The following is a 45,034-nucleotide window of genomic DNA, read 5'->3' on the forward strand; positions in this document are numbered from 1 at the left end:
CGCCGGGCGAGGTCATGCCCGGCGGCACTACCGGCGTAGAAGGTAAGCTACGTGGCGGTTCAGCCGGCGCAACCGATTTGCTAGCTGGACTAGTGGGAGCCGGAGCCGGGGGTGAAGTTGCCGGAGCTTTAGGAGCAGTTGGTCGGGTAGCTTCGGGCGTGCTGCCGCTACCCTGGCTACCTCCCCCATTCTCGTCTGTTTTCAAGTCGTTGTTTTGCACGCCTTTGTGCGCACGAGGCTCCGCGGTTAGCTTGCCGATGCGGTAGCTGAAGTACACCTTGAAGCTCGTCAGGTGCTGCACGGCGGTACTGTGCTGGGTAAGCAGCAGACTCGTAATCTCACTGCGAACTGTATTGCGGGGCGAAAAGAAGTTTTCCGCCCCCAAACCCAAGCTGCCTTTCTTCTGGGCAAAGTCGTGCTTGAGGCTGAAGCTGTAGAGTGCAAAACTGCTTTGCGACCCTTGCAACTGCACCTGCTGCCCCCGGTAGAAACCGAACACTTGTAACCCCCAATTTTTGGGCAAGGCATAGCTCCCATACAGCCGCCCGCCCACTACCAGTCCCGCGTTGCGAGCGGCATAAGTGGGGTCGGCCACGTTGTTGCACAGCACGGCGTAGTAGGTATCTATTCCACCAGTAAGACTGAACTTATCGCCAGAGTTGAGGCTGGCAAACACGCTGCCCCCGTAAGCACTTTCTTGCCCGATGTTCTCATAACTAATCAGTATCGCACCAGGGTAATTCAACTCCCCAAGCGGGGTGCGCACCGACTGTATGGAACCGTTGGTTGTGCGCACGAACGCGCTGACGTTCAGGTTGGCCTGCTTTAGCAGCGTACTGTACCCCAGGTCATAGTTGTTGGTGTATTCGGGGCGCAGCAGGGGGTTGCCCTGGGTCTGAATCAGGGGGTTGGCGGCTTGTAGATTCGGGTTCAGAAATTGCAGCGAGGGGCGCTGAATACGGCGGTTATAAGCCAGGCGCAGCGCATTACCATTCCGAAGCTTGTGGAGCAGACTCACACTTGGTACCAGAAGTCCGTAATCAGGGATGTCGCCGACCGAGCCGGTGCCGTAATTGGCAGTAATTCCGGTGTATTCATAGCGCACACCGGGTTTCAGGGTGAAGTTTTTGGGCAGCGCCACCGTGTAGGCCACGTAGGCCGACGCTACGTTTTGGTTGTAGCGAAAGGAGTTGTCGGCTTGCGTGCCAGCGAGTTGGCCGTAGTAACTGTAGGTGCTGCGCACTGTCCGCGCAATGTCTTTCACGCCCGCTTCCAGGAGTTGATTTTTACCTGTTGGGGTTTGGTAGTCCACCTGGGCCGTTACTTCCTGGTTGGCGCTCGGGTTGGTGTTACCTGCTGTACCAGTGGCGTTAACCTCACTGGCGGCGTAGATGTTGTTATTGAAATTGTAAGTGCGGTCGTTGCGGCTGAATAGTGCCAGCACGCTCAACTCGCGTTGGGCCAGCGCATAGGTATGCGTGTAGCTGAGGCTGGCATCTACCGTGCCCGACTCATCGGTCGTCTTCACGTTGCGCACCGACGAGGCAGTACTCCCCGTTGCCAGTTGGGTGATACTGGTGGCCAGTGCATCCTGGTAGGTGGTTGCGTTGCGCGTGCCATAAGCTAAGGAGGCCGCCAGCGAATGGTGCGGGTTCAGATCGTAGTCCCAGCCCAGGGTGTAGCGGCCAAACAGCTGGTTTTGGCGCGTGCCCGCCGCCTGGGCAGTGTGAGTTTGCAAGCCCGTCGGCAGGTTGGTCGTTACCTGGTCGTTGTCGAAGCTGCCCGGCGTGTTGTAGCCCGCCCGGCCAAAGCCCCCGAGCGCGAAGCCCATCTTTCCGGTGCGGTAGCCCCCATTCAGGTTCAGCGTACCCGAGCGGGTGCCCCGCTGCCATCCAGACTCAGTTGCCCGCCGCGCAGCGTGTTCGTTTTGGTGATGATGTTAATGATACCACCCGAGCCTTCGGCATCATATTTGGCCGATGGGGACGTGATAACCTCCACCGCTTTAATCTGGTCGGCTGGAATCTGGCGCAGGCCATCGGCAATGCTGTTGGCCGTAATGGTGGAAGGCTTATTGTTAATCAGCACCTTGATGTTGCTACTGCCCCGTACACTAACGTTGCCATCGAGGTCTACGCTGAGTTGGGGCACGCGTTTGAGTACGTCCGTGGCATCGCCTCCACGAGTGGTCTGGTCCTGGTCCGCGTTATAAACGGTGCGGTCTACCTTTTCTTCAATCAGGGGTTTGCGGGCCGTGACCACTACTTCGCTTAGCTGTTGCGTAGCGGGCAGCAGCGGGAGCGTACCAAGGGCCACAGTACCTCCCTCAGCGGGCACCACTATTGCTGACCGCACCAGGTCCTGGTAGCCCAGGAAACTAACGCGAAGGGTATAGCGACCCGGTGCCAGGCCGGGTAACACCAACTGCCCATCTTCGCCGCAGACGCTGCCAGTTACGGGGGTGCCCGCCTCGGTGAGGACTACTACGGAAGCGTAGGCGATGGCTTTGCTGGTACTGCTAGTAGTTACCGTACCCGTCAGACGGCTAGGCGGGCAGCAACTCCTGGTACAGCCCCGGTGGGACGGGCGGGCGCTTGTTGGCCATGAGCAAAGACAATGGTGCCCGCTAAAGCCGTAGCTAATAAGATGGCAACAGGGGTAAAAGGTAAAGCCATAGCAAGCAAGTAGCTTCTTTGAGGCGTGTTTAACTACCAGAGGGGGGCACTGCACTAATCTTTTAACATAGTTTAACAGTAGGCCGCAACCACCTGCGCAATCAAAGGCACTGGTTGGCAGCAGAGCCGTAAGCCGTAATTAAACGGTAAAATTGCGCAGGATTCCACTCCGCAACAGCCGTAGCCGCCCTCACAGACCGACGCGTTAGGCGAAGCTGGCTTGAGAACAACCAATCATGGACCGCCTGTATTGGGATGAGTAGTCCTGCAAACTGATCTTCGCTACAAGCCGGGCAGCAGTAAATCCTAGTTATTCTTCGTTTGATGGAAATGCCAGAAGTACATGCCGCAGCTAGCTCCGCAAAGTCCCAGTTTCTGATTGCAGCCCCGAGCAGCGGCAGCGGCAAAACCACCCTCACGCTAGGCTTGCTGCGGGTGCTGGCCTGGCGCGGACTCACAGTGCAGCCCTTCAAGTGCGGGCCCGACTACCTCGATACCCACCACCACACCCAGGCCGCCGGCCGGCCCAGCCTCAACCTGGATTTGTTTATGGCCTCGGCCACCCACGCGCAGGCCACTTATGCCCGCTACACCACGGCCGCTGATGTGGCCGTGGTGGAAGGCGTTATGGGCCTCTTCGATGGGGCCGACCGCATGCAAGGCAGTGCCGCCGCCGTGGCCGAGTTGCTCGGTATTTCGGTCGTTCTGGTGGTGAATGCCCGGGCCATGGCCTACTCGGTGGCTCCGCTGCTGTTTGGGTTCAAGAACTTCTATCCCGGTATTCGCTTGGTCGGCGCCATCTTCAACTTCGTTGATACTGCCTCACACTACCACTTTCTGCGCGAGGCCTGCGAGGATATAGGGGTAACTGCCCTGGGCTACTTGCCCAACAACCCAGCCTTTGCCATACCCTCGCGGCACTTAGGCTTGTCCATCGACACCGATATCCAATATGAAGCTATCGTGGAGGCCTTGGCGGAGACGCTGCCCGACACCGTGGACGTTGAACAGCTGCTGGCCGTTACCAGTGCGCTGGCCCCAGTAGCAGAGCCAGTTTTGCCGGTGGCGCTGAAGCCGGGAAACCGGCGCATTGCGGTGGCTCGCGACGCAGCGTTTACATTCACTTACCATCAGAACCTGCAGGCGCTTAGCCAATTTGGGGAGCTTACTTACTTCAGTCCCTTAACTGACAAGCAACTGCCGCCGGGCACCGATTTTCTGTATCTACCCGGTGGCTATCCCGAGTTGTTTGCAGCAGAACTGAGCGCCAACACGAGCATGCGTACCAGCATAGCGGCATACTGTGCCGCAGGCGGAGTAGCTTACGCCGAATGCGGTGGGCTGATGTATCTGGGACGCGCCATCGTCACTGCGCAAGGCGAGTCCTTTCCTATGGCAGGTGTACTGCCTGGCACTACCTCCATGGAAAACGCCAAGATGACGCTAGGCTACCGCGCTTTGACGTGGAGCGGCTTACAGGTCAAAGGCCACGAATTTCATTATTCTCGACTCGAAGACCATGGCCTTGTGGCAGCGCCGCTAGAAGTTACCAATGCCAAAGGGGTACCGGTACCCGTCCAAGTGTACCGGCACGGCAACGTATGGGCCTCCTACATGCACCTGTATTGGGGTGAAGACTCCGCCTTTATAGCGCAGCTGCTTGATTCAAGCAAATAAGCTCCGGCCTTGCTTCGACCAAGCTGCCACCAAAACAACCCCAAAATACCGGCTACCACTACGGCGCATACGCTGTGATTGAGGCGGGCCACGCGGCTGATTTCGTCGTACGCTAACTGGCGCGGATTGTGGCCGATATAGGGTTTGGGCACCAGTTGGCCATGGTAGTAGTTGGGGCCGCCGAAGCGGCAGTCGAGCACGCCGGCTAAAGCCGCTTCGGGGTAGCCAGCATTAGGACTTTTGTGCTGGTGGCCATACTCTAGGATAAAGCGCCAGCCTTGCTTGCTCCAACCCAATGCGGCCAACAGGCCGGCTGTGAGACGGGCCGGCACGAGGTTAACCACATCATCGAGGCGGGCAGCGAACTTGCCGAACAACTCGTAACGGGGGTTGCGGTAACCCACCATCGAGTCGAGGGTGTTTACCATTTTGTAGGCCATCAGGCCCGGTACGCCCGCCAGGGCGTAGTAGAACAGAGGCGCCACCACCCCATCGCTGAGGTTTTCGGCCAGGCTTTCAAGCACGGCGGTACGGATTTGCTGGGCATCGAGCTGGGCGGTGTCGCGGCCCACGATGCGGGCCAGCTGGTGGCGGCCCGCTTCTAGGCCGTCCCGCTCCAGCACGTCGAATACGGCCTGGCCCTCGCGAACTAAACCGGTGTTGGCTAGTCCGTAAAACACCCAGGCGCTGTTGATAGCTATTCCTAAGGCCGGCGGTGCTTTCTCCCAAGCCTTATCGAGCAGCGTGAACAAGAAGAATGTGCCCCCCACTAGGCCTCCAGCCAACATGGCTCCCTTCACAAAGCGGTACGAGCCGTGGTTGAGCTGCTGCTCGCCAACGGCAATCAGCTTCCCATAAGTGCGCACCGGATGGGGCCAGTTCTCGGGGTCAGCTAGCAGCAGGTCGAGCAGGTAGCCGGCCGTCAGCGGGGCGGCTAGGCGGGCGAAGCGGTGGTCCATTCTTGGAGGGCGTTTACGAGAAGTTGATTATCGGCCGGGCTGCGGGTGCCAATGCGGAAATGGGCTGGGGTCAGGCCTCGAAAGTTCGCTGCATCCCGAATTAACAAGCCGTGGTGGATTAGCAGCCAGCGCTTCAGTTCAGCCGCCGTGCCGCGCCGCGTAACGCCCAGGAAATAGTGCGTGTGGCTCGGCAGAATTTCAAGACCTGGGTTTGCGCTTAGCTGAGCGCTCAATGCCGCTTTATCGGCCAGCAGCTGGGTTATGGGGGGCTGCACCTGCGCGTAGTTTTCAAACAAGAACCGTCCGGCCGCTGCAGCCAGCGCATTTACTGCCCACGGGGCCTTGTGCTGCGTGAGTTGCTTGATGAGTGCCGCCGAGGCCAGTATGTAGCCAAGCCGTAAACCTGGAATTGCATAAGCCTTGGTTGAAGACCGCATAATCAGCAAATTATCAAACTGATCCAGCAAGTGAACAGCCGTTGAGATGCTGGTTGTAAACTCGATAAAAGCCTCATCGAGCACGAACACCGTGCGTGGGTTTGCGGCCAGCAAAGCCGCCAACACTTCTGGACCTAACACGCTGCCGGTCGGGTTGTTGGGGTTGCAAACAAACAGCAACTCGCTGCTTAGCGGGATGTCGGGCTGCAGCTCTTCCCAGGCTAAAAACTGCAACTGATGGCCGTGTTGGCGACAGGCGTCTTCGTACTCGGCGAAGGCGGGTGAAAGCACCGTGCTGCGCTGCCCGGCCCAGGTTTGCGCTATTAGGTAGATGCTCTCGGTGGTGCCGCTGCTCACCAGCACCTGTGTTGGCGCTAGGCTGTGGTGGGCGGCTATCTGGGCAGCCAGGCTTTCGGCCAGCACCTCGGGGTAGCGGTTGACGGCAGCCCACTGGCTGAAAACGTACTCTTTCAAGCCGGCGGGCTCGCCTCCGTACCAGACGTTGGTGCTGAAATCGGCTACGATAGGGTGGGAATGGCGGTAGCCGTCGTCGCCGTGGCCATGCAGCATAAGGCAGAGGTAAGGTGAATCAAGATTGCAAGGCGGCGTAAATCTGCTGCATATCCACGTTTTCGCGGATCAGAGTGGCCAGGCGGTTGAACTGCTCGTCTTTGAAGACGGCGAAATCGAAGGGCTCTTTGGCTTGCTCCTGGGTATAAGGCGCCAGCAGCTGGTCGACCACGGTGGGGTTGTCGAGGATGCCGTGCAGGTAGGTTCCCCAGCAGCGCGGCCCGGCAAAGTAGCCATCGGGCGAACCGTCGGCGAGGATAGCTACGGGCTGCGCGGGGCCGTCGGCGGTGGTGGTGCCCATGTGGATTTCGTAGCCCTGGCAGTCGGCCGTGGCCTGGTCGCGGAAAGCGAAGCGGCGCTGCTCGGTGGTTTTCTTGCCTTGCAGCACAGTGCGCACGGGCAGCAAACCCAGGCCAGCAGTGGCCGCTACTTGGCTTTCTACGCCCGTGGGGTCTTCCACTGAGCGGCCCAGCATCTGGTAGCCGCCGCAGATGCCCACCACCGTTTTGCCAGCGCGGTGCGCTTGCACGACGGCGGCGGCCAAGCCGTTGTTTTTCAGGGTTATCAGGTCGTCGATGGTATTTTTGCTGCCGGGCAGGACAATGATATCCGCTTCGGTTATTTCACTGGCGTCGTGGGTGTAGAACAGGTGCACGCGCGGGTCGTGGCCGAGTACGTCGAAGTCGGTGAAGTTGGACATGCGGCCAAGCAGCACCACGGCCACCTGCACGCGGCCGGCGGGGCCAGCACCACGTTGTTTGCGGGCCAGGACAACCGAGTCTTCTTCTTCCAGAAAAATGTCGCGGAAGTACGGCAGCACGCCCACCACGGGCACGCCGGTCAGGTCCTCAAGCTGCTGACGGCCGTCGGCAAACAGCCGGGCATCGCCCCGGAACTTGTTGATCAGGATGCCTTTGATGCAGGCTTTTTCCTCGGGTTCCAGTAAAGCCAACGTGCCGTATACGCTGCCGAAGATGCCGCCCCGGTCGATATCGGCAATTAAATAGGTGGCGGCGCCGGCGTGGCGGGCCATGCGCAGATTGGTGATGTCGCGCTGCTTCAAATTCAGCTCCGAGATGCTGCCTGCGCCTTCCAGCACCACCGGCGAATAGCGCGCTGCCAGCCGGTCAAAGGCCTGGGTGGCGGCCACGAACAGCTCGTGCCGGTCGTTTGCCCGGAAGTACTCGTAGGCCGACTGCGTACCGATGGGTTGGCCATTGAGCACTACCTGCGAGGTTTGGTCGGAAGTAGGCTTGAGCAACACCGGATTCATATCGACGTGGCAGGGCACGCCGGCGGCTTCGGCCTGCATGGCCTGGGCCCGGCCGATTTCCAGGCCCTCAGGCGTGGCGTAGCTGTTCAACGACATGTTCTGGGCCTTGAACGGGGCCGGCTGAAAGCCATCCTGCCGAAAAATCCGGCAAAACCCAGCCGTAATAACGCTCTTGCCCACGTCGGAAGCCGTGCCGACAAACATGATGGGACGAAGCATACGGAAATGAATAACAGGTAATAGAAGCACGAAAGTAGTAGCTGAACCCGCTTACAAGTCATTAAACTTAGCTTCTGTTTCCAGATTTCATAAACCAAGGGCAACACCCGGCTTTGTGCTCAGTGCTCCGCGTAGCTCGTTAAAAACAGATTGTGTGCTACGATACGCTTGGTGGCTTCACTGCTTCAGCTTATCTGATTGTTTTTAAACTAAGATTTTAATCTACTTTTAAGCTGTTAACTACGCCGCTTGAAATACCTTCTTACTTTTCTGCTACTCACCGTCTTCCTCTACAACTTAGTGGGGGTGTACCCGGTGGCTATGTGGCACCAGCAACAGCTACGGCGCGCCGCTGAGCGCATGCGCCATGCCGCCTTGCCCGACGAATCATTGGTACGCATTGTGGTAGCACGGCAGTTGAAGCAGGCGGAACCGCAAGTGCATTGGCAGGAAGAGCACGAATTCCTATACCGCGGGCAGCTCTACGATGTGCTTAGGCAGCACGCTACCTCGGATTCTATCACCTATTTCTGCTGGCACGACCACGACGAGGAAAAGCTGCTAGCCGGCCTCGTCAAACACGTTCAGGAATACGCGCACCCAGCCGCAGGGGCGCGCAAGTCAGCAAAAAAGGTGTTCACCTATTTATTTAAGTTAAGCTACTTGTTGCCTGAGAGTGGCTTTGCACTCGCAGCCGGGGGCACTGAAAGCAAACAAGCGTACCCCGAGTATGCTACGTTGCTGCCCTTCTTTGCAGCAATGGTGCCTTTCCCACCGCCCTGGCCCCTAGCCTTTTTGCTCGGGTAATTACGCCCAAGCATGTAGCCGCACAGGGTAGCTGTGCATTTTTGATTTGCCATTTTTCGCTTCTTCTACCAGAAGCTGGGCTTACTATTCTGACCGTTTAGGTCTTTCTTTTTTACCTATGAAAATTCTTTTTACCACGTTTCTGCTACTCGCAGTGATGCTCGTGCGTATGCCCGCTTGGGCGCAATACACTGCTGTCGGTACAGTGCTGGATCAGCAAACCCGCCAGCCAGTGGTAGGTGCCGCGGTTGTAGTTGCCGGGCAGATTACGGCCGTAGCCACCGATGCTCAAGGACGATTCTCACTAACTGCCGACGAGGAATTTCGGGTCGTACGCGTGCAGTCGTTGGGGTATGCCACGCAGGAAGTCACCCTCAAAAACCCTTCGGTTCCGCTCGTTGTCAGCTTGGCGCCTTCCAACACGGGTTTGAGCGAAGTGCAGGTAATTGGCTATGGCACGGGCACGGAGCGTAAGCTACTCGAAACCCCGGCCGCCCTGACCATAGTAACCGAGAAAGACTTGCAGCGCAATAACACCATCTTCCTGCAAAACACCCTCAACCAAGTGCCGGGCGTGCGCATGAACGTGCGCAGCGCCACCTCGCAGTCCAACCTGGTGATTCGTGGCATTGGCAGCACTTACGGGCGCTTTAGCATCCGCGGCATCAAGCTCTACCAAAACGGCATTCCGCTGTCGGAAGCTGACGGCACCGCTTCGCTCGACGACCTCGACTACACCACCCTGGGCCGGATCGAGGTTATCAAAGGGCCGGCCTCCACTATTTACGGCGCTACACTGGGCGGAGTAGTATCGTTCCAGACCCGCAAAGCCACCCCCGGCACCAGCATCAACCTAGGTACTACCGTGGGCAAATATGGCTTGCTGCGCACCAACACCGGCATCGGCGTTGGTACCGATAAGGTGAACCTGCTAGTAAACTATGGCCACCAGGAAACCCGCGGCTTCCGCGACGCGCACTCCAACAGCCGCAAAGATTACGTAACCGTGGCCGGCGACTTCTACGTGAGTGAAAAGCAGACGCTGAGCGTACTGGGCACCTACACCAACCAGCACGACAACTACGCCGGCGAGCTGGACAGCACCGACTTTTTCAGCAGCTACACCAAGACCGCGCCCGCCTATGTGCAGAAGGACATCGGCGTTGATGCCGAAATCACCCGGTTAGGTTTGACGCACACGTACCGCTTCACCCGGAACTTCGCCAATACCACCACGCTGTTCACTTCCAACACGTACTCGCTGAGCCCAGTGGAGCCGAACTTTGCCCACACCCAGCGCGGCAAGCGTGGCGTGCGTAGCGTGTTTACGTATGCGCCCGAGTTGGGCAACCTGCGCACTCGTTTTGTGGTGGGCACCGAGTACATGGCCAACCAAGACAACAACAAGCGGTACGCTATTTCGGCCGGCGGTGTGTCCGGCGCCATCACGTCCGACCAGGAGGTACGGGCAACGCAAACCAACGTCTTCGCCCAGGCAGAAGCTTCCGTAACCGAGCACACCACCGTTACGGCGGGCGTGAGCTACAACGTGGTGTCGTACGACATTCAGGACCTGATTCCGAAAACCTTGCCCGCGCTGAGTTTGACGGGCTACCGGCAGTTCAAGCCCACGTACACGCCCCGCGTGGCCGTGCTACATGCTTTCAACGACCAGTTCTCGGTGTTTGCCCAGTACAGCACGGGCTTCTCGCCGCCCATCAGCAGCCAGATTTCGTTGTCGACGGGGCCGATCAATCCGGACCTTGCGCCGGAAACCAACACCAACCTGGAGGTGGGCTCGCGCGGAACCATCCTGGGCAACCACCTCAACTACGATGTGACGCTGTTTCGGATGCACGTGAAAAACGGCTTGGTGTCCCAAACCAATGCCGACCGGGTCACTTATTTTGTGAACTCCGGGAAGTCAGAATACCAGGGCGTAGAGCTGGCGCTATCGGGCAACCTCGTGGATGTTACGAAGCCGGGCGTGCTGACCCAGGTGCGGCCCTTCATAAGCTACACCTACACCGACGCTGAGTTCAACAACTATCAATTGGGCGTCAACGACTTTCATGGCAAGCAGGTCACGGGCTCGTTCAAAAACCTGTTTACCGGGGGCCTCGATGTGGAAACCCAGCCCGGCGTGTACCTCAACCTAACCTCCCAGTACACCGACCGGACGCCGATGAGCGACAACAATGCCCGCTACGCCCCCTCCTACTGGTTGTTTAATAGCCGCCTCGGGATTCGCAACAAGCTGGCCGGCCACCTAGGCTATGACGTTTTTGGCGGCCTCGACAACATCGGCGACAAGCGTTACGTGGCTTCGGTAGCCCTAAACCAGGCCACCCCGGCGGGGCGCCCCACGTTCTACAACCCCGGTATGCCGCGCAACTGGTACGCAGGAGCTAATCTGAGCTACACTTTCTAACGTTAATTCAAGAGTTGAAGTGTCGGGCTACCTAGGGCACGTGCCCAACAAGACTATGCCCTAGCTAACTCGATGCTTCAACTTCTTACGTCCAGGCAATCTTCTCTACATGAAAAAAATAATATACTCTACCCTGCTGCTGGCGGCCATGGCCTGCAACCGGTTCAACAACAATGAGGCCCCCAGCACCGCTCCGCAACAGGAGCGCATCGTGTCAGTATCCAAGCAGCTAACGGAAATGATTTTTGCGCTGGGCGCGGAAAGCCGGCTTGTTGGGGTAGACTTGTCGAGCACCTACCCGGCGGCAGCTAAACAGCTGCCTACCGTGGGCTACCACCGCCTGCTCAACGCCGAAGGCATTATTTCCTTGAAACCTACCGTGGTGTATTCCGATGGCAATGTGGCCCCGGCGGCCGTTATTACCCAGGTGCAGCGCGTGGGTATTCCTATCAAGGAGTTTGCCCCGTCCAAAACGATTCCCGAAACCTGCCGGCTGCTACAGCAACTCGGCGACGAATTCGGGCAACGCCCCCAGGCTGATGAGCTGGCCAAACAACTCAGCGCCGACATGGCCAAGGCGGCCGCCATTGGCAAACAATTCCCCGACCATCCCAAGGTGGTAATTATTCACTACGGCCTGCAAAAGAATATTTATCTGGCCATGGGCCAGCAAAGTATTGGTACGCAAATGGTGGCCTGGGCCGGCGGGGTCAACTCGCTTAACGCCGCCGAAGGAATGAAGCCGATCAGCCCCGAGTTGATTGCCGAAGCGCAGCCCGACGTGATTCTAGCCACTGATTTTGGTTATGACCGGCAAGGCGGGCTCGACAAATTCAAGCAGCTACCTGGAGTAGCGCTTACCCCGGCCGCCAAAAACAACCGCATCTACCGCGTCGAGGAGCACGACATGGTGTACCTGGGTCCGCGCACCGGCCAGAACGTGCTAGCACTGCAAAAGCTACTTCACCAGCAACCCGCGCAGTAGTGACTCTGTCTGCTGGGCGCGTGCGCCTGTATTTCAGCGGGCTGACCGTGTGCTTGCTTGTCGTGCTGCTGCTGTCGGCCCGGCTAGGGGCCATGTCGCTAACGTATCCGGAGCTGGGCGGCTTTGTAAGTGAGGCTTTTGGGTTTGGGGCTCCATCTTCCGACCCCCTAGCAGTGCTGCACCGGGGCGTGTTCTTTCAGATTCGGCTGCCGCGGGTGCTGCTCTGTGCCTGCGTGGGGGCGGCCTTGTCGATGTCGGGTACTCTGATGCAGGCGCTGTTTCGCAACCCCATCGTGGAGCCGGGCTTGATTGGCACTTCGGCTGGCGCTGCGCTGGGAGCGGCGGTAATTTTTGTACTTGGCAACTCGCTCAGCTGGGCCAACGTGCCCGTGCTCGGTGCGCTGGTGCTGCCGGCCGCGGCTTTCGTGGGGGCGCTCGGGGCCACGGCGCTGGTGTACCGCCTATCGGCAACCCAGGGCCGGGTCACGGTGGCTTCTATGCTGCTGGCGGGCATTGCCGTGAATGCGCTGGCGGCCGGCGGCACAGGTTTCCTCTCCTACATTGCCCGCGACCCCCAGGCCCGCTCTATTACCTTCTGGAACTTGGGCAGCTTTTCCAGTGCCGACTGGCCCTCCTTCTACTTAGTGGGCTTGGTTACGGTGTTAGGTGGATGGGTGTCTTTGCGGTTTGCCAAGTCGCTGAACGCGTTGCAGCTGGGCGAGACGGAAGCGCAGTACTTAGGCATCAATGTGCGGCGCCTGCAAACTCAGATTCTGCTGCTCAACACGCTGCTGGTGGCCGTGGCTACGGCCACGGTGGGCGTTATTGGGTTTGTTGGGCTGGTGGTGCCCCACCTGCTGCGGTTGGCGGGGTTTTCCGACAACCGCCTCTTGCTTATCGGCTCCGGGCTGTTAGGCGCTATTCTGATGATAATTTCCGATACCGTGGCCCGCACCATCATTGCTCCCGCCGAGTTGCCCATTGGGGTACTCACGGCCTTTGTCGGGGCCCCGGTGTTTTTGTGGCTGCTGTCCCGGTACCGGCAGCTAACTGCCCGGGGTGGTTTCTACGCCTAGCCATTATGCTGCAAGCGCACCATGCTTCTTACGCCATCGAGGGCAACACCCTGCTCCACGACGCCACGCTGGAATGCCGGCCCGGAGAAGTAACGGTGCTGCTAGGCGCCAACGGGGCCGGCAAAACCACCCTGCTCCGCCTGCTGGCGGGCCTGTATGCGGCTAGCACCGGCCAGGTACTGCTCGATGGTCAGTTGCTGTCCAGCTTCACCAGCGCCCAGTTGGCGCAGCAACGGGCCGTGTTGTCGCAGGAAATTCACCTGGCTTTTCCGCTGAGCGTGCAAGATGTGGTCCTGATGGGGCGCTATCCCCATTTCCAGCGCCGCCCCACCCGGCACGACCAGCACATTGCGCAACAGGCGCTGGCCGACCTGGGCATGAGTAGCTTCGCGGAACGCGACTATTCCACGTTGAGCGGCGGCGAGGCCCAGAAAGTACAGATGGCCCGGGTTCTGGCCCAAATCTGGGAGCCTCCCCCCCAGGGCAGTCGGGTGCTGCTGCTCGATGAGCCAGTGTCCAGCCTCGACATCCGGTACCAGCATCAGCTGCTGCAACGGGCCCGGCAGCTGGCCCGCCAGCAGGCGATTGTAGTTACTATCCTGCACGACATCAACCTCGCTATAAATTACGCCGACCGGCTGGTACTACTTGAAAAAGGGCGTATCTGTGCCACCCTTGCCAGCCCATTCGAACTCACCGAGTATTTGTTGCAAAAAGTATTCGCGGTGGATATGCGCATCATCACCAATCCGTACACCCAAAAGCCGCTGGTGGTATATGTTGACGGAGCAGCAAACAATGGCAAGATCGAGCCCATATAAGCTCTTGTGCGCCAAGCAAAGTCTGGGCCTTCAAGCCAGTTCATCCTAAGGCAAGACAATCCTGACTTATTTAACTCATATTGCCAACAGATCGTTTCCTACTACAGACTGTACTGAGCTTATGAACGCACCCTCCTCGAAAGAACTCTTCGTTCACCACGTGTTTTTTTACACCAAAGCCGGCGCCAGCGACGCCGATAAAGCCAAACTGTTGGAAGGGCTGCAGACGCTAACGAGTATTCCTTCCATCGAAATGGCGCATATCGGGACGCCGGCCCTTACCACCCGCGACGTGATTGAGCGGAACTACACCTATTCGTGGCTGTGCTTATTCGCTAGTGCCGCGGACGAGGAAAGCTACCAGCAGCACCCGATTCACGACGATTTTCGCAACCAATACGCGCCCTACTGGGAGAAAGTAGTGATTTACGATTCGATAGGCTAAGCACCTGAGGCTTGCTATTGCCCCAAGGAGGTGCGCTAACTGAAGCCCAGCTTTGAGTGCTTCTGGCAGTACTAGGGCTAGTCGGCGGCACCAAGCCAATGGTACGCTTGGCGGTAGCCTATTCACGACCGGAGTCGTGCGCCTTTTATTCGCTTAAACAGGCAGAAAAGCAAGTTATGTTTTTGTGATTTTACAATATAGATTATTGACGTTTTCGTAACGCAGGTATGATTTTAGGGTAATAAGGTGCTTCTACTTTTGCAGCAGATCCAACGAATCCTGCAAATGGTACAAAAACTACAGAAACTGCTAGGCCTCTTTCTAATTGCGCTTTTCTGCTTTCAGCCAGTGCTACTCTCGGCCCAGACTTCGCAGGCCGGCATCAGCGGCACGGTTACCGATGAGAAAAAGCAAGGCATTCCCGGCGCCACCATTCAGGTGCGCAACGAAGGAACAGGTTTTACCACGTACACGGGCACCAACCCCAAGGGTGAGTACACCTTCCGGCAGCTGCCGCTTGGGGGGCCATACAGCATTACCGTGTCGTTTATTGGCTACGGCACCCAGACCCGGAGCGGCTACACGCTCAACCTGAGCGACGTTTTGCACCTGGATGTAGCGCTGCAAACCTCAACCAACGAGTTGGGCAACGTAGTGGTCAGCGGGTCGAGCATGAAAAGTAACATCCCCAACCTGGGCGCTTCCACCGCCGTCAACGCCACCAACATCAGCAAGCTGCCCGTAAACGGCCGCAATTTCACCTCCCTCATCGACCTTTCACCGTTGAGCCGGGGTGGCAATTTGTCGGGGCAGCTGGCTACCTCCACCAACTATACAATTGATGGGATGACCGCCAAAAACGCCACGTTCGGCGGTACGGCGGGTACGGGGGCGCCTTATTCTATTTCTATTGAGGCCATCCGGGAATTCAAGGTGGTAACCAACCAGTACGATGTAACCTACGGCCGTAGCGGGGGCGGCACCATCAACACGGCTACCAAATCTGGCACCAACACCTTCAGCGGCAGCGCCTTTTCGTTTGTGCGGGCCGACTGGTTGTCGTCGCCGTACGATATCCGGGGCAACAAGCGCAACGTGCCTTTCTCTACGTACCAGACTGGCTTCTCGCTGGGCGGCCCCATTATCAAAGACAAGGCGCAGTTCTTTGTGGCGTATGACCACCAGCGCGACGCCCGGCCGCTGCAGATTGCCGATATTCAGGGCCCGGCCGACGAGCAGCGGCTGAGCGTTACACAATCGTCGCTGGACCGGTATCTGGAAATTGCCCGCGGCAAGTATGGGGTGGCCAGTTCGCCGCAATTCGGCTCGTTCGATAAGCGCGAAAACACCGATGCCATTTTCGCCCGGATAGACTTTCAGCTCAACGACAAAAACCTGCTGACGGTCAGCAACAACTACATCTACGACAAGAACAACCAGAACATCGGCGACAACACGCCCATCAACCTATACGAAGTGTACGGGACCAGCCGCAACAAGAGCAACAGTACGCTGGCCTCGTTGCGCTCAACCCTGACGCCGCGCCTCACCAACGAGTTGAAGCTGCAACAGCTTTCGGCGTCGGTGGAAAGTATTTCGGGCAGCCAGCTGCCGGCGGGGTACGCCACCATTCCGCGGGCCATCGTGGAACGGGTTCCTTCCACGGTAAACGACAGAACAGTGTTTACGTCCATACAATTGGGCGGGCAGCGCTACGCGCCGGAATACTTCTTCAGCAACGTTTCGCAGCTCACCAACAACCTGTACTACAACACCAACAAAATCAACTTCACCTTCGGTACCGACCTGATGTACAGCCACCTCAACTCGCGGTACGGCAGCGAGGTGAACGGCCGCTTCTACTTCACCGGGCTCGACAACTTCAACAACCAGACGCCCTACCGCTACGCCCGCGAAATTCCGCTGGTAGCCGACCCGAGCGTGAAGCAGAACTTCATCAATGCCGGGCTCTATGCCCAGATGCAGGCCCCCATAGCGCCGGGGTTGGAAGTAATGGCCGGCATCCGGGCCGACTATACCACCTACCTCAACAAGCCCAACTTCAACCAAGTGGTGTTCGATGAGCTAGGCTTGAAAACCGACCATGCCTTGAACACCTTGCAGCTGCAGCCGCGGGCTCAGTTGACCTGGGATGTAGGCGAAAGACAGAAAGACATTGTGCGTTTCGGGGCCGGCATCTTCGGGTCAGATATCCTGAACTACACCATGATCAACAACATGGTATTCGACGGCACCAAGCTGGCTTCGGTGGACATCACCCGGGCCGCCACGGGCCCGAACCTGGTGCCTACCCCCAACTTCCCTGGCTACCGCAACGAGCCTTCCTCGACGCCGGGTGCCGAGCTGTTCAACGTGCCCGGCGTGCAGCGCTTGTCGACCATTAACCTCAACCGGGAAGATGCGCGCATTCCGGTGGTGTACAAGGCCAACTTCTCCTACAACCGCTTTATCACCGAGCGCTTGCGCGTGGGTTTCAGCGCCTACGCCAGCCTGGGCCGCAACAACTACATGTACACCGATGCCAACATGGTGGACCAGCCCTACTTCCGCCTCAGCAACGAAGGCAACCGGGGCGTGTACGTACCGGCCAGCACCATCAACCCCAGCAACGGCGCCGCCGACTGGACCAAAGGCCGCAAAACCGAGCAGGTAGGCCGCGTGCTGGCCTTGAACAGCGACGGCAAAGTCAACCAGTACGCCCTGGTCGTGGACGGGACGTACCGCTATTTCCAGGACGGCGAGCTGTCGTTCAGCTACACCTACAACGACAGCCGCGACAACACCTCCTACAACGGCAATGTGGCTAACTCGGCCACGCTGTTTTTACCAGTCAAAGACGACCCGCGCGACCTAAGCCAGCTCACGGCTTCCGACAACCAGTTCCGCAGCAAAGTGGTGGTGTACGGCACACTGCCTACCTTCTACGGGGTAAGCATGGGTTTGCGCTACTCCGGCATCGGCGGAACCCGCTACTCGCTGCTGGCGGCCGGCAACATAAACGGCGACTTCGTGGCTTCCAATGACCTGGCCTACATCTTCGACCCCAACGACCCGAGCGTACCCGAGCCCGTTCGCAATGCTATTCAGGGCATCCTCGACAACCCTAGTGCCAGTCCGAGCCTGAAGAAGTACGTGCGCGAAAGCATCGGGAAAGTAGCGGAACGCAACGGCGGGGTCAACGACTTTTACGGCCAGTTCGATATCCGCGTGGCCAAACGCTTCAAAACCTTCGGCAGCAAACAGTATATCGAACTGTCGGGTGACCTGTTTAACGCCGCTAATTTTCTCGGCAAGAAAAACGGCGTAACCGAAACGCTGGTCAGCCAAAATATCTACTCGATAGTGGGCTTCAACGCCGCCGCCAGCACCTACAACTACAATGTCAACCCGAACACCGGGGTAGTGGTACCCTCGGGCAATCCGTACCAGTTCCAGGTGGGTTTACGCTACGGCTTTTAAGCGTACCAGCCGACGGCTTTCTATCGGCACACCTTACTTACGGGAAGGTTGCAGAACGAACCGCCTTTCTATAATACCAAGCGCCCTGACTGTGAGCAGTCAGGGCGCTTGGTATTTAGTGGCTGCCGGATAGTGAAGCTACTATTCGAGGATGCGCGCTATGAAGCTAGTTTCCTTCAACAGTACTACTCCCGCAATTCGCTTCTGATTTACTGCCAGCCGCCACCCAATGCCCGATATACATTGATCGTGGCGTTCAGTTGCTGCATCTTGGTTTCAATCAAGTCGAATTTCGATTCCAGGGCGTCGCGCTGGGTGAATAACACTTCCGTATAGTCGGCCCGGGCGGAGCGGAAGAGGCTGCTGGAAATGGTGCTCGACTGGTTGAGGGCCTGCACGGCCTTTGCTTTCTCGTCGTAGCTCAGCGCCAGGTTATTGATATTGGCAAGTTGATTCGCCACCTCAACGTAGGCGTTGAGCACGGTCCGTTCGTAGTTGTACACCGCCTGCGTCTGCACGGCGTTGGCGGAGCCATACACGGCTTTTATGCCGTTGCGGTTAACCAAAGGAGCCACCAAATCACCTGCCAGGGAATACAGCATAGATTCGGGCGTAGAGAATACCAAGCCGGGTTTGAACGCCGCAAATCCTGCGGTGCCGGTGATGCGCAGCGCCGGATAGAAGTTGGCCCTGGCCACCCGCACATCCAGCTTCGCAGCCGCCAGTTGCTGCTCGGCCTGCCGGATGTCCGGCCGGTTTTGCAGCAGCTGCGCGGGTACTCCGACCTGCACAACGGTCGGCACTAAGTCGTTGAACGACGCGGCGTTGCGAACTATCGGCCGCGGATAACGGCCCACTAGGAAGTTGATCCGGTTTTCGGTTTCAACTATGCGCTGCTGAATGTTGTACTGCAGGCTTCGGGTGTTGTGGACCTGTGCTTCAAACCGTTGTACCGCCAATTCCGTCACGCGGGCCGACTCCTTTTGCAGCTTCACCAGCTCCAGGGCGTTGGTTTGCAGTTCGATGTTTTGCCGGGTGATGGTCAACTGGTTATCAAGCGCCAGCAATTCATAGTACGAATTGGCAATTTCAGTTATCAGGTTGGTGACCGTGAAGTTCCGGCCTTCAACCGTTGCCAGGTACCGGTTCGCGGCAGCGGCGCGGGCGTTGCGCAGCTTGTGCCAAATATCCACTTCCCAGCTGGCCACGGCTCCGATCTGATAGTTCGGCAACGGGTCGGGCGTGCGTCTGTCGGGCTGGATGTTGATGTTCTCCTCGGTGGCGCCCTGAAGCGTGTACCGCCCCGGACGCTCGACTTCGGCCTTAGCTCCCAAACCTACAAAAGGCAGGTATTCGCCTTTTCTGATTTGAACCTCGTTGCGGGCAATCTGGATTTCCTGCAAGGCGATGTTCAGCTCCTGATTGTTTTGCAGGGCTGTGTCAATCAGGGCAATCAGGTTAGGGTCGGTGAAAAATTGTCTCCACCGAACCGTTGCCGTACTGGCCGTATCCTTGGCGTTGGCAGTGGAGTAGCTGGCCGGCGTGTTGCGGCTCTCGTTTTTCACCACCAACTCCGGCATTTTGCAGGCCGCGAAGGCAAGCGACAGGCCCGCAGCGCTCAAGCATTGATAAAGGCGTCTCTTAAGCATAAGGCTCGGTTTCTTCAATTAATACACGGGGCTCCACGCCTTCGAATACCGGGGACTCGTTTTCGTCCCGAATCAGCTTGTTGTCGCCGGCCAGCGTGCCGAAGAAGTAATACAAGCCGGGGATAATAATTACGCCGAACACAGTGCCAAACAACATCCCGCCGAGGGCCGAGCTACCAATGGTGCGGTTGCCGATGGCACCGGCGCCCGTGGCCACTACCAGCGGAATCAGGCCGGCAATGAAGGCGAACGAAGTCATTAGAATCGGGCGGAAACGCACTTTAGCCCCTTCAATAGCCGCGTCGCGGACGGACATGCCTTCTTCGTGTTTCAGGGCCGCGAATTCAACAATCAGTACGGCGTTTTTGCCTAGCAAGCCAACAAGCATTACCAGTCCTACCTGAGCGTAAATGTCGTTGGCCAAGCCAAACATTTTGATGAACAGGAACGACCCGAACACCCCGGCAACCAGCGAGAAGATTACCGCCAGCGGGAGCAGGAAGCTTTCGTACTGCGCGGCCAGCACCAGGTACACAAACACGAGTACAATCACGAAGATGACGGTCGACTCGTTGCCGCGGCCCACTTCGTCTTTCGACAGGCCGCCCCAGTCGATGGAGTAGCCGTGGGGCAGGTCTTTGGCCACTTCCTGCACTGCCTTGATGGCCTCGCCACTGCTAAAGCCCTCGGCGGCACCACCGCGGATGGAAGCCGTAGTGTACATGTTGTAGCGGTTGATTTCGTTGGCACCCTGCGTCTTCACGATCTTCATGAAGGCTGAGAATGGCACCATTTCGCCCTTGTCGTTTTTCGCCCACATATTCAGAATGTCCTCGGGCAGCTTGCGGTATTCGGGCGAAGCCTGCACGAACACCTTGAAAAAGCGCTGGTACTTGATGAAGCCCAGCTCGTAGGTCGAGCCTACCATGATGGAGAGCGTGTTCATGGCATTGCCGATGCTCACGCCTTTCTGCATGGCCAGTTCGTTGTCAATCTTGAGCTCGTACTGCGGGTAGTTAGCTGAGAAGAAGGTGAACAGACCCGCCAACTCCTTGCGCTTTTTCAGTTTCTCCATGAACTCCTGGTTCACCTTTTCCAGGGCTTTGTAGTCGCCGGAGTTGGTTTTATCCAGCAATTGCAACTGGAAACCGCCCGCCGCGCCGTAGCCCGGTACTGCTGGTGGCTCGAAGAATTCGATGGTCGCGCCCGGAATTTCGTGCGCCTTCTTCTCGAGGTTGCCGATGATGTCGGCAATGGATTCCTTGCGCTCCGACCACGGCTTCAAGTCAAGCAACAAGGTTCCGGCGTTGGAACCCCGGCCTTCGGTAAGCACCTCGTAGCCGGCAAGAGAGGAGATGTTGGCAATGCCGGGGATGTCTTTGGCCAAGCCGGCCAGGCGCTGCGAAACCGCGTTGGTCTGCTCCAGCGTAGTGCCGGGCGGCGTCTGTACGATGGCGTAAATCAAGCCCTGATCTTCGCTCGGAATGAAGCCGGCTGGCAGCTTGGCCGTGATAGCCCAAATGCCCAGCCCGAAGGCCAGCAGCATGGCGAAGGTGATAAGGCGGTTGGCTACAATCTTCTCCAGCAAGCCAGTGTAAGCGTTGGTCAGCTTTTCAAACCCGCGGTTGAAAGCGTCGAAGAAGCGCTGAATAGGCGTTTTCTTCTTGGGCTGGCCGTGGTTGTTTTTCAGAATCATGGCGCAGAGCACCGGCGTCAAGGTCAGGGCCACGAGGCCCGAAATCACGATGGCCGTAGCCATAGTAATCGAGAACTGGCGGTAGAAAATGCCCACCGGGCCGCTCATGAACGATACCGGAATGAACACGGCCGTCATCATGATGGTAATGGCGATGATGGCCCCACTGATTTCGCCCACTACTTTGCGCACCGCATTGTAGGGTGAGAGGTGCTCTTCCTCCATCTTGGCGTGCACGGCCTCAATCACCACAATGGCGTTGTCGACCACAATACCAATTGAGAGCACCAGGGCAAAGAGCGTTATCATGTTGATGGTTAACCCAAATGCCTGCATAGCCATAAACGAGCCCACCAACGACACCGGCACGGCAATGGCCGGAATCAGCGTCGAGCGCCAGTCGCCGAGGAACAGGAACACCACCAGAGCCACCAGAATGAAGGCGTCGCGCAGGGTGTGGATTACGTTCTCGATGGAGGCGTCGAGGAAGTTCGACACGTCGTAGGTGATTTTGTAGTCCATGCCGGGCGGAAAGCTGGTTTTCTTCAACTCTTCCAGCTTGGCCTTCACTTCTTTAATCACGTCCGAGGCGTTCGAGCCGTAGGTCTGCTTCAGCACGATAGCCGCCGAGGGGTACTGGTTCAGGTTGGAGTAGATGTCGTAGTACTCCGAGCCCAGCTCCACGTTGGCTACGTCGCGCAGGTGCAGGCTTTCGCCGTTAGCGTTGGCCTTGAGGATAACGTTCTTGTACTGCTCTACGTCGTTGAAGCGGCCTTGGTAGCTCAATACGTACTCCAACGACTGCGCCTGCTTGCCGTCGGAACGGCCAATACGGCCCGGCGAGCCAATTACGCTCTGCTCGTCCAGCGCTTTCATTACATCATCAACCGAGATGTTGTAGGCGCGCATCCGGTCGGGCTTCAGCCACACGCGCATGGCGTATTGCCGGCTACCCAGAATGCTGGCCCGGCCAATACCGCCCAGGCGCTGCAGTTCGGGCAGCATGTTTACGCCGGCAAAGTTGAATAGGTACTTCATGTCGGTGTTCTTGTCCTTGGAGTACAAGTTCACGTACATCAGCATGTTAGGCACCACGCGGTTCACTACCACGCCCTCGCGCTGCACCAGCAGCGGCAAGCGGTTGAGCACCTGCGCAATGCGGGTGTTCACGTTTACTACGGCCTGGTCGGGGTTGGTGCCCAGGTTGAAAACAATCTGGATGTTGGCCTCGCCGGCACTTACCGCGTCGGAGGTCATATACTTCATGCCTGGCACCCCGTTCACAGCCTGTTCCAGCGGAATCAGTACCGACTCGGTGAGCACCTTGGCGCTGGCACCGGGATACGACGCGCTGACCATAACCAGGGGCGGCGAAATCTCGGGAAACTGTGAAGTGGGCAGCTGCATGATGGCCAGCCCGCCCATGAGCAGGATGACAACCGAAATCACAATGGCAAATACCGGCCTGCGAATGAATTTACTAAACATACTTTTTATCAGCTTTTAGCTACTAGCTTTTGGCTGTTAGCGTGGGTTCTGGAAAAAGCAGCTGGCCAATAACTATCTGCTAATAGCTCGTTGAAAGCTATCAGGTACGTGTTATTTGCTTACTGCTAAAAAAGCTACTCGCTGTATACTTTCAGGTGCGAGATGACAGCTTGCGGGGCCTTATAGTCGTAGGTCACCTTGTCGCCATCCTTCACCTTGCGCAGGCCCTCCAGCATAATCCGGTCGTTGGCGGTGATGCCGGATTTGATGACGTACAGGTCGGGCATTTCAGAGGCAATACCGATTTCCCGTTGGTGCACCACGTTGCCTTTATCGACTACGAAGACGTATTTTTTCTCCAGGATTTCGAACGTGGCTTTTTGCGGAATAATCAGGGCGTGCTTGAGCGGCACCGTCATCAGCACGCTGCCGGTTTCGCCGTTGCGCAACAGCCCTTTGGGGTTAGGAAAAGTAGCCCGGAAAGCAATGTTGCCCGTTTCGTTGTTGAAGTCGGCCTCAATGGTTTGCACTATGCCGGGTTGTTCGAATACTTCGTTGTTGGCCATCCGCAGGTTAACGTTCATGACGTTTTCGGCCTGCGCGTGGCTTTTATAAGACAGGTATTCCGCTTCCGGCACGTTGTAGTACACCCACATTTTGCTGTTATCGGAGAGAGTGGTCAGCAAGTCGCCCTCATCGACCAAGCTCCCTAGCCGGGCCTGGAAGTGGTCCATGATGCCACTAAACGGGGCTTTGATGGCGGTGAATTGCAGGTGCGTCTGGGCCAGAGACACTTCGGCGTGGGCTTTATCCAGCTTGGCTTGGGCCAGGGCCAGTTCATTGGGCGACACTACGTTGTTGTCGGCCAGCTTCTTGGTATTCTGGTATTCGATGTTCACGAACTTGGCTTCGGCCTCCGATTTTTTCAGCTCTGCCTGATAAAGCATCGGCATGATCTGAAACATCATTTGTCCTTTCTGAACAGACTGCCCTTCATCCACAAAAATCTTCTGCAGATAACCTCTTTCCAGCGCCCGCATCTCGATGTGCTGGATGGAATGAATCTGAGCTACGTATTCCTTGGTGATGGTTGTGTCTTTTTGTAAAGGGCTGGTAACTAAGAATTTGGTTACCTCTTCTTTTTCTTCTTCTCTCTTAGAGCAGCTTGTATTGCCGTACAAGGCACTGAAGCTCATGAGCATGATCAGAAATCTTCTTTTCATAAAAAACTTGACTGGTGATAGTAGGAGATAAGGGAGTAGTGCGCTGGACTATGAAAGTCTGAGGGTTGCGCCAAGCGGTACCTCCGGCTGCTCGACGGTTAATTGATGTGTTGCCGATTCGACCGTAATGCGTACCCGAAACTCATTGGCTGGTCAGCGTTGTCGGCTTCTTAGCTGTACACGCTGCGCAGTTGGCTTAACTCAAGCAAGCCGTTTAAGCTCCCGGCAAGAGCTGGTGCTAATCCAAAACTGAGAAAGTAAAATCGGGGAGAAATGCCGAGGCTGCATAGGTGTGTTGAATGCTTGGTCGCACAAAACACCTACCGCTACATGAATTCAAAATGAAGGACTAAATGAATTGCATTTAAAAATCCCTCCACCCCGACGGTATTTATGACTGCTTTTTGCCTCCTATTCCTCCCCTACAACAGGCCGCAGCGGCCTCAGTGAGTGTTCTACCACCAAACAGGTGGCTTTTTTCTACTGCTGATTATTTGTGCAAATCTGCACTCGTGCCGCCCTAGTTAAAACCAGATGATTTTTTATTCACGCCCCTCTGGCTGGTTGCTGTTGCGGCGCCGATGGTACTGCCTATCCATAGGCATGCAGTGGTTTCAACCCCTGGCCAGGCTGGAAAACACTTGTCGGCAAATGAATAACACGGGGCAGTCTTGTCTGCTTGTGCAGATTTGCACTTCATTTGTGCTTATCCAGGTTTTGTCTTGTTAGGTAATAACTACCAGCAAAACACTGCATTATGAGCAGCTTGCTTTAGTGCCTAGGCACTATTTCGGACACAAGCAGTTACTGCACCCGTTTTAGCTCATGCAGCGGCTCCGTTTCGCTTAGTTTAGTTAGCAGACGTCATAGCAATTCCCGTTTTATGGTGGTTGAGTCGGGAAGTGAACAGGCTTTTCTTTAGCCCCTACTAGATTCTAACTTCCTAAATAAGTGCAACCTTGCGGTTATAAGTTAAATCAGCGCCTTCCAAGATGCAGTTTATTTGATGTACTAGGTACGCGGATTCAGAGGTAGCAGCATCTGCTTCTAGGAGTACATTTTGTATTGCAGGCAGCTTCGTTTGCTCTTGCAGGCATTGCTACTTACAGTACAATGTGGCTATGCCCAACTCCTTAGTAGCATCAGTGGCAACGTCTTCCAAGGCATTATACACCTCTCGCAACTTACGCTGCGCCGCCTCATACAAAGCGCGAAAATCCTCGGCCTGCCGCTTGTAAGTACTGTTTTTAAGGAGAAGACCTAAACAAAGAGAAGAACAACAAAAAGCCCTAGTAGCATAGCTGTAAGAAGGTTATACACAAATACATTTTTTTATTTGAATACATATTTATTCTTTAAATGAAAGAATATTCTTTTAATGCAGCAGGCACTTTTTGGCATTCTTAAAATCTCTGCTTGCGTTTCAGTGTGCGCCAGCACATAGCCGGCCATGCCTCCCCTAGCGCCCGAACCCACAATGATAGCATCGTAAATGATGTTCGATTTCTTGATCAGAAACGTGTTTATACACTAACGAGAGTGATGGCAGAAGAAGCAGTAGTAGCCTGGCAGCGTATTCTCTATCTATATCTATACAAATCAAAGATTCGCATAGCGCAGCCACCTAGAAATTCATGGCTTGGTAATACTCTCTCTAGTAGCAACCCACCGAAGCACGACGTTCAGTTGAATCCAGATAACTACTAGTTACTAAAGCTGGGTAATTCGAATATTGCGAAAGGCAACCTGGTGGCCGTGATCCTGCAAAGCAATATGTCCTTTCGGATAGGCAGCAAAGTTTTTCCAGGTTTTGAATTTGCTGTTTTCCAACATGGTCTGCCATTCTTTGCTACCCATTTGAGCGGTAACAATGGTCGTTCCGTTCATCGAAAAAGTAAGCTGACCGTCTTTTTTGCGCAGTTTTATTTGATTCCATTCGCCGGCAGGCTTTACTGCGTTTTTAGCAGGTGCCTGCATATCGTATAAGGACCCGGCTAGGTGCGTGGCTTTCTTGTTGTCTTCGGCTTTCTTATCGTCCAGGATCTGCATTTCCACCCCCGTTTCGTAGGTATTGTGAAAAGTGGTATCCTCTTGCACCCCAAAAATAATTCCGCTGTTCCCGCCTTCTGTTATATTCCACTCCAGGGTTAGCTCGAAGTTTTCATATTCCTTATCGGTCACCAAATCGCCCTGCTCGGGTGCTTTAGGATCTAATTGTAGCGTGCCGTTAACCGCTGTCCAAGCAGGTTTCGCCTTGGGCTTCAGGTAAGTATGCCAGCCCTGGGTGGTTTTACCGTCAAATAGTACTTGCTGATTTGCTTTTGCGGCTGGCTTTTGGGCCGTAGCTGTCTGGCCAATCAGGACTGCTGCTAGTACCGTGAAAAAGAAAGCCTTCATGCTGGGTGGGTGGTTTCAGGTAAGAAGATAGCAGCCTCTTACCGTAGGTTGCCTGTGCGCTTAATTCAACCTGGCTACTTAGCCACAGGCTATTAGCAACTAAAAGCATTGCCACTGCCTAGTTCAAGGTATGGGTTATAGGTGAGTTTCTCAATCCTTTAAAGTTGGGTGCCATAAACTAGGCCGTGTCCAAATGAACCGGTACCGAAGACTCTTCTAATCATAACTGGCAACGGAGCACAGGAGCTAAAAGCATCGATCAGCTGGTTAAGGCAATCTTGCTGGCTCGGTTTTTACTTGTAACAGTTTTTGAAAGAACGGCTCTATTTCTTTCGCTAATATGGCGTGGTCTTCTACGCTGGGGTGTCCGGAGCAGCCGTGGGCTTGCATGGGCTGGAAAAAATACACGGCCACTGGTTTGTCGGTGGGGTAGCCGGCATCTGTTTGCTGTTTCACGGCAGTAAGGCAATTTTGCAGCAGCGTGCGGTTTTTTCCGTTGATCATCGGGCTGCTCAGCAAGGCAATTTGCGTTTTCGGGTACTTTGATTTTACGAGCTTAACAAATCCCACGTACGTAGCAACGTAGCTGGCACTGTCGAATGGCAGGCGTTGTTTTTTGCCGTCGCCGTTGCTTAAGTCGTTAGTGCCTAGCGCAATGCTGACTACCTGGGGAGAATAGGAAGCGAAGTTCCAGAGCTGTGCGTTTTGTTGCTGAAAGTCGATTTTCTCGTACACCTGGGGCATGGTAGGGCCGTCACTGTTCCAGTTGCGATACATCCCAATACCACTGACACTGCTGAGCACAAAATTGGTTTTGAGTGCTCGTGCCAAGCGCGGGCCGTAGGCCATGTAGGCGTTGTGCTGGTCGTGGTATACGCCAGTGCCGCACGCTACTTCCGACGGGTCGGCGGCCGCGCCGCAGGTGATGCTGTTGCCGATAAATTCGATGAGGGGAGCCTTGGCGTTGGGCAGTGCCTTTAGCTTGCGCCCCGTAATCTTTTCAATGGCAATTGGTCCGGTGTGGGCTTCCGTCGCTTTATAGAGCCGAACGGTATGCTTGCCTCCGCGGGGAGCCATAATAACAAGGGGAGCTTGTGAAGCCCCCAAAACTTTAAGGCGCTTCTGATACACGCCATCCAGTTCGTATTGCAAGTAGTTATGGTCTTGGTTGGTATGAACAAAGAGTTGGCATTCCGTGCCCTCGAAGCTGAAGCCAACGTGTGCGGCCGAACTAATCAACTCCAACTGCTGCTGGTTATTTATTAACGACCGACCGTAGGGCTGCAAGGCAGTAGCTGGTAACGTATCGGTTTTTTTGGTAGCTCGGTGCGTTGGATCACTGCCGAGTACCAAGCTGCTAAAACCTATTAGCAAGGAGTAAAAAAAGTTATTCACGAGAAAAGTTACTGTTGGGAAGAAGATCAAGTGAAAAGCCGCGTAAACCAGCAAAAGGAGGCCCGCTGTCAGTTGCTAGCCGACTATCCGTCCGCGGCTCGTTTTGAAAGCACAAGTGTGCGGGCCTGCCGATGAAAATAAGCATAAAAAGGGAGCCCAGTCGAAATCAGCCCCAAGCCAAGGAGCGACTGTAGCGGTTGCGTAAGCAAGGTGTGGCTAGTGAAGATGAGAGTGAAAAGCAGGAGCACGAGCTGCACGTACGGGTAGCCCGGCACTGGGCCCTTGATTAAACCCTGACGCTTCATCTTAACGACGGCCAGAGCCAGTAAGCCGTAAAACAGGAACGTAGCAAAGATGACCAAGTCGGTCAATTGCTCGAAGGTGCCGGAGACAATCAGCACAGTACTCCAGGCTAGGGTGTAAACCAACGCCCGGTGAGGAGTGCGGTGGCGGGGGTGCACAGCAGCGGCGGATGAAAAGAAAAACCGTTCCTGCGCCATACGAAAATAAATGCGGCTGTGCGAGAGCAACACGGCGTTGAGCGTGCCGAACACGCTCACTAGAATGAGCACCGTCACCCCCGTCTTTCCCCATTTACCAAGCACGGCCTCGGCCACTACGGCGGCCCCAATTTCATTCGGCCCCACTGCCGCCAGCTTGGTTAGGGGCAGCGCCCGCAGGTAAGCATAGTTGACCAGCAAGTAGAGTACCACAGCAATAAGGACTCCCCCGATAACAGCCCGCGGCAGATTGCGCCGCGGATTTTTCATTTCTCCCGTAACGAAGGAGAGGTCCACCCAACCGTCGTAAGCCCAGAACACACTCAGCAAGGCCCCAAAGAAAGCACTACCCAACGATACGTCTCGAGCAGGAGCCACCGTGCCATTCACCAGTGTTGCATTCCCTGGGCTGGCAGAGGCGAGAAACAGTCCTGCGAAAATGAGCAACAGAATTCCTCCGATTTTGGCGGCGGTAAAAACATTACTCAGCTGCCCGCTACCACTTACGCCGCGGTAGTTCACCCAGGTTAAACCAGCCGCGGTGGCCATTGCCAGCAGTTTGATACCCGAGTCAGCAAACGGATAAATCACTTGGCCAATTGATACCTGCGCCAGGTGTTGTGCTGGATTGGGCAGCGGCAACAGCGCGTTGACGGATTGGGCAAAGATGAAGGCCAATGCCGCCACCGACGCGGAGCCAATAATGGTAAAGTCCGTCCATCCGAAAAGGAAGGAAGCCAAGTTGCCAAACGAGAGGCGTAGGTATTCATAAACGCCGCCGGATTCCTCGGTAAGCGAAGCCATACCGGCCAGATTTAAGGCGCCGCATAGGGTGATAAGGCCGGCCACTAGCCAGGCCGCGAGAATCCACCCTTCGCTCAATCCACTTTGCGCCAAAGGCACAATCTTTTTGAAGACACCGGACCCAATCACGATGCCGGCGACCAGCAAAGTCCCGGTGCCCACGCCCAAGGCCCGAACTAAGGTTGTGGGAGCAGAGACGGGTGGCTTTTCTGGAACGTCCATGGCCCAAGGTAATTGGTTTTGCCATACCACTAAAAACCCGCTCTAGATGCTTTCTTTCGTCCTTGACTGAATATGCAGACCTTTAATAAGTAGCTGTAAGATCAAGCGCAGCCAACACTTTACCGGTAGGTAGGCGGCACTTTGGAACATAACAGCAACTCAAGTGCAGATGCTAACAACGTGGTGGCACATGTTGTATCCGGGGTTCTTGTTACAACGGGGCGAAAAATTACGGTAAGCGCTAACGCCTTATTCAGCAGTGAGGCTACTTGGTCGTCAGCGACTTAGCTAGTGCTGGTATTTTGCCAACGTGTCCCAGATTTCGTACAGCGCCACCCCACCAACATTGCCAACAAAGCTGGTATTTATGAGCAATAGTCGGCCAATACCAGCTTTGGGGTCAAAAAATAGCAGTACTATCACGCCAGGGTCGCCGCCAGTATGGCCGGTGTAGCTAATGTCCATGAAAATACCCGCGTTGTAAGATTCGCTGTATGGGGCATTGGTAAAATAGCAGGTGATTCTTATTTTGGGTGTCTGCTTCAGACAACGCTAACGTGTGGTAAGTGTGGCAGCACGGCCCTGCGCAAAAATGGCAGCCTGAAAGGCCAACTCAAGTAGCAATGCACAGCCTGCCGTTATCAAGCCGTAGTTTCGCCCGCCGCCCTTGAGGCACCAGCCGGGCCGTGGAAGTACTCTGAGGCTTACGGGGGCGCTTCCAATAAGATTTGACGCGGTTTTAAGCGGCCGCTAAGTCGCCAAAGACCGGCTCATCGCGGGTGCGACACAAGCCATTCTCGTCTTTAAGGAAATAAGCTCCGCCTGCACGAGATGGAATAGGCCAGGCCGACTGCCTCGACCGCCAGCGACTGTAACGGAATAGTTTTTTCGGACATCATGGCGAGGACAGACAGGATGAGGTAGGGAGCCTGATCAGCCGACAGTGGCAGTGGGGACCCGCAGCAAAAGTAGGAACTCGCTATTAGCCTCCTTTCGTCTAATGACGGCTTTAGGTGGATAATTTGATGCTTAATGGGAGCAGGAAATAAATCACGCTATTTACCTGGCCGGGCCGTCCCCGGCTGGAGAGGTGCGAGGGCTATTACCGCGGCGCGGATAGGGCGCAAGTCTATGGCAGGGCTTGCACCTAACTCCTCGGAGAACGTGGCGGCTGGTTCGGCCGCCCCAAAGAGGGCGCGGGTACAGCAACTGGGCTAGCAATTGCTGCGCGAGTAACTGGCTTGCTTCCTGCGCGACGCCCAAGTGTTCATGGAGAAACTACGCTACTCGCATCTGCACGTTCTCAAACATCGCTTCGTGCAGACGCACAGTTCTTTGAGGCAACCGTACGGCCTAGCAATCAAATGCAGCGGTCAAAGTGCCTTATGACGGACTCATGGTCAAGGACAAAAAGGGAAGGTTGCCCTAGTGGCCATCTTCCATAAACTGCTTATGCAATAGGCTGATAGCATCGGTATACAGCACGGGATTTGAATACTGTATAATTTATACCCGATCAGGTATACGAATAAGAAAACAGCATAACCTCATACCCGCTCGGGAATAAAGCTAATGTTACTTGCCGAATCATTCCCGGGCGGGTACAAGGTTATGACTTCCCTGCCAGCTGCGTTTATTAAACAACGTCGTAAACTATTGCAGTTGTCCCAACCGGATTTGGCGGCCAAGGCTGGGGGCGGGCTGCGTTTCGTGCGGGATCTTGAACTGAGCAAAGCCACTCTGCAGTTAATATAAAGTTAATGCTGTGCTGCGCCTGTTTGGCCACGAATTGGCACCCACGCCGCCGGACCGTAGCCAGTTACTGGACACACCACCATGAGAAGGGCCGAAATACGCTTGCACGGGCAACTGGCTGGCCACCTCACGCAGGATGAGCAAGGCTATACCTTCACCTACGTCCCAGCCTACCTCGCCGCGGCCACCGCGGAGCCGGTGAGTTTAACGCTGCCCTTACGCGCCGCACCCTACGTGGAGCGGATAATGTTTCCGTTTTTTGATGGTCTCATTCCCGAGGGCTGATTACTGGAAGTGGCCGAAAAGAACTGGAAGCTCAGCGCCCGTGACCGGATGGGCTTACTGCTAGCCTGTTGCCAGGACTGCATTGAGGCCCTGAGTGTTCATCCTCTGGCGACCGATGAACCATGAGCCGCTGCTTGTTCTGCTACCAGCCCGTACCCGATAGCGGTCTGGACTATCATTTGCCCTACAGTAATTTCTGCTGTTTCATCTGATAAAATTCGTTAGGTTACCAATACCCTTTATCATTTAAACACGACTTATGCGACTAGTTGCCGTTTCGATGTTGTTGCTGCTGGCGTTAACTAGCTGTACATCTGCTCCGCTTTCACGAGGTGGTAATGAGTGGATCAAGCTTTTCAACGGCAAGGATATTTCCGATTGGTTTGTAAAAATCCAGCACCACAATGTGGGTGAGAATTTTGGGAATACTTTCAGAGTAGAAGATGGTATTATAAAGGTGCGCTATAATCAGTATGGAGAATTTAACGATCAATTTGGACACTTGTATTACAAAATACCCTTTTCCTATTATCATCTCAAATTGGAGTACCGCTTTGTCGGAGCACTTCAACAAGGGGCACCAAGCTATACGTTACGCAATAGTGGCGTCATGTTTCATTCGCAAGATCCGCGCACGATGCCGAAGGAACAGGATTGGCCCATTTCGGTTGAGTTTCAGTTTTTAGGCGGTCTTGGGGATGGGAAGCCGCGTCCTACCGGAAACATGTGTTCGCCGGGTACCCAAATCGTGTACAAGGGCCAACTCGATGAGCGACACTGCATCGATTCTAGCTCGAAAACCTATGATGGTGATCAATGGGTTAAAGCGGAACTCATTGTGTTGGGCGATTCATGCATTACCCACGTCATCAATGGCGATACCGTTATGCGCTACTCGAAGCCTCAGATTGGGGGAGGCGTCGTGAATCGGTTCGATCCGGCTATGAAACAAGATGGGAAAATGTTAAGAAGCGGTTTTATTGCGCTACAAAGCGAAGGACAGCCAGTTGACTTTAGAAATATAGAGCTGAAAGATCTGTCAAAACAGCCGCGGTAGCTAGCAGAAGTCAAACGGCGGCGCGGCGCCATACGTCAGCACCACGAGAGCAACGGCCACGCAGAATGTTGGCCTCAGCGGCCTCGGTTAAAGGTTGGTTGAAAAGTTAGATTTGAAACAGCAAATCATTGCCTTTCAATGGCTTATTGTTCGACGGTGAGACCAGTGCGTTGAATTAATTAAGTGGTCTGGAGTCACAAAACTTACTCTGGGGTGTATTGGTATACTCGATTTCGCTTTGTATACCCACAATTATAGCAATTTCGCGGCTGGTGTACCCTATTTCTGGTTAGCACGTACGCTAGCGTATGCAAGCGTACTTCCTTGATTTGCGTACCCGTGTAGCCGCGGCTTGTCAGCAAGCCGGCTCCTGCTAAGAACAGGTAGCGCAACGCTTCGGCGTCAGCGTTTCGTTCGTCAAAAAGTTGCTTCGGCGCCAGCGCCAGACGGGTTCGCTGGCGGCCAAACCCGTCAACGGCGGACCTGCCCGCTGCCTCTCGGCCGAAGACCAAGCCTGGCTGGTGGCCTACGTGCAAGAGCACCCCGACGGGACGCTAGCTGAATTGGGGCACGCCTGGCAGCACTACAGCGGCCGAGTCGTGGGCCAGACCTGCCTGTGGCAGGTGCTGGCTGAACACGGGCTGCGGCGCAAAAAAAGTCTGCACGCCAGCGAGCGTGACACCCCCCGCGTCGCACAGACGCGGGAGAAGTATAGGCAGACGGAACAGGTGCGCCCCGCTACCGCCCGCTTTCACTTTCTCGACGAAACGGGCCTGCGCCTGGAATACACCCGCCGCTACGTCGGGGCGGCAGCCTGACGCTAATCGGGACCTTGTTGATGGCCGGGCTCGGCGCCGTGCAACTGCTGGAAGGAGCCTTGAATCAGCGCAGTTTTACCTTCTATAGTGGTGCACTGCCTGGCTCCCACACTCGCGCCCAGCGACGTGCTGGTCTTGGACAACCTGCCCGTGCACCACCTGAGGGGCTTGCGGGAGTGGCTGGCCGCACGGGGCATCGACGTGCTGTTCTTACCTGTTTACTCGCCCGACTTCGCGCCCATCGAGCAGGCCTGGAGCAAGCTCAAAACCAAGTTGCGCACAGCCCAGGCGCGTACCCGGCAGGCCCTGCAAGAAGCTGTGCAGGCCGCCATCGACTGGATTAGCGGTGACGACGCGAAAGCCTGGTTTAACCACTGCGGCTATCACGTACACCGTTCATGAATCCGCTATAACATTCTTGTAATTCCTACTTAACCAAGTATTTGTAGAATAGCTGATAAACTAAGGATTTAGAGAGTATAATTCCAATATTAATCGCTCAAATCTAGAATCTTTTTGATCATATATTAAGCCACTTACACTTATAACTTCATCATTAACTTTATTTCCTATAAATGCTGCATCAAGTAGTTCGTAGGCTTGACGATAAATAGTTAGTCTCACAAGAAGCTCTTTTTGTTTATCTATAGTTAAAAAAGCGAATTTTTCAGAGCTATTTCTAATAAGTTTTTCTGATGTCTTTTCCGCCTTCGTATCGTATCTATTTTCCTTGATAACCGTATTTCTTATGGACGTACAATCCATATCGTGCACAATTACAATCTCTGATATCACTTCTTGATTTATAAAGTGATCTAACGTTTTGGCAGAAGAAAATTCTGAAAAATCAAATACTTAGCCCAAAGCGGTCAGGAAATAAGCATCCTGACGGAACTTTTCCTCTAACGCTTGTTCGAGATGACAATCAGGGCATACCGAACAAAGTTCCCTTTTTTTCATAATTATGAGTTTACCTGACTAATAACTATTCATTTTAAACTGAATTTAAAGAAATATATTGACGATACTGCCGCTTCAATGGCCTAATCCTCAAGATAAATGATTTAATGGCACCTGAAAACTGAAGTTGTGTAACACGAAATCGCAGCTATACTACAATAAAATTTCCAGGTTTACTTCAATCAAGACGATAAATTTCCTTTATATTTTCTAATAATTTTATAAAGTCTATTTTTAAGTCAATCAATTTTCCCGAATGCACATCAAAAACCCATCCGTGAACAGTAAGATTTCGATCACGACGGGCTTTTTGCACTTCCGCCGTTTTAAGAATGTTAATACACTGTTCTTCAACATTCAGTTCTACCAATCTCTTATAACGCAGTTCTTCGTCCGCAATATTATTTAACTCGTCTTTGTGCGTTCTGTACACGTCACGAATATTTCTTAACCATGGGTTTAATATCCCTAAATCTTCTGATCTCATGGCTGCTTGGACGCCACCACAATAATAATGACCGCAAATCACTATGTGATTTACCTTAAGGTGTAACACGGCATAGTTGACAACTGACATCACACCTAGATCAGTATTAGGAACCATATTAGCAATGTTTCTAAGCACAAACACTTCCCCAGGTGATACACCCATAAGTTCTTCAGCTGTTACACGGCTATCTGAACAACCTATATAGAGAATATCTGGAGTTTGCCCTTTAGACAGGTTACTAAAGTAGTCCGGCTCTGTGCTTAGCTTCTTTTGAACCCAGTTTTGATTGTTTTCGAAAATTCGTGTAATGTCCATTTCTTATTTGTTTTAATCTTTCGTCTATGTAGAAGTGTCAAGTGCACTAAGCCTATAACATTTTATTTAAATATGTATAGCTTAGTTAAGAGATCCGGACCAAAAAAAGATGATGCTTTCTTGTTAGTTACGCCAACCGTGCTCTATTAGCACATGTACGATGTCATGTATGATGTTGTTCCCCTTTTTGATGTAAACGTTTAATCATAACTCTTTAGTAGTACAGCTGTCTAAATTTTTACGATGCCATCTAGTGCTTTGGTGTGCATAGCATAAAGTTGTTGGTCAACCACCGTAATCGAATGCACTTCTAATATTTCGGTGGCCTGATCGAGCCGGAGCCGATACTGCTTAATAGATATTGAGTAGTGGCGTTGTAGAACACTTCAACTCCTGCTTCTTCAACGAGCTTGCGACTTCAACCAGGACGGTCGTCATAGAGTGGTTTGTTCTGGAACGTAAAATCAGCGGGCATGTTAGCTTTCTTACCTACTACATTGTGTACGTTCGTTTTAAACTTAGTTCAGTCAGGATAGGTATCCTTTCCGGTTTTTTGCATCAATGATACTAAGCATTGTCTTTGGAGCCACTGTATCGCGCCGAAATTCATTATTCTTCGTCTTTATAAGAATAAAAAGCTGTTCAATAATTGGCTTTGCACTAGGATGAGTTGAGTGAGATTACAATACTTAATTAAATCTTTACAAACCGCTCATTTAACCCGTTGGCGCTTTTGTTCTTGCTTACCGCTCAGTGTTCGGTTCGGCCTCCAGGGTGTAGGTTCCGGCGTAGTAGTAGAGTTCAGCTAGCGTCTTCTCGTAGCTGGCACGCATGCTTTCCTGCTTCAGACGCAAGTCAATAAGCTTGGTTTCGCGGTTGTTGACGAGGAAGATGGTGCTTTCGCCTAGCTCGAATTTTTGCAGCTCCGCTTGTAATAAGGTGCGTTGGTTGGCAATCGTTTGGGCCTGCACCGTGAGTTGACGTTCGTAAGCCTTCAGCGTGTTGTACACAGCATTGACTTGGTTGACGATAGTGCGGCGACTTTGCTGCTGTTCCAACGTAACGTCAAGCACTTTGAGGCGGACTTGCTGAAGTTTGCCACGCTCTTTGCGCAGAAACAGCGGGAAAGCAAAGTCGACCCCTAGCTTGTAGTTGTCCCACCCTATGTCGTAGTACCCGGGTATTTCGGAGCGGTAGAAGTCGCCGCGGCTGAGTAAACTGCCCGTCACGTTGATAACGGGCTTGAGCATCTCCCGTTGGTAGCGCTCTTCGATGCCTAGCTGTCGAATCTTGGCGTCGAGCTTGATAAGGGTGGGATGACGGTTGGAAGCTAGGTCCCGCAGTTGCGCGAATTGCGTCGTATTTACCGCATTGAGGCGCGGTACTTGCGGCACGGCATAGGTCGGCAGCTCCAGCGGTTGGGCGTCCTTGTTCCACAGGTGGTTCGAGAGCACCAGGCGGGCATTTTGTAGCTCTACTTGTAGCTGCTCGGATTGCACAAGGCGGTCTTGCACCGTAATACGGGCCTCCACCGAGTCGATGGGGGCCTGGTCGCCGAGGATGGCGCGCCGGCTGGTAGCCTGAAAGCGTGTATTAGCGAGGTCAACGCCTTCCTGAATCAGCACCGATTGCTGGTAGGCATAGTACCAGTTCCAGTAATCCTTGGCCGCTTGCAGCCACACCTCGTTGATTTGCTTCACCTTATCCGCTTCGGCTGCCGTCACCAGGATGCGGGCTTGGCGCAAGGTGCTACGCCGGGCGTCAATCAGCAACCCTTGGCCCAATGGCACCGATAAGCCCACGCCTGCCAAGCCATTGAGCGGCGTGCGGTGCTCGGGGTTAACGTAGGTGCCGACCATGCGGTCGTAGCTCGCTTTCAGGTCGATGCCACCCGGCCAGAGGGGCACCTTCAGTTCATTACCCCAAAGATTATAGTAGTCGGTACCGCCGAACAATTTACGGTCGAAGCCCGAACCTAGCTTAGGATCAAAGCTACCACGGGCTTGTTGCATCTGCGCCTGCGCGTCGGCGCTGAGCAGGGCCGCTTGCTTTACTACGGGATGATTGACAAAAACTAAGTCGGCTAGGTCTTGCAAGGAGAACACGCGTGCCGTGTCGGTGGCGGGGCCATCGGCGGCTAGCTGCCGCGTTTGCAGCGGCACCGGCGCGCCAATGCCCGGCGGACGTACCGGGAGGGGGTTAAGTTGCGCTTGGACGCCAACAGCCCGCAATAACAGGCCGAATAGCATCAGCCAACGCGAACTAGGGCGCCCAAATAAACAGGGCCTTTTCATGACTTTTTATCCTCGGCTTTGTTCTTAATGGGAGCTTCCTCGGGGGCCGCTTGCAGGCTAGGCGGGAAGCCATTGAGCTGCCGCCAGATTTCGTACCACACCGGCACCGAATCTAGAATCACCCAACCGTATACGCCTGAGCCTAGGCGTAGCTGATTTGGCCACACACCGTCGTTATTGGCGTGGTCGACCTTAGGACGTACTAACAATCGGTACCGGCCATTGGTGGTGCTGATCACGTCAATGACCGTCACGGTGCCGCCAAATGTACCCACGGCCACCGAGGGCCAACCCGAAAACTGGACCGCCGGCCAGCCATCAAACTGCAAGCGCACCGTACGCCCGCGCTGAATGAGGGGCACGTCCATGGCGCGTACGTACAGCTCGGCGGCGAGCACGGGCGCGTCGGGTTGCAGGGTTGCAATGGATTCACCTTCTTTGATCGTTTCACCAATACCGGCTTTGAGCGTGCGCACCACGTAGCCTGCTTGGGGCGCCCGCACGGCATACATACCACGGCGTACCTCTACGTTGCTGATCTTGTTGCGTAAGGCGGCTACCTCGCCCTCCGAACTCGACAAACTCGACATCGCCGAACTGCGGTCTGATTGGGTTTTAGCAATGTCTTGCTCGTACTTGGCCCGCAGGTTAGCTAGCTCGATGGTCGCGTTGGCGAGTGACTGCCGCGAATTCAGCAGCTTGTTGCGTTGCGCTGTCACTTTTGCCAGGTCCTCCTGCAGTTTCAAGCGCCGCGACTCAATATCCGTCAGCGAGAACAGACCATTTTTGTAGCCTGCTTCGTAGCGCGTCAGGCGGGCCTGAGCAATCTGGAAGGCGTTGTTTACGGCCACTAAGTCAGCGTTGTCAATTGAAACCGTGTTGCGAGCCTGAGTTACACGGTTGCGGGCAGCCGATAGCTGTACCTCTAACGTGGTGCGCAGGGCCGCCAGCTGCTGATCGGTCGCGTTGATTTTAGTAGCATTGGCTGTTACGTTACCTCGTTTGGCAGCTAGCTGCTCGCGCAAACGTTGTGGCAAGTTGGGGTCGAAATACTCGTCCTTAATTTCAGAAATGGTGAGGATTGTGTCACCTTTCTTCACCAACTGGCCTTCACGCACGGCCCAGTGCTCAATGCGGCCTGCAATGGCGTTCTGCACCGTTTGGGGCCGATCTTGGGGGCTCAACGTGGTGAGCGTGCCGGTGCCCTCAATGGTTTGTCGCCAGGGCAAAAATAAGATGACCAAGAACATAACTCCTGCCACCATCATGATGCGGCCAATGCGACGACCACCTTTCGGGTCAAGGAGTTCTTTTTGTGAACGAGTGAACTCTTCATCCCAGACAGCCGCGCCTATGTTTTGATTCGATAGATTAAGCATGCGCTTCTGAGGTCTTATTTGCAACGAGAGGTAAGTCCGTTACCACGGCTAGCTTTTCCACACCGGTTAAAATATCGAAGATGGTGCTCACGCCAGTGACCAGCTTCTCGATAGAGCTACTAATCTGCACGATAAGTACCTCCGCAGCCACGAATTGGCCTAAGGTCATTTGGCGCGATACCACGAACAAGGTGCCGGCAATCAGCATGCCGCCCGTCAGCACCGTGCGCAATGCCACCGACCAGCCGAAGTACTGCTTCAGCACCCGAAAATGGTCGTTACGGGCGTGCAGGTAATCAGCGGTGAGTTCGTCGGTGCGCTGCATGGCGCGGCGTTGCTCCTCAGGGTTATCGCGGTATTTCGGAAGAGCCCCGGCCACTTTTTCCAGCCAATCGACCGTTTTATACTTATACGACGATTCCTCCAAGCTTGTCCGCAGGGCGCGCCGGTAGTTCAGCCAGTAAATAAATACCAGCATCACGAGCGTAAAAAAACCAACCCCAATAAAAACGGGGTGGTAAAACGACAACACGATCACGCCAAATAATACTTGAATGCCAGCAAACATCAAGTCAATCAGGAGCTTGGTAAGGCCCTTCTGCACCGTCAGAATATCGAAGAAACGATTGACCAACTCGGGCGGGTTTTCGCCCTCTAAGGCTTTAGGGTCAACGCGGGGCAAAAGGTAGGCAAACTCGGCGGCAGCTTTGGCAAACAAACGCTGCTCAATGGCTTCTACTAACGTCATTTGCCCAATAAGAAGAAATCCACCAAGCAGCACCCCGAGCACCACAACCGCAATCAGAATGTAGGTCGAGGCAAACACAGCCCCTGTTGATACCAAGTTGAATATGGCCTGCGTGCCAAGGGGTAGTGTAAGGCTGATGAGGCCCGTGAGAATGGCGTAGTAGATGATGTAACGGATGGAACGACGTTCGGTATCGAGCATGCGCGTGAGGCGCTGCCAAGGAGAAGGTGGTATGTGTACGTTTTTAGAAGCCATGCAAACAAAGGGTGGGGTGAGGAGTGGCATGCGGCGCGCCATGCCTATAGGGTAAAAAGCTGCGCGAACACGCTGAACTGTAGGAAAGATTCAGACCAGTCAGAAGAAGGGCGAGAGCTAGCTTTTCCGGATAGAAATGGTACTCAGAAAAGTTAGCTTCTCATGGCACAAAGGTAGTCGGGGTTGCACTAGTAACTGGACCAAGAATGACTTGTGTTTAAATGTGAGGCTTCAAACCGAAATTTCAGCGAAATCAGTTTGACAAGGAATGCCAGATTTGATGGTGGCGCAAGCCTGTTTGAGTAGTTTGTTGCAAACGGCAGTTAAGACGAGCTTTCCGTTCTTGTCTTTGGCCACGAGGCAATCATACAACACTTTACAAGCAGCGTTGACTTTCTTCGTCGAAAAGCAAAAGCTGCACATAAAAAACCTGCGGCGAATTTGTCTTCCCCTGTGCGTGTGATACGGGTCCTGCCACGCGCCAGTTCCCAAATTGCACTCGTGGGGACGGAGGCCAGCGTTAGCTAGTAACTGCCGGTAGTTATCGACTTACGCAAAGCATTTGGCGAAGAGCAACAAGGCGGCCGCTGTTTTGCGGCCAATACCCAGAACGGAGCACAGCAGTGGCATCTCGCGGGCGCAGTAATGCTCCAGCAAGTGCAGTAATTCGGCTTCGAGCGCGCATAATTGTGCTTCCAAATATTCAAGCCCCTAGTGCAAGTGCTCCCGCGCGACGGCGCTCACCACAGGGTGCTGCAAGGCGCTGGCACGTGATGACCAGTATGCCCGAAGAACTGCTTACGACGGCCTTGCATCGGGCCTTGCTGGCCCAGCAGCCGACACCCGGTTTGCTCGTTCACTCGGACCGAGGTGGCCAATACTGCGGCAACGCCTACCGCACGCTGCTACACCGCCACGCGGCCTTGCGCTCGCAAAGCCGGCGTGGCGACTGCTACGATAATGCCCAAGCCGAAAGCCTCTGGTCGCGTCTCAAAACAGAGGTCCTTGAAGTCCGTGAGCGGCCTGTTTTGGTCGACCTCTGGGACGCCCAACGCAGCGTCGCCGACCATTTTGATTATTATAATCACGAACAATTGCACTCGAGTATCGACTATCAAACGCCGTATTACGCTCACCAACAGCTTCTTCCACTTAACGCCCTAAACTGTCCAGTCTAACCGGACCACCTCAGCTCAACAGGCCATCAAGAGCCCTGAAGCTTCTCCCAAACCACGTGTTGAACTACGGTAATGGGGTGGATCAAAAAATCCAAGATTTAAAACAAAGTGCTTATTCTTTTCCGAACCGTCTTATTGGACCACATCTACGACATTATTAGGTTTAATTGATGTCAATTATTGTAGCCTAAAACTTATGAGTTGTTGAACTGCCACTAAGTCCTTAAACTGTCTATTTTTACTAGCGCGTGTGGACAATTAGCGCATCCAGTCGAGGGCCGCGAGTAGGTGGGCGACGGTTAAAAAAGAGACGGCTGTTTTTTCGTAGCGGGTAGCAAAGCCGCGGGCTTCTTTGAGTCGACCAAAGAAGCGCTCAAATTTGTTGCGGTCGGCGTAGAGATTCTCATCGTATGCGCGTTGGTCGCGGCGCGAGGCTTTGGGCGGGATAACGGGTTGCGCTGACTGGCCGGTACTGGCTTCCAGCACGGCGTTCGTGTCATACGCTTTGTCGCATACCACGGCCTCAGGTGGCTGAGCCAGCGCCGTTGGCAGTTGCGGACTGTCGACGCACTCGGCCGGGGTTAAGCGTAGATGTAGGCAGTTGCCCGATGCGTCCACTACAGCGTGCACTTTCGTGCCGAAGCCGCCGCGGCTGCGTCCCGGCGCTTCGGCTGAGGCCGTACTTTTTTTGGCCCGCTGCCGCTTCGTGGGCCTTGACGGTGGTCGAATCGACCAGCACCCAAGCGTCGTCAGGTTCTTGCACGGCCTCAAACAGCCGCTGCCACACGCCCGCTTTGGCCCACCGGCGGAAGCGCCGGGCCACCGTATTCCAGGGACCAAAGCGAGCAGGCAGGTCGCGCCAGGGAATGAATGCCCGTGCGGGAGCGGTAGAACACCGCCGTGCCAATGAGGCGGTTATCCTGTCCTGTTACCCCGCGAGTGCCGGGTCGGCCAGGCATATAGGGTTCAATCAACTGCCATTCTCTTTCGCTTAATTCGCGGCGGCGCATCCGCAAAGATACAGACCCCTCAGTTGTCCACAGACTTTAGACCACCTCATACTACTACCTACTGCGCGAAACCGAGACGAAAATAGCAGGTCAATGGCTGGCTGGAAGTGCACCGGTGATTAAGAAGTATCATAGGCTTGAAACAGAACGGCCGATGTTACGTCCTGAAAGCAGCATTCCCCACGCCCACGGGTGAACTGATTTTTCACGCGCCATGGCCACGCTGGCGTAAGTTGAAAATGCCCTTATCAGCCGGTGTGTACGTGCCGGCTGATAAAGGCGAAAAAACTTACTTTGGGGAACAAGTCTCCGTGTAGCACAGTGGGCTACACGGAGGCGCCGGTCACCTTGCGAATCTTCACCGGCACGTATTTGTGGTAGGGCGTTTTGGTGAAAGGCTCGCAATTTTTGCTGTCCGTCAGCATGTTGAGCTCCGGGCCGGTCGGCGGGCCGCCCTGGTAGCGCAGGCCATAGCCATTGGGCAGCGTCACCATTTTCCGGCGCACGGTAGCGTCGACCTCCACGAACACCTGGATGCTGCCCCGGGCCGACTCGCACACCACTTCCGCGCCGGGCGCGAGGTCCAGCTCCAGGGCATCGTCGGGGTGCATGCGCAGGCTGCCCTTGGGGTCGGTTTTGCGCCAGGCCGGGTTGCGGTAAATCTGGTTGGCATTGTAGCTGCGCCGCTCGCCGGCCATGAGCACGAACGGAAAATCACCGGAGGCTTCTTCCGCCTGCTTCAGCGCCTGCATGGCCCCAAACATTTCCGGGATTTCCAGGTAAATCTTCCGGTCGGGGTTTTTGAGGAGCGACCACACGTCGGCGTAGTCGTGCCGGCTGATAATCCGGCCCGATGGGCTCGCCAAAATCGCCTCAAACAGGGCATTGCCCAGTGTGCGGCGGCTGCCCTCGAGGCCAGCTTTTTTCACGGCGTGGTAGTAGCGCGTGGCGTAGCCCACGGCCAGGCCCAGCAGCGGCGCAGCGGCGGCCAGCGGCGGCGGCAGGGTTTTGCCCAGCGTGCGGTACAGCACGGAGCTGGCCAATTTTTGCAAAAGCGGCTTGCGTTTAAACAACAGTTGCAAGGCCAGCAAATAGCCCAGGCGGGCCGTGGCCCGGGGCTCGCCCCGCGCCAATAGGCTCAGCACCGGGAAGGTGGTGGGCAGCAGGCCCATTTTTTCCAGAAGCCGGGTATAGATTTCCGGCTCGGGCAGCGCCTCCTCCAAGGGCGGAAACAGCGGGTGGCGCAGGTGAAAGAAATTGGCGGGAAACTCCAGATTGAAGCCGGAGGCTTCGAGTTTTTCGAACTGCGAGGCCGCCGGCAGCACGTAATGCGCCAGCCGGGCCGTTTCGGTCATGGCGATGTCGACCACCACCAGCAATTCCAGTTTCTCGAAGGCGGCGCGGTAGGCCTGGGTGTCGGCGTAGGTGAGCACCGGGTTGGCGCTGTCTACCCACACGGCCCGCACCCGGTCAGCCCCGGCATGATTGATTTCGTCGGGTAGGATGTTGGGCGGATACAGCCCGCCAATCGGAAACATCTGATGCGCGGCGGTGCGAAGGCCCTTTTTTCGCTCGTCGGTATTGCTGGCCAGAGGGATAAGGTACGTGTGCAGGTTGTTGCCGCCGGCCCGGCCAAAATTGCCCGTCAGCAGGTAAAGCAGCTTTTCGAGGTAGCCGTTCAGGGTCGTGTTTTTGGAATGCTGCGTACCCAAATCGACCCGCACGCAGGCCTTTTTTGCCTGGGCAAAGCCTCGTGCCACGCGCTCAATGTCGGCCAGCGGCACGTCGCAGCGCCGGGCATAATCTGCTGTGTCAATGGCCAGCAACTCCTGTTTCACGGCCTCGGAACCGGTGCAATGTTGAGCCAGAAACTCCTCGTCGCACAGGTTTTCGCGCACGATAACCGCCAGCAGGGCCAGCATCAGGTACGCATCGGTGCTGGGCCGGAGCTGCAGGTGGATGTCGGCCATTTTCGCCGTTTCCGTCACCTTCGGGTCAATGACGACCATGGTGCGGGCGGGGTCTTTTTGCAGGGCTTTCAGCGTGTCGCGGGCATTCACGATGCCGTGGGCCTGAAACGGGTTGGTGCCGATGAACAGCACGTAGTCGGCGTGCTCGATGTCTTCGGTGGTGTGGCAGAGCTGGCTGCCAAACAGGCGGCCGTTCACCCAGATATCGCCGGTTTTTTCCTGCGCCAGGGCGGTGTAGATGTACCGGCTGCCCATTGCGGCCAGCATCTGGCTGCTGTACACGCCGCCCCAATGGTTGCCCTGCCCGCCGCCGCCCACGAAGGCAAACGCCGGCCCGCCGTGCTGCTTTTTTACCTGGTTGAGCTGCTGTGCGATTTCACGCAGCGCGGTGTCCCAGCTGATGCGGGTGAACGAGCCATCGGGCTGGCGTTTAAGCGGGTAGCGCAGGCGGTCGTCGTGGTTTTGGTAATATTCGAGCCGGGCAGCCTTCTGGCAGATGTAGCCCTGGCTGATAGGATGCTTTTCATCCCCCCGGATTTTGGCGAGTCTGCCCTCCTGTGTGTCGACCTCGAGGCCACAATTTCTCGAACACAACGGGCAAGCGGTAACGGAAAAGGACATACGGCTGGGCGAGTAAATTAGATAAAGAGGCGATGACCCGACTCGGGACAGTGCCCCGGCATGCTGATGGTGGCAGCATCCAGGCAGAATAAAGCAGTCTGGCAGCTGTAGTTCCAGGGAAAAACGGCCTTATACAGGTAGCATTCCAGGTAAACAAAGGGCCGGCCATCGGTAAAAATAGGGAAATCTAGCGGTAGTAGGAAAACCCCAAAAAGGGTGGGGCAGTTGTGGTCAACAGCCGCTTGGGTTAACTGGAGGTAGTCTAGAGCCTGTTATGGACTGGTGAGCTAAATTTGGGGCATGGCACGGCAAGTTGGTTACCCGAGTGATGTAACGGATGCGGAGTGGGCGTTTGTAGCGCCGTATCTGGCCCTAGTGCGCGAAGATGCGCCGCAACGGCAGCACTCGTTGCGGGCCTTGTTCAACGCCCTGCGTTACCTGGCCAAGACCGGCTGCGGCTGGCGCTACCTGCCCCACGATTTGCCGCCTTGGCCAGCGGTGTATCAGCAGGGGGGGCGCTGGCGAGACAACCGCTGTTTCGAGCCCTTGCTGGCCGATTTGCGCGAACTGGCGCGCCTGCTGGCTGGCCGTCAGGCCGAGCCCACGGCCAGCATTCTGGACTCGCGCACGCTGCAAAGCCCGCCCGAAAGCGGGGCACGGGCGGGCTATG

At 55.3% G+C, this 45,034-nt stretch carries 34 protein-coding genes and 1 pseudogene; 14 read left to right on the plus strand and 21 right to left on the minus strand.

From position 1 onward, the window contains the following. The 3 genes from VF639_RS20480 to VF639_RS20490 form a co-directional block, all read right to left on the minus strand. Nucleotides 1–1,831, minus strand: a 1,831-nt coding sequence (locus VF639_RS20480) for an outer membrane beta-barrel family protein (protein ID WP_331147806.1), incomplete at its 3' end; no start/stop codon positions are given. 29 nt (nucleotides 1,832–1,860) lie between these two features. Then, entirely contained in the window at nucleotides 1,861–2,541 is a 681-nt protein-coding gene (locus VF639_RS20485; protein ID WP_331147838.1) for a TonB-dependent receptor, read from the minus strand. Continuing rightward, nucleotides 2,538–2,675 carry a hypothetical protein gene (locus VF639_RS20490; protein ID WP_331147839.1) on the minus strand — a complete coding sequence of 46 codons (138 nt, stop codon included), beginning with the start codon at nucleotides 2,673–2,675 and terminating at the stop codon, nucleotides 2,538–2,540. The genes VF639_RS20485 and VF639_RS20490 overlap by 4 nt, the downstream gene beginning before the upstream one ends. A 324-nt stretch (nucleotides 2,676–2,999) precedes the next feature. Here VF639_RS20490 and VF639_RS20495 point away from each other — a divergent pair, with 324 nt between their 5' ends. Beyond that, the gene (locus VF639_RS20495) at nucleotides 3,000–4,352 is read left to right on the plus strand and encodes a cobyrinic acid a,c-diamide synthase CobB (protein WP_331147807.1); all 1,353 of its coding nucleotides are present in this window, start codon (nucleotides 3,000–3,002) and stop codon (nucleotides 4,350–4,352) included. On the opposite strand, the gene cbiB is transcribed toward VF639_RS20495, so the two are convergent. The 3 genes from cbiB to VF639_RS20510 are packed head-to-tail and all read right to left on the minus strand — an operon-like array spanning nucleotide 4,286 to nucleotide 7,810. Next, entirely contained in the window at nucleotides 4,286–5,311 is a 1,026-nt protein-coding gene (gene cbiB, locus VF639_RS20500; protein ID WP_331147808.1) for an adenosylcobinamide-phosphate synthase CbiB, read from the minus strand. The genes VF639_RS20495 and cbiB overlap by 67 nt on opposite strands. After that, entirely contained in the window at nucleotides 5,287–6,318 is a 1,032-nt protein-coding gene (locus VF639_RS20505) for an aminotransferase class I/II-fold pyridoxal phosphate-dependent enzyme (RefSeq protein ID WP_331147809.1), read from the minus strand. Before VF639_RS20505 ends, cbiB begins: the two co-directional genes overlap by 25 nt. Nucleotides 6,319–6,337: 19 nt before the next feature. Further along, nucleotides 6,338–7,810: a cobyric acid synthase gene (locus VF639_RS20510; RefSeq protein WP_331147810.1), complete on the minus strand. Its 1,473-nt coding sequence runs from the start codon at nucleotides 7,808–7,810 to the stop codon at nucleotides 6,338–6,340. Between the two features lie 249 nt (nucleotides 7,811–8,059). On the opposite strand from VF639_RS20510, the gene VF639_RS20515 reads away from it, so the two are divergent. The 7 genes from VF639_RS20515 to VF639_RS20545 all read left to right on the plus strand — a co-directional run bounded on the left by VF639_RS20515 (nucleotide 8,060) and on the right by VF639_RS20545 (nucleotide 17,855). Then, nucleotides 8,060–8,617 carry a hypothetical protein gene (locus VF639_RS20515; protein WP_331147811.1) on the plus strand — a complete coding sequence of 186 codons (558 nt, stop codon included), beginning with the start codon at nucleotides 8,060–8,062 and terminating at the stop codon, nucleotides 8,615–8,617. Nucleotides 8,618–8,735: 118 nt separating this feature from the next. After that, nucleotides 8,736–11,048, plus strand: coding sequence for a TonB-dependent receptor (locus tag VF639_RS20520; protein ID WP_331147812.1), 2,313 nt, complete (start codon nucleotides 8,736–8,738; stop codon nucleotides 11,046–11,048). Nucleotides 11,049–11,157: 109 nt separating this feature from the next. Then, entirely contained in the window at nucleotides 11,158–12,033 is an 876-nt protein-coding gene (locus VF639_RS20525; protein WP_331147813.1) for a heme/hemin ABC transporter substrate-binding protein, read from the plus strand. Beyond that, the gene (locus VF639_RS20530; RefSeq protein ID WP_331147814.1) at nucleotides 12,033–13,109 is read left to right on the plus strand and encodes a FecCD family ABC transporter permease; all 1,077 of its coding nucleotides are present in this window, start codon (nucleotides 12,033–12,035) and stop codon (nucleotides 13,107–13,109) included. The genes VF639_RS20525 and VF639_RS20530 overlap by 1 nt, the downstream gene beginning before the upstream one ends. 5 nt (nucleotides 13,110–13,114) lie before the next feature. Beyond that, nucleotides 13,115–13,930 (plus strand): heme ABC transporter ATP-binding protein, encoded by an 816-nt coding sequence (locus VF639_RS20535; RefSeq protein WP_331147815.1) that lies wholly within the window; start codon nucleotides 13,115–13,117, stop codon nucleotides 13,928–13,930. Nucleotides 13,931–14,051: 121 nt separating this feature from the next. Further along, the gene (locus tag VF639_RS20540; protein WP_331147816.1) at nucleotides 14,052–14,375 is read left to right on the plus strand and encodes a Dabb family protein; all 324 of its coding nucleotides are present in this window, start codon (nucleotides 14,052–14,054) and stop codon (nucleotides 14,373–14,375) included. A 285-nt stretch (nucleotides 14,376–14,660) separates the two neighbouring features. Beyond that, nucleotides 14,661–17,855, plus strand: coding sequence for a TonB-dependent receptor (locus VF639_RS20545; RefSeq protein ID WP_331147817.1), 3,195 nt, complete (start codon nucleotides 14,661–14,663; stop codon nucleotides 17,853–17,855). Nucleotides 17,856–18,064: 209 nt separating this feature from the next. On the opposite strand, the gene VF639_RS20550 is transcribed toward VF639_RS20545, so the two are convergent. The 7 genes from VF639_RS20550 to VF639_RS20580 form a co-directional block, all read right to left on the minus strand. Then, nucleotides 18,065–19,504 carry a TolC family protein gene (locus VF639_RS20550; protein ID WP_331147818.1) on the minus strand — a complete coding sequence of 480 codons (1,440 nt, stop codon included), beginning with the start codon at nucleotides 19,502–19,504 and terminating at the stop codon, nucleotides 18,065–18,067. After that, a complete protein-coding gene (locus VF639_RS20555; protein ID WP_331147819.1) occupies nucleotides 19,497–22,688 on the minus strand; it encodes an efflux RND transporter permease subunit in 3,192 nt (1,063 codons plus the stop codon). The genes VF639_RS20550 and VF639_RS20555 overlap by 8 nt, the downstream gene beginning before the upstream one ends. 134 nt (nucleotides 22,689–22,822) lie before the next feature. Further along, nucleotides 22,823–23,911 (minus strand): efflux RND transporter periplasmic adaptor subunit, encoded by a 1,089-nt coding sequence (locus VF639_RS20560; RefSeq protein WP_331147820.1) that lies wholly within the window; start codon nucleotides 23,909–23,911, stop codon nucleotides 22,823–22,825. 1,710 nt (nucleotides 23,912–25,621) lie between these two features. Further along, the gene (locus tag VF639_RS20565; RefSeq protein ID WP_331147821.1) at nucleotides 25,622–26,308 is read right to left on the minus strand and encodes a 3-keto-disaccharide hydrolase; all 687 of its coding nucleotides are present in this window, start codon (nucleotides 26,306–26,308) and stop codon (nucleotides 25,622–25,624) included. Nucleotides 26,309–26,575: 267 nt separating this feature from the next. After that, complete coding sequence (locus tag VF639_RS20570; RefSeq protein ID WP_331147822.1) at nucleotides 26,576–27,703, minus strand: SGNH/GDSL hydrolase family protein; 1,128 nt, start codon at nucleotides 27,701–27,703, stop codon at nucleotides 26,576–26,578. Between the two features lie 83 nt (nucleotides 27,704–27,786). After that, on the minus strand, nucleotides 27,787–29,229 hold the full coding sequence (locus tag VF639_RS20575; RefSeq protein ID WP_331147823.1) for an APC family permease: 1,443 nt from the start codon (nucleotides 29,227–29,229) through the stop codon (nucleotides 27,787–27,789). A gap of 288 nt (nucleotides 29,230–29,517) precedes the next feature. Further along, nucleotides 29,518–29,694 carry a hypothetical protein gene (locus VF639_RS20580; protein ID WP_331147824.1) on the minus strand — a complete coding sequence of 59 codons (177 nt, stop codon included), beginning with the start codon at nucleotides 29,692–29,694 and terminating at the stop codon, nucleotides 29,518–29,520. 1,371 nt (nucleotides 29,695–31,065) lie between these two features. Here VF639_RS20580 and VF639_RS20585 point away from each other — a divergent pair. From VF639_RS20585 to VF639_RS20600, 4 genes are all read left to right on the plus strand, one after another. Beyond that, nucleotides 31,066–31,269, plus strand: coding sequence for a HipA N-terminal domain-containing protein (locus VF639_RS20585; RefSeq protein ID WP_331147825.1), 204 nt, complete (start codon nucleotides 31,066–31,068; stop codon nucleotides 31,267–31,269). Nucleotides 31,270–31,528: 259 nt separating this feature from the next. Then, the gene (locus VF639_RS20590; RefSeq protein WP_331147826.1) at nucleotides 31,529–32,326 is read left to right on the plus strand and encodes a 3-keto-disaccharide hydrolase; all 798 of its coding nucleotides are present in this window, start codon (nucleotides 31,529–31,531) and stop codon (nucleotides 32,324–32,326) included. A 425-nt stretch (nucleotides 32,327–32,751) separates the two neighbouring features. Beyond that, nucleotides 32,752–33,144 (plus strand): hypothetical protein, encoded by a 393-nt coding sequence (locus VF639_RS20595; protein ID WP_331147827.1) that lies wholly within the window; start codon nucleotides 32,752–32,754, stop codon nucleotides 33,142–33,144. Nucleotides 33,145–33,231: 87 nt separating this feature from the next. After that, complete coding sequence (locus VF639_RS20600; protein ID WP_331147828.1) at nucleotides 33,232–33,546, plus strand: transposase; 315 nt, start codon at nucleotides 33,232–33,234, stop codon at nucleotides 33,544–33,546. Nucleotides 33,547–33,606: 60 nt separating this feature from the next. Here VF639_RS20600 and VF639_RS20605 read toward each other — a convergent pair whose 3' ends face one another. The 5 genes from VF639_RS20605 to VF639_RS20625 form a co-directional block, all read right to left on the minus strand. Beyond that, nucleotides 33,607–33,909, minus strand: coding sequence for a hypothetical protein (locus tag VF639_RS20605; RefSeq protein WP_331147829.1), 303 nt, complete (start codon nucleotides 33,907–33,909; stop codon nucleotides 33,607–33,609). 373 nt (nucleotides 33,910–34,282) lie between these two features. Then, nucleotides 34,283–34,909 carry a carbonic anhydrase gene (locus tag VF639_RS20610; protein ID WP_331147830.1) on the minus strand — a complete coding sequence of 209 codons (627 nt, stop codon included), beginning with the start codon at nucleotides 34,907–34,909 and terminating at the stop codon, nucleotides 34,283–34,285. A 743-nt stretch (nucleotides 34,910–35,652) separates the two neighbouring features. After that, nucleotides 35,653–37,158: a TolC family protein gene (locus VF639_RS20615; RefSeq protein WP_331147831.1), complete on the minus strand. Its 1,506-nt coding sequence runs from the start codon at nucleotides 37,156–37,158 to the stop codon at nucleotides 35,653–35,655. A 41-nt stretch (nucleotides 37,159–37,199) separates the two neighbouring features. After that, nucleotides 37,200–38,582 (minus strand): HlyD family secretion protein, encoded by a 1,383-nt coding sequence (locus VF639_RS20620; protein WP_331147832.1) that lies wholly within the window; start codon nucleotides 38,580–38,582, stop codon nucleotides 37,200–37,202. Beyond that, nucleotides 38,575–39,585 carry an ABC transporter transmembrane domain-containing protein gene (locus VF639_RS20625; protein WP_331147833.1) on the minus strand — a complete coding sequence of 337 codons (1,011 nt, stop codon included), beginning with the start codon at nucleotides 39,583–39,585 and terminating at the stop codon, nucleotides 38,575–38,577. Before VF639_RS20625 ends, VF639_RS20620 begins: the two co-directional genes overlap by 8 nt. A gap of 782 nt (nucleotides 39,586–40,367) precedes the next feature. On the opposite strand from VF639_RS20625, the gene VF639_RS20630 reads away from it, so the two are divergent. Continuing rightward, nucleotides 40,368–40,763, plus strand: coding sequence for an integrase core domain-containing protein (locus VF639_RS20630; RefSeq protein ID WP_331147834.1), 396 nt, complete (start codon nucleotides 40,368–40,370; stop codon nucleotides 40,761–40,763). 258 nt (nucleotides 40,764–41,021) lie between these two features. Here the strand turns inward: VF639_RS20630 and VF639_RS20635 are convergent, their stop codons facing one another. From VF639_RS20635 to VF639_RS20645, 3 genes and pseudogenes are all read right to left on the minus strand, one after another. Beyond that, nucleotides 41,022–41,603, minus strand: coding sequence for an IS5 family transposase (locus VF639_RS20635; protein ID WP_331147835.1), 582 nt, complete (start codon nucleotides 41,601–41,603; stop codon nucleotides 41,022–41,024). Beyond that, a pseudogene (locus VF639_RS20640) lies at nucleotides 41,545–41,670 on the minus strand (transposase); the annotation flags it as partial. The gene VF639_RS20635 and the pseudogene VF639_RS20640, both read right to left, overlap by 59 nt. A 429-nt stretch (nucleotides 41,671–42,099) precedes the next feature. Continuing rightward, nucleotides 42,100–44,364 carry a molybdopterin-dependent oxidoreductase gene (locus tag VF639_RS20645; protein WP_331147836.1) on the minus strand — a complete coding sequence of 755 codons (2,265 nt, stop codon included), beginning with the start codon at nucleotides 44,362–44,364 and terminating at the stop codon, nucleotides 42,100–42,102. 300 nt (nucleotides 44,365–44,664) lie between these two features. On the opposite strand from VF639_RS20645, the gene VF639_RS20650 reads away from it, so the two are divergent. After that, nucleotides 44,665–45,034, plus strand: a 370-nt coding sequence (locus VF639_RS20650) for a transposase (protein ID WP_331147837.1), incomplete at its 3' end; no start/stop codon positions are given.

The organism is Hymenobacter sp. (genome assembly GCF_036387835.1).
Classification (GTDB): domain Bacteria; phylum Bacteroidota; class Bacteroidia; order Cytophagales; family Hymenobacteraceae; genus Hymenobacter.

What these genes read in the sequence shown, in the direction of transcription:
- VF639_RS20605 (WP_331147829.1), bottom strand. Translation starts at nt 33,909, where the DNA reads ATGGATTGTACGTCCATAAGAAATACGGTTATCAAGGAAAATAGATAC.
- VF639_RS20625 (WP_331147833.1), bottom strand. Translation starts at nt 39,585, where the DNA reads ATGGCTTCTAAAAACGTACACATACCACCTTCTCCTTGGCAGCGCCTC.
- VF639_RS20620 (WP_331147832.1), bottom strand. Translation starts at nt 38,582, where the DNA reads ATGCTTAATCTATCGAATCAAAACATAGGCGCGGCTGTCTGGGATGAA.
- cbiB (WP_331147808.1), bottom strand. Translation starts at nt 5,311, where the DNA reads ATGGACCACCGCTTCGCCCGCCTAGCCGCCCCGCTGACGGCCGGCTAC.
- VF639_RS20580 (WP_331147824.1), bottom strand. Translation starts at nt 29,694, where the DNA reads ATGGACATTAGCTACACCGGCCATACTGGCGGCGACCCTGGCGTGATA.
- VF639_RS20645 (WP_331147836.1), bottom strand. Translation starts at nt 44,364, where the DNA reads ATGTCCTTTTCCGTTACCGCTTGCCCGTTGTGTTCGAGAAATTGTGGC.
- VF639_RS20560 (WP_331147820.1), bottom strand. Translation starts at nt 23,911, where the DNA reads ATGAAAAGAAGATTTCTGATCATGCTCATGAGCTTCAGTGCCTTGTAC.
- VF639_RS20615 (WP_331147831.1), bottom strand. Translation starts at nt 37,158, where the DNA reads ATGCTATTCGGCCTGTTATTGCGGGCTGTTGGCGTCCAAGCGCAACTT.
- VF639_RS20520 (WP_331147812.1), top strand. Translation starts at nt 8,736, where the DNA reads ATGAAAATTCTTTTTACCACGTTTCTGCTACTCGCAGTGATGCTCGTG.
- VF639_RS20610 (WP_331147830.1), bottom strand. Translation starts at nt 34,909, where the DNA reads ATGGACATTACACGAATTTTCGAAAACAATCAAAACTGGGTTCAAAAG.
- VF639_RS20540 (WP_331147816.1), top strand. Translation starts at nt 14,052, where the DNA reads ATGAACGCACCCTCCTCGAAAGAACTCTTCGTTCACCACGTGTTTTTT.
- VF639_RS20555 (WP_331147819.1), bottom strand. Translation starts at nt 22,688, where the DNA reads ATGTTTAGTAAATTCATTCGCAGGCCGGTATTTGCCATTGTGATTTCG.
- VF639_RS20575 (WP_331147823.1), bottom strand. Translation starts at nt 29,229, where the DNA reads ATGGACGTTCCAGAAAAGCCACCCGTCTCTGCTCCCACAACCTTAGTT.
- VF639_RS20495 (WP_331147807.1), top strand. Translation starts at nt 3,000, where the DNA reads ATGGAAATGCCAGAAGTACATGCCGCAGCTAGCTCCGCAAAGTCCCAG.
- VF639_RS20490 (WP_331147839.1), bottom strand. Translation starts at nt 2,675, where the DNA reads ATGGCTTTACCTTTTACCCCTGTTGCCATCTTATTAGCTACGGCTTTA.
- VF639_RS20585 (WP_331147825.1), top strand. Translation starts at nt 31,066, where the DNA reads ATGAGAAGGGCCGAAATACGCTTGCACGGGCAACTGGCTGGCCACCTC.
- VF639_RS20510 (WP_331147810.1), bottom strand. Translation starts at nt 7,810, where the DNA reads ATGCTTCGTCCCATCATGTTTGTCGGCACGGCTTCCGACGTGGGCAAG.
- VF639_RS20535 (WP_331147815.1), top strand. Translation starts at nt 13,115, where the DNA reads ATGCTGCAAGCGCACCATGCTTCTTACGCCATCGAGGGCAACACCCTG.
- VF639_RS20505 (WP_331147809.1), bottom strand. Translation starts at nt 6,318, where the DNA reads ATGCTGCATGGCCACGGCGACGACGGCTACCGCCATTCCCACCCTATC.
- VF639_RS20590 (WP_331147826.1), top strand. Translation starts at nt 31,529, where the DNA reads ATGCGACTAGTTGCCGTTTCGATGTTGTTGCTGCTGGCGTTAACTAGC.
- VF639_RS20545 (WP_331147817.1), top strand. Translation starts at nt 14,661, where the DNA reads ATGGTACAAAAACTACAGAAACTGCTAGGCCTCTTTCTAATTGCGCTT.
- VF639_RS20565 (WP_331147821.1), bottom strand. Translation starts at nt 26,308, where the DNA reads ATGAAGGCTTTCTTTTTCACGGTACTAGCAGCAGTCCTGATTGGCCAG.
- VF639_RS20525 (WP_331147813.1), top strand. Translation starts at nt 11,158, where the DNA reads ATGAAAAAAATAATATACTCTACCCTGCTGCTGGCGGCCATGGCCTGC.
- VF639_RS20550 (WP_331147818.1), bottom strand. Translation starts at nt 19,504, where the DNA reads ATGCTTAAGAGACGCCTTTATCAATGCTTGAGCGCTGCGGGCCTGTCG.
- VF639_RS20630 (WP_331147834.1), top strand. Translation starts at nt 40,368, where the DNA reads ATGCCCGAAGAACTGCTTACGACGGCCTTGCATCGGGCCTTGCTGGCC.